Source organism: Microlunatus endophyticus (assembly GCF_014646195.1).
GTDB lineage: Bacteria > Actinomycetota > Actinomycetes > Propionibacteriales > Propionibacteriaceae > Microlunatus > Microlunatus endophyticus.
The window spans coordinates 1-56,310 of record NZ_BMMZ01000019.1 but is presented as its reverse complement, the minus strand read 5'-3'; the positions used below and the strand labels follow the sequence as shown (position 1 = coordinate 56,310).

52 protein-coding genes are annotated in these 56,310 nt (G+C 67.6%); 21 read left to right on the top strand and 31 right to left on the bottom strand.

Features of this window, described 5'->3' with window-relative positions; translation table 11 throughout:
• Positions 1–107: 107 nt before the first annotated feature.
• Complete coding sequence (locus IEY07_RS23190; RefSeq protein WP_188898392.1) at positions 108–1,505, bottom strand: APC family permease; 1,398 nt, start codon at positions 1,503–1,505, stop codon at positions 108–110.
• A 30-nt stretch (positions 1,506–1,535) separates the two neighbouring features.
• The gene (locus IEY07_RS23185; protein WP_188898389.1) at positions 1,536–2,453 is read right to left on the bottom strand and encodes a proline iminopeptidase-family hydrolase; all 918 of its coding nucleotides are present in this window, start codon (positions 2,451–2,453) and stop codon (positions 1,536–1,538) included.
• A gap of 124 nt (positions 2,454–2,577) precedes the next feature.
• Here IEY07_RS23185 and IEY07_RS23180 point away from each other — a divergent pair, with 124 nt between their 5' ends.
• Both IEY07_RS23180 and IEY07_RS23175 read left to right on the top strand, forming a co-directional pair.
• On the top strand, positions 2,578–3,156 hold the full coding sequence (locus IEY07_RS23180) for a creatininase family protein (protein WP_229670581.1): 579 nt from the start codon (positions 2,578–2,580) through the stop codon (positions 3,154–3,156).
• Positions 3,149–3,715, top strand: a complete 567-nt coding sequence (locus IEY07_RS23175) for a hypothetical protein (RefSeq protein ID WP_188898387.1) — start codon at positions 3,149–3,151, stop codon at positions 3,713–3,715. The genes IEY07_RS23180 and IEY07_RS23175 overlap by 8 nt, the downstream gene beginning before the upstream one ends.
• Positions 3,716–3,736: 21 nt before the next feature.
• On the opposite strand, the gene IEY07_RS23170 is transcribed toward IEY07_RS23175, so the two are convergent.
• The 4 genes from IEY07_RS23170 to guaB all read right to left on the bottom strand — a co-directional run bounded on the left by IEY07_RS23170 (position 3,737) and on the right by guaB (position 7,999).
• Positions 3,737–4,969 carry a type II toxin-antitoxin system HipA family toxin gene (locus IEY07_RS23170; protein ID WP_188898385.1) on the bottom strand — a complete coding sequence of 411 codons (1,233 nt, stop codon included), beginning with the start codon at positions 4,967–4,969 and terminating at the stop codon, positions 3,737–3,739.
• Complete coding sequence (locus tag IEY07_RS23165; RefSeq protein WP_229670579.1) at positions 4,962–5,225, bottom strand: helix-turn-helix domain-containing protein; 264 nt, start codon at positions 5,223–5,225, stop codon at positions 4,962–4,964. The genes IEY07_RS23170 and IEY07_RS23165 overlap by 8 nt, the downstream gene beginning before the upstream one ends.
• 114 nt (positions 5,226–5,339) lie before the next feature.
• Positions 5,340–6,443, bottom strand: coding sequence for a GuaB3 family IMP dehydrogenase-related protein (locus tag IEY07_RS23160; RefSeq protein WP_188898383.1), 1,104 nt, complete (start codon positions 6,441–6,443; stop codon positions 5,340–5,342).
• 29 nt (positions 6,444–6,472) lie between these two features.
• The gene (gene guaB, locus IEY07_RS23155; RefSeq protein ID WP_188898381.1) at positions 6,473–7,999 is read right to left on the bottom strand and encodes an IMP dehydrogenase; all 1,527 of its coding nucleotides are present in this window, start codon (positions 7,997–7,999) and stop codon (positions 6,473–6,475) included.
• A 178-nt stretch (positions 8,000–8,177) separates the two neighbouring features.
• Here guaB and IEY07_RS23150 point away from each other — a divergent pair, with 178 nt between their 5' ends.
• Positions 8,178–9,281, top strand: coding sequence for a LacI family DNA-binding transcriptional regulator (locus IEY07_RS23150; RefSeq protein ID WP_188898408.1), 1,104 nt, complete (start codon positions 8,178–8,180; stop codon positions 9,279–9,281).
• Complete coding sequence (gene uxaC, locus IEY07_RS23145; RefSeq protein ID WP_188898379.1) at positions 9,278–10,744, top strand: glucuronate isomerase; 1,467 nt, start codon at positions 9,278–9,280, stop codon at positions 10,742–10,744. Before IEY07_RS23150 ends, uxaC begins: the two co-directional genes overlap by 4 nt.
• A 2-nt stretch (positions 10,745–10,746) precedes the next feature.
• Here uxaC and IEY07_RS23140 read toward each other — a convergent pair whose 3' ends face one another.
• From IEY07_RS23140 to groES, 4 genes are all read right to left on the bottom strand, one after another.
• Positions 10,747–11,949, bottom strand: coding sequence for an LCP family protein (locus tag IEY07_RS23140; protein WP_188898377.1), 1,203 nt, complete (start codon positions 11,947–11,949; stop codon positions 10,747–10,749).
• Positions 11,950–11,992: 43 nt separating this feature from the next.
• Complete coding sequence (locus tag IEY07_RS23135; RefSeq protein ID WP_188898375.1) at positions 11,993–13,600, bottom strand: alpha-L-fucosidase; 1,608 nt, start codon at positions 13,598–13,600, stop codon at positions 11,993–11,995.
• Between the two features lie 180 nt (positions 13,601–13,780).
• Positions 13,781–15,385, bottom strand: coding sequence for a chaperonin GroEL (gene groL, locus IEY07_RS23130; RefSeq protein ID WP_188898374.1), 1,605 nt, complete (start codon positions 15,383–15,385; stop codon positions 13,781–13,783).
• A 29-nt stretch (positions 15,386–15,414) separates the two neighbouring features.
• On the bottom strand, positions 15,415–15,711 hold the full coding sequence (groES, locus tag IEY07_RS23125) for a co-chaperone GroES (protein WP_188898372.1): 297 nt from the start codon (positions 15,709–15,711) through the stop codon (positions 15,415–15,417).
• A gap of 468 nt (positions 15,712–16,179) precedes the next feature.
• Here groES and IEY07_RS23120 point away from each other — a divergent pair, with 468 nt between their 5' ends.
• Entirely contained in the window at positions 16,180–17,751 is a 1,572-nt protein-coding gene (locus IEY07_RS23120) for a helix-turn-helix transcriptional regulator (RefSeq protein ID WP_229670577.1), read from the top strand.
• Positions 17,752–17,771: 20 nt separating this feature from the next.
• Here the strand turns inward: IEY07_RS23120 and IEY07_RS23115 are convergent, their stop codons facing one another.
• Positions 17,772–19,148: an NAD(P)/FAD-dependent oxidoreductase gene (locus tag IEY07_RS23115; RefSeq protein WP_188898368.1), complete on the bottom strand. Its 1,377-nt coding sequence runs from the start codon at positions 19,146–19,148 to the stop codon at positions 17,772–17,774.
• 89 nt (positions 19,149–19,237) lie between these two features.
• Here IEY07_RS23115 and IEY07_RS23110 point away from each other — a divergent pair, with 89 nt between their 5' ends.
• A complete protein-coding gene (locus IEY07_RS23110) occupies positions 19,238–20,908 on the top strand; it encodes a S49 family peptidase (protein WP_188898366.1) in 1,671 nt (556 codons plus the stop codon).
• Here the strand turns inward: IEY07_RS23110 and IEY07_RS23105 are convergent.
• The 13 genes from IEY07_RS23105 to glmS form a co-directional block, all read right to left on the bottom strand.
• Complete coding sequence (locus IEY07_RS23105; RefSeq protein ID WP_229670576.1) at positions 20,901–22,049, bottom strand: THUMP-like domain-containing protein; 1,149 nt, start codon at positions 22,047–22,049, stop codon at positions 20,901–20,903. The genes IEY07_RS23110 and IEY07_RS23105 overlap by 8 nt on opposite strands.
• Positions 22,050–22,089: 40 nt before the next feature.
• A complete protein-coding gene (locus IEY07_RS23100; RefSeq protein WP_188898364.1) occupies positions 22,090–23,316 on the bottom strand; it encodes a cytochrome P450 in 1,227 nt (408 codons plus the stop codon).
• A 37-nt stretch (positions 23,317–23,353) separates the two neighbouring features.
• Entirely contained in the window at positions 23,354–24,613 is a 1,260-nt protein-coding gene (locus tag IEY07_RS23095; RefSeq protein ID WP_188898362.1) for a cytochrome P450, read from the bottom strand.
• Between the two features lie 114 nt (positions 24,614–24,727).
• Entirely contained in the window at positions 24,728–25,792 is a 1,065-nt protein-coding gene (tsaD, locus tag IEY07_RS23090) for a tRNA (adenosine(37)-N6)-threonylcarbamoyltransferase complex transferase subunit TsaD (RefSeq protein ID WP_188898361.1), read from the bottom strand.
• Positions 25,785–26,255, bottom strand: a complete 471-nt coding sequence (rimI, locus tag IEY07_RS23085; protein ID WP_188898359.1) for a ribosomal protein S18-alanine N-acetyltransferase — start codon at positions 26,253–26,255, stop codon at positions 25,785–25,787. The genes tsaD and rimI overlap by 8 nt, the downstream gene beginning before the upstream one ends.
• Positions 26,252–26,923, bottom strand: coding sequence for a tRNA (adenosine(37)-N6)-threonylcarbamoyltransferase complex dimerization subunit type 1 TsaB (tsaB, locus tag IEY07_RS23080; protein WP_229670575.1), 672 nt, complete (start codon positions 26,921–26,923; stop codon positions 26,252–26,254). Before tsaB ends, rimI begins: the two co-directional genes overlap by 4 nt.
• Entirely contained in the window at positions 26,916–27,944 is a 1,029-nt protein-coding gene (tsaE, locus tag IEY07_RS23075; protein ID WP_229670573.1) for a tRNA (adenosine(37)-N6)-threonylcarbamoyltransferase complex ATPase subunit type 1 TsaE, read from the bottom strand. Before tsaE ends, tsaB begins: the two co-directional genes overlap by 8 nt.
• Entirely contained in the window at positions 27,941–29,962 is a 2,022-nt protein-coding gene (locus tag IEY07_RS23070) for a DEAD/DEAH box helicase (protein WP_229670572.1), read from the bottom strand. Before IEY07_RS23070 ends, tsaE begins: the two co-directional genes overlap by 4 nt.
• Positions 29,963–30,203: 241 nt before the next feature.
• Positions 30,204–31,343, bottom strand: a complete 1,140-nt coding sequence (locus tag IEY07_RS23065) for an alpha/beta fold hydrolase (RefSeq protein ID WP_188898353.1) — start codon at positions 31,341–31,343, stop codon at positions 30,204–30,206.
• A complete protein-coding gene (gene alr, locus IEY07_RS23060; protein WP_229670570.1) occupies positions 31,340–32,506 on the bottom strand; it encodes an alanine racemase in 1,167 nt (388 codons plus the stop codon). Before alr ends, IEY07_RS23065 begins: the two co-directional genes overlap by 4 nt.
• Before the next feature lie 14 nt (positions 32,507–32,520).
• Positions 32,521–33,963 carry an NAD(P)H-hydrate epimerase gene (locus tag IEY07_RS23055; protein WP_188898352.1) on the bottom strand — a complete coding sequence of 481 codons (1,443 nt, stop codon included), beginning with the start codon at positions 33,961–33,963 and terminating at the stop codon, positions 32,521–32,523.
• Between the two features lie 18 nt (positions 33,964–33,981).
• Positions 33,982–34,332 carry a holo-ACP synthase gene (locus tag IEY07_RS23050; protein WP_188898350.1) on the bottom strand — a complete coding sequence of 117 codons (351 nt, stop codon included), beginning with the start codon at positions 34,330–34,332 and terminating at the stop codon, positions 33,982–33,984.
• 8 nt (positions 34,333–34,340) lie between these two features.
• Positions 34,341–36,335, bottom strand: coding sequence for a glutamine--fructose-6-phosphate transaminase (isomerizing) (gene glmS / locus IEY07_RS23045; protein WP_188898348.1), 1,995 nt, complete (start codon positions 36,333–36,335; stop codon positions 34,341–34,343).
• A 60-nt stretch (positions 36,336–36,395) separates the two neighbouring features.
• On the opposite strand from glmS, the gene coaA reads away from it, so the two are divergent.
• Positions 36,396–37,367 (top strand): type I pantothenate kinase, encoded by a 972-nt coding sequence (coaA, locus tag IEY07_RS23040; RefSeq protein ID WP_373288914.1) that lies wholly within the window; start codon positions 36,396–36,398, stop codon positions 37,365–37,367.
• A gap of 23 nt (positions 37,368–37,390) precedes the next feature.
• On the opposite strand, the gene IEY07_RS23035 is transcribed toward coaA, so the two are convergent.
• Positions 37,391–37,801, bottom strand: a complete 411-nt coding sequence (locus IEY07_RS23035) for an Hpt domain-containing protein (RefSeq protein ID WP_188898344.1) — start codon at positions 37,799–37,801, stop codon at positions 37,391–37,393.
• The gene (locus tag IEY07_RS23030; RefSeq protein WP_188898342.1) at positions 37,798–38,181 is read right to left on the bottom strand and encodes a response regulator; all 384 of its coding nucleotides are present in this window, start codon (positions 38,179–38,181) and stop codon (positions 37,798–37,800) included. Before IEY07_RS23030 ends, IEY07_RS23035 begins: the two co-directional genes overlap by 4 nt.
• A gap of 133 nt (positions 38,182–38,314) precedes the next feature.
• Between IEY07_RS23030 and IEY07_RS23025 the strand changes: the two genes are divergently transcribed.
• From IEY07_RS23025 to IEY07_RS23015, 3 genes are all read left to right on the top strand, one after another.
• Entirely contained in the window at positions 38,315–40,519 is a 2,205-nt protein-coding gene (locus tag IEY07_RS23025; RefSeq protein WP_188898340.1) for an ATP-binding protein, read from the top strand.
• 10 nt (positions 40,520–40,529) lie between these two features.
• On the top strand, positions 40,530–40,727 hold the full coding sequence (locus IEY07_RS23020) for a hypothetical protein (RefSeq protein WP_188898338.1): 198 nt from the start codon (positions 40,530–40,532) through the stop codon (positions 40,725–40,727).
• Positions 40,728–40,858: 131 nt separating this feature from the next.
• Entirely contained in the window at positions 40,859–41,902 is a 1,044-nt protein-coding gene (locus tag IEY07_RS23015) for a putative endonuclease domain-containing protein (RefSeq protein WP_188898336.1), read from the top strand.
• Positions 41,903–41,946: 44 nt separating this feature from the next.
• Here the strand turns inward: IEY07_RS23015 and glmM are convergent, their stop codons facing one another.
• The 3 genes from glmM to rplM form a co-directional block, all read right to left on the bottom strand.
• The gene (gene glmM / locus IEY07_RS23010) at positions 41,947–43,317 is read right to left on the bottom strand and encodes a phosphoglucosamine mutase (RefSeq protein ID WP_188898334.1); all 1,371 of its coding nucleotides are present in this window, start codon (positions 43,315–43,317) and stop codon (positions 41,947–41,949) included.
• 138 nt (positions 43,318–43,455) lie between these two features.
• On the bottom strand, positions 43,456–43,998 hold the full coding sequence (gene rpsI / locus IEY07_RS23005; protein ID WP_188898332.1) for a 30S ribosomal protein S9: 543 nt from the start codon (positions 43,996–43,998) through the stop codon (positions 43,456–43,458).
• Between the two features lie 34 nt (positions 43,999–44,032).
• Entirely contained in the window at positions 44,033–44,476 is a 444-nt protein-coding gene (gene rplM / locus IEY07_RS23000) for a 50S ribosomal protein L13 (protein ID WP_188898330.1), read from the bottom strand.
• Between the two features lie 279 nt (positions 44,477–44,755).
• Between rplM and IEY07_RS22995 the strand changes: the two genes are divergently transcribed.
• The 3 genes from IEY07_RS22995 to IEY07_RS22985 are packed head-to-tail and all read left to right on the top strand — an operon-like array spanning position 44,756 to position 47,747.
• Complete coding sequence (locus tag IEY07_RS22995; RefSeq protein WP_188898327.1) at positions 44,756–46,036, top strand: citrate synthase; 1,281 nt, start codon at positions 44,756–44,758, stop codon at positions 46,034–46,036.
• 40 nt (positions 46,037–46,076) lie between these two features.
• Positions 46,077–47,336 (top strand): FAD-dependent oxidoreductase, encoded by a 1,260-nt coding sequence (locus IEY07_RS22990; protein ID WP_188898325.1) that lies wholly within the window; start codon positions 46,077–46,079, stop codon positions 47,334–47,336.
• 6 nt (positions 47,337–47,342) lie between these two features.
• Positions 47,343–47,747, top strand: coding sequence for a VOC family protein (locus IEY07_RS22985; RefSeq protein WP_188898323.1), 405 nt, complete (start codon positions 47,343–47,345; stop codon positions 47,745–47,747).
• Between the two features lie 18 nt (positions 47,748–47,765).
• Here the strand turns inward: IEY07_RS22985 and IEY07_RS22980 are convergent, their stop codons facing one another.
• On the bottom strand, positions 47,766–48,368 hold the full coding sequence (locus IEY07_RS22980; protein WP_188898321.1) for a hypothetical protein: 603 nt from the start codon (positions 48,366–48,368) through the stop codon (positions 47,766–47,768).
• A 36-nt stretch (positions 48,369–48,404) separates the two neighbouring features.
• Positions 48,405–50,087, bottom strand: coding sequence for an ABC-F family ATP-binding cassette domain-containing protein (locus IEY07_RS22975; protein WP_188898319.1), 1,683 nt, complete (start codon positions 50,085–50,087; stop codon positions 48,405–48,407).
• 93 nt (positions 50,088–50,180) lie between these two features.
• On the opposite strand from IEY07_RS22975, the gene IEY07_RS22970 reads away from it, so the two are divergent.
• From IEY07_RS22970 to IEY07_RS22935, 8 genes are all read left to right on the top strand, one after another.
• Entirely contained in the window at positions 50,181–51,323 is a 1,143-nt protein-coding gene (locus IEY07_RS22970) for a LolA family protein (RefSeq protein WP_229670569.1), read from the top strand.
• Positions 51,324–51,422: 99 nt separating this feature from the next.
• A complete protein-coding gene (locus IEY07_RS22965; RefSeq protein ID WP_229670568.1) occupies positions 51,423–52,286 on the top strand; it encodes an ABC transporter ATP-binding protein in 864 nt (287 codons plus the stop codon).
• 103 nt (positions 52,287–52,389) lie between these two features.
• Complete coding sequence (locus IEY07_RS22960) at positions 52,390–53,160, top strand: ABC transporter permease (RefSeq protein WP_229670567.1); 771 nt, start codon at positions 52,390–52,392, stop codon at positions 53,158–53,160.
• 162 nt (positions 53,161–53,322) lie between these two features.
• Entirely contained in the window at positions 53,323–53,649 is a 327-nt protein-coding gene (locus IEY07_RS22955) for a hypothetical protein (RefSeq protein WP_188898315.1), read from the top strand.
• A complete protein-coding gene (trmB, locus tag IEY07_RS22950) occupies positions 53,646–54,401 on the top strand; it encodes a tRNA (guanosine(46)-N7)-methyltransferase TrmB (RefSeq protein WP_229670566.1) in 756 nt (251 codons plus the stop codon). Before IEY07_RS22955 ends, trmB begins: the two co-directional genes overlap by 4 nt.
• Positions 54,402–54,403: 2 nt before the next feature.
• Positions 54,404–55,246 carry a tRNA pseudouridine(38-40) synthase TruA gene (gene truA / locus IEY07_RS22945; protein WP_188898394.1) on the top strand — a complete coding sequence of 281 codons (843 nt, stop codon included), beginning with the start codon at positions 54,404–54,406 and terminating at the stop codon, positions 55,244–55,246.
• A gap of 4 nt (positions 55,247–55,250) precedes the next feature.
• Positions 55,251–55,862, top strand: coding sequence for a class I SAM-dependent methyltransferase (locus IEY07_RS22940; protein ID WP_188898313.1), 612 nt, complete (start codon positions 55,251–55,253; stop codon positions 55,860–55,862).
• A gap of 121 nt (positions 55,863–55,983) precedes the next feature.
• Positions 55,984–56,310, top strand: a 327-nt coding sequence (locus IEY07_RS22935) for a superoxide dismutase (RefSeq protein WP_188898311.1), incomplete at its 3' end; no start/stop codon positions are given.

Genomic DNA, 56,310 nt, shown 5'->3' with positions numbered 1-56,310 from the left:
ACCTCGAACACAGTTGATGGCATACACCATCATCCCACACTGTAAACGAATTAATGACGCGCAACACTAGCGCGGATCTCGGTAGCCGGTGCGGACAAGTGAGGACACTAGGAGACGTCGGCGTCGATCTCGGCGCGGTGCTCGGGCAGGATGCCGATGCCGCGCCGGCTGTAGTAGATCAGCACGCCGATGCCGATGATCAGCCAGGCGATGCCGCCGATCTTGGCCGCGGGTTCGGCGTTCCAGAGCACGAAACCGATGATCGCGAAGCCGATGACCGGGACGATCCAGTGCAGCACGATGTTGCGGGACCGGCGGCGTACGCCGAAGTAGCCGATCACCGACACGTGCAGCAACAGGAAGGCCGTCAGCGCGCCGAAGTTGACCAGGCTGCTGATCAGGCTGAGCTGTCCGACGAAGAACAACCCGAGCACCAGGGTGATGCCGCCGACCAGCAGGATCGCCCGCTCCGGCACCTTGTTACGCGCATTGATGTGGGACAGGAAGCGCGGCAGCTGGCCGTCCCGGCTCATCGAGAACAGCAGTCGCGAGGTGGCGCTCTGTGCGGCGACCGCGTTGGCGATGCCGACCGCCAGGGCGTTCATGGCCAGGAAGGCCACCTGCCAGGCGTGGGTGGAGACCGACCGGACGATGTCGAAGAAGGCGTTCCCGGCCGCGGCATCGGAGAAGGAGGTCGTGTCCGGCACCAGCATGCCGGCCAGCCAGGTCTGGCTGATGAAGAAGATCGCCACGATGATCAGTCCGAGGATCATCGCCGTGCCGGCCGACTTGTGGCCACCCTTGCTCTCCTCGGCCAGGGTCGCGATGCCGTCGAAGCCCAGGAACGACAGCACCGCGATCGACAGCGCAGTGGCCACCAACGAGGCGCTGAAGTACTGGTGGTTGAAGAGCGGTGTGGTGGTGAACCGCGCCCCGGCGGTGCCGTGCACGATCGCCAGGATGGCCATGATCACGAAGATCACGATGAAGATCACTTCGGCGGCCAGGAAGAGCCTGTTGACCAGTGCGGTGAAGGAGATCCCGATGTAGTTGACGCCGGTGTTGATCACCAGGAAGATGATCACCCAGATCCACTTGGGCACGCCGGGGAAGATGCCCGACATCGACTCGGCGGCGAAGACGTAGAGCAGCGTCGGCACCAGCAGGTAGTCCAGCAGGATCGTCCAGCCGGCGATGAAGCCGAGTCGCGGGTGCAGCCCACGGCCGACATAAGAGTAGACCGATCCGGCGATCGGGAAGGCCCGCGACATCTGGGCGTACGACAGCGCGGTGAAGATCATCGCGACCAGCCCGATGATGTAGACCAGCGGCACCATGCCCTTGGCCTCGTTGAAGACCGTCCCGAAGATCGCCCAGGGTGCGATGGGCACCATGAAGACCAGGCCGTAGATCAACAGGTCAACGGTCGACAGCCGGCGGCTGAGCTCTTGCTTGTAGCCGAACTCGGCGATATCCTCGCGCTGGGCCTCGGGTGCTTCTGGCATAGCGCCACCTCCGTACGTTCTGGGCTCGGATCAGTCGTTCTCGGACAGGAAATTGCCAACCACAGCAAGGAATTCCTCCGGCTCCTCGACATGTGGCATGTGGCTGGATTCGGTGAAGACATGCGAGCGCGCGCCGTTGATCTTGTCGACGAACGGCTGCCAGACGTACGGCCGGGCCTCGTCGTAGGCGCCCGCGACCACCAAGGTCGGCAGCTCGATCCCGGACAGCCGGTCGACGATGGTCCAATCCTTCAGGCTGCCGATGACGTGGAACTCCGAAGGGCCGTTCATGGTGTGGTACACGGTCGGTTCGGCCTCGATCTGGGCGAACGTGTCGGAGACCTCGACCGGATTGGGCACCACCCTGCAGACATGGCGGTCGTAGAAGACCTGCATCGCCCGGGCGTACTCCGGATCGTCGGTCGTGCCGGCCTGTTCGTGACGCAACAGCGTCTGCTGGACGTCGGCGGGAAGTTGATCACGCAGTTCGTTGGCCGCGCGCAGCCAGAGCTCCATCGAGGCCGGGGAGTCGCAGATCGTCAGGCTCCTGATACCGCTGCTGTCGGAGAGCACCACCTCCGGCGCGAGCATGCCGCCCCAGGACTGGCCGAGCAGATGGAAGCTATCGATGCCGAGATGATCAACGAGCGTGCGCAGCTCCTCGACGAACAGGTCGACGGTCCAGAAATCCGCCGGCACGTCCGGGAGATGCGTGCTCTCGCCGCAGCCGAGCTGGTCGTAATGGATCACCGCCCGGCCGTCGGCGGCCAGATTGGCCATCATCAGGGTGTAGTTGTGGGCGGCGCCGGGGCCACCGTGCAGCACGACCAGCGGGGTACGGTCGCCGCCAAGATCACCGGTGACCCGGTACCAGGTCTCGTGCCCGCGGAACGGCACCGTCCCGGTACGGCTCGGCTCCGGAAATCGTGGGTCATGCGATTGGACCATCTGCAGCCTCTTCGGTACGCGCTCGATCCTGGAATTGAGGTCAATCTAGTACCCTGCGGCCGACCTCCGAGCCCTCTGTAACGTCGTTGTTCGAATCCGAAATGAGTGGTGCGGTGATCTTCAGGTGGGCTTGAATGATGCGGTGCGCTACGGGGACCTGACCTACCAGGAGATCGATCGGCTGCCACGGACGGATACGGTTGTCGTCCTGCCGCTCGGCTGCACCGAACAGCAGGGACCACACCTGCCGGTCGACTTCGACACCTGGTTCTCCGAGTCCCTCATGATCGCCGCGGCCAACGAGGCTGACCGGCGACGCGATCGCATGACCGTGGTGCTTCCGGCGATACCAGTGGGACCGACGCCCGAACACCGGAACTTCGGCACCGGTTATCTGCACCTGCCCGAGCCGCTGCACGATCAACTTGTCGTCGCCGCGATCTCGTCGATCCTCGAACAGGGCTTCAGGCACGTCGTCGTGTGGCGCGGGTGTGGCCAGCACGATCTGCACCAAGCCGTCGTACGAGTGGCTGTGGAGAATCCAGGGGCGGCCCCGGATCTGGACTTCGCCGCCTACAGCGACACCGGAGTGATCGGCGATCCTCGCCACGCCAGTGCCGATCTTGGTGACCGACTCTGGCGGGCCTGCGTCGACTGGGTGGCCGACTACCTCACGGCTGCCGGAGACGACTGCGATGCCTGATCAACAACGATCACTGATCGTGATCACCGGCGAGGAGGGTGCCGGCAAGAGCACGGTGATGAGCGCACTGCTGCCGCACACCCCCAACGGGGCGAAGATCGACGCCGAGGACATCGGTCAGGTCAACCCCTTCACCTTCGACGGTCCGTTCCTGGAGTTGCTCCGGCAGAACCTCACCGCTGTGATCGCCAACTTTCTGGATGCCGGTTACACCACGGTGATCGCGGGCAGCTTCCTCGACGGCGACACCTACGACGGTCTTCGGTCGCTCCGCACCCGTCTTCCATCCGATCTCGCGCTCTATGTCGTCCAGCTCCGCGCGTCCAAGATCGTCCGCGACCAGCGCCGGATCGCGCGTCCGAAGCCATCCAGCCAGGAGTGGCGGGACCGCGTCGACGCCGGCTATCCGATCGGTGACACGAGTCTGCAGGACAACGCGTACGACTATCGCTACCTCATGATCGACAACAGTGATCAGCAACTCGACGAGACGGTCGCCGCGATCAAGCTCGCAATTCCAGAAGTCTACGTCCTACGCCGCGCCGTGCCGGAGGACTGATCCCCCGGACTGGATCCAGGATCACCCGCCGACCGGCCGACCGGCGCGCAGATTGCTTGCGAACCTCGCGATATCGGCGAGCAGACCGGCGTACGCCCGCGGATCTGGTAGTTCGCTCGCAGTCACGTCGAGCACCCGATCGAGGGTGTCGTCGATGATCTTCGCGGCGTCGCGCAGACCCCATCCGGCTGCCTCGCGGACGAGATCGTCACGGCTGATGGCAGCGTGCTGATACTTGCCGGCGATCATCAGCGCCAGCGCACCATCATTGGGCAGATGGGTCTGAGGAACGACATCGTAGGCCGGCGCAGGCGTGATCGACTGGTCCGTCCGATGGAGCAAGGAGATGTTCTTGGTGTGCAGGTCGAGGTTGCCGATCGCGACCGACAGGGTCGTCAACATCAAGAGCGTGCGGAGAGAGCCCGGCTCGGCATGCCGGGCCAGGGTGGACGCGACGCGGGCGAGGCTCGCACCTCCGCCATGGCGTTGGTACTTCTGGTCACCTGACAGGCCGAGCGCCTGACTGAAATCCTCCTGATGTATTCGTTGGTTACCTGTCTCACGGGGGTTTCGGTCGTATCGCTCGATGACCAGCGCCGGCGTTGTGTCGAACGTCTCGAGGCGAGTTTCGAACTCGGCGAGCCCCAGCGCCCGCGCAAACCGCGAACCGTACTCTTCGTCGTAGATCATCGAGGGATGACCGATCGTCTCCGGCTTCAGGATGTGGGTCGACGGGTAGCCATCGAGCACCTGGGCCCAGCCATCGGCCGTACGAGCCAGGACGATCTTGTCCTGAACACCCGCAAGCGATGTCTTGCCACCAACAGGCCGGTTGGCCAGAGGTTCGTCACCGACACGGGCGAGGAGCTCTGCAACTGCGCGCTCGGAGAGCGGTTCGGTCGCCGGGGTCCTGGGCTCGCCCGGGTCGTCGGCATCCCAGATCTGGAGCGCGCCGGCGATATCGCGCCCGTAACGCCGCAACAGCCCGATCGTGTCGTAGGTGGCCACCGCCGCCTCATCTGCCATCCGGCTGAGCATGCGTCCTTCGGGAAGCAGGCCCGCGAAGAACGCCTGTCTCCTCCGCCGGTTGCTTCGACTCGTGACGACGGCGAGCGGGATCGCGACCGACAGGATCAGGCTGTCCAGCCCGTACCTTCTCACCGCGTCCGGCTCGGCGTGAAAGTCGAATGTCTGCCAGCTTCCGGACAACCGCCCGATCGGGCTGCCGTACAGCTCGACGGTCAGGTCACCCATCTGCGCGTCGCATCTCGTCGGGCGGCGCGATCGTTGCCGTGAGGGTCATGCCGGTCTCTCGCATGTAGCTGAAGAGTCGTTCGGTGAAGATCGACGGTTTCCCGGACTCGATCTCCCAGATGTAGCGCTGACTGGCGCCGATGCGCTGGGCGAGATCTCGCTGGCTGAGGCCGGCGAGCATCCGCGCCTGCTGCAGAATCCGACCGAGCGATTCCGCGCTGGTCACGGTCCCCGTGTATGAATCGTCGTCGGACACGCCACAAGCCTCCAGCTCGACTACGTTTCTGTAGTCAAGTTAGCTGACTACAAAACAGTAGTCAAACGGTTTGACTACATTATCAACGTCACAAGACGTTCCCGCGGGAACGTCTCAGCCGACGATGACCTCGACCCGCTGGAACTCCTTGACCTCGGTGTAGCCGGTGGTGGCCATCGACCGGCGGAGCGCTCCGACCAGATTCATGGTCCCGTCGGACACGGTCGAGGGACCGTGCAGGATCTGTTCCAGGGAACCGACCGAGCCGACCTCGACCCGCTCACCCCGCGGCAGCGATTCGTGCCAGGCCTCGGCACCCCAGTGATAGCCGTGTCCGGGCGCCTCGGTGGCCCGGGCCAGCGGCGAGCCGACCATCACGGCATCAGCGCCGCAGGCGATCGCCTTGGCGATGTCACCCGACCGGCCGACCGAACCGTCGGCGATCACGTGCACGTAGCGGCCGCCGGATTCGTCCAGATAGTCCCGGCGTGCGGCCGCCACGTCGGAGACCGCGGACGCCATCGGGACGGAGATTCCGAGCACGTCGCGGGTGGTGTGGGCTGCTCCCCCGCCGAAGCCGACCAGCACGCCGGCGGCACCGGTGCGCATCAGGTGCAGGGCGGCCTGATAGGTGGCGCAGCCACCGACGATCACCGGCACGTCAAGGTCGTAGATGAACTGCTTGAGGTTGAGCGGTTCGGCTGCCGAGGACACGTGCTCGGCCGACACGGTCGTACCGCGGATGACGAAGAAGTCGACCCCGGAGTCCACTACCGCCTTGGCGTATTCGCTGGTGTTCTGCGGTGACAACGCCCCCGCTGCCGGCACCCCGGCGGCCCGGATCTCGCTGATCCGTTTGGCGATCAGGCCGGGATCGATCGGCCGGGCATAGAGCTCCTGGAGCCGGTGGGTGGCCTGTTTGGAATCGGCGATCGAGGCGATCTCGGCCAGCAACGGCTCGGGGTCCTCGTAGCGGGTCCACAGTCCCTCGAGGTTGAGCACCCCCAGACCGCCGAGCTGACCCATCGCGATCGCCGTCGCCGGCGACATCACCGAGTCCATCGGCGCCGCGATGATCGGGAAGTCGAAGGTCAGCGCGTCGATCCGCCAGGCGAGGTTGACCTCTTCCTGTCCACGGGTGCGTCGCGACGGGACGATCGCGATGTCATCGAACGCGAAGCCCTGTTGGGCGCGCTTGTTGCGACCGATCTCGTACATGCCTGCCTTCGAATCTCCGGGGACGAATGTCACTTCGGAGAGTAGTAGTTGGGCGCCTCGGCCGTCATCTGGATGTCGTGCGGATGGGATTCCCGCAGCCCGGCGGAGGTGATCCGGACGAATCGGCCGCGCTCCTGCAGCTCGGGGATGGTGGTGGCGCCGGTGTAGAACATCGACTGCCGCAGGCCACCGATCAACTGATAGGCGACCGCGCCGACCGGACCGCGATAGGGCACCTGACCCTCGATGCCCTCGGCGATGATCTTGTCCTCACTGGTGACATCGCTCTGGAAGTAGCGGTCCTTGGAGTACGAGGGCCGCTTACCACGGCCGGCCATCGCAGCCAGCGACCCCATGCCCCGGTAGGACTTGTACTGCTTGCCGTTGATGAAGACCAGATCGCCCGGGCTCTCGTCGCAGCCGGCCAGCAGCGAGCCGAGCATCACCGTGTCGGCACCGGCGACCAGCGCCTTGGCGATGTCACCGGAATACTGCAGACCGCCGTCGCCGATCACCGGCACGCCCGCGGGCTTGGCCGCGCGCGAGGCGTTGTAGATCGCCGTCACCTGCGGGACGCCGATACCGGCGACCACCCGGGTGGTGCAGATCGAGCCCGGCCCGACGCCGACCTTGATGCCGTCCACACCGGCATCGACGAGCGCCTTGGCGCCCGCATAGGTCGCGACGTTGCCGCCGACGATGTCGACATGATCGGCCATCGGTTCGGTCTTGAGCTTGCGCACCATGTCGTGCACGCCCTGCGAGTGGCCGTGAGCGGTGTCGACGATCAGCATGTCGACGCCCTCCTCGACCAGCGCCATCGCCCGCTCCCAGGCGTCGCCGAAGAAGCCGACCGCCGCAGCGACCCGGAGCCGACCTTGATCATCTTTGCTGGCGTCCGGGTACTGGTCGGACTTCACGAAGTCCTTCAAGGTGATCAGACCGCGCAGCTTGCCTTGATCATCGACCAGCGGCAGCTTCTCGATCTTGTTCTGGGCAAGGAGTTTCAGGGCGTCGTCCTTGCTGATCCCGACGTGGCCGGTGACCAGCGGCATCTTGGTCATCACCTCGCCGACCTTGCGCCCGGGGTTGGCCTCGAAACGCATGTCGCGGTTGGTGACGATGCCCAGCAGCTTCTGGTCCTCGTCGACGACCGGGATGCCCGAGATTCGGAAGTGCGCGCACAACTCGTCGGCCTCACGCAGCGTCGCCCCAGGCGAGATGGTGATCGGCTCGTCGATCATCCCGGCCTCGGACCGCTTGACCTGGTCCACCTGGCGGGCCTGTTCCTCGATCGACAGGTTGCGGTGCAGCACCCCGAGGCCGCCCTCGCGGGCGATCGCGATCGCCATCCGGGCCTCGGTCACGGTGTCCATCGGAGAGGACAGCAACGGGATCTTGATCGAGATGTTCTTGGAGACCTGTGCGCGGGTGTCCACCTGGGACGGGATGACATCCGACTCCGCCGGTTGCAGCAGAACGTCATCGAAAGTGAGACCGAGCGTTTCGAACGGACCGGGTACGCCGGCTGGCGAGAGATCGGGATCCTGGACCACAGGAAATACCTTCCGACGAGCAAGGGTGGCGGTGGTACCTATGGTAACCACGCGACCCCGGATTTCCTCCTTCGCCGGCCCCAGCCCGGTTCGTCGCACGGCACCGGGGACGGCAAAGAGACGGCAACCGTTTGTCAGCTCGAGCTGGAATGTGCTTGGGTTGGGACCCGTGACGTCAATGCAGACCCGCGAGCCCGCCGAGCGCTCGGTAACCATTCACGATGTCGCAGCCCAGGCCGGCGTGGCCGCCTCGACAGTCTCCCGCGCGCTGAACAATCCCGGCCGGGTCAACGCCACAACCAGGGAGCGGGTGCAGCGGATCGCCGCGGAGCTCAACTACGTGCCGAGCAGCCAGGCCCGCGCCCTGTCCTCCGGCCGGACGCGTACGGTCGCCCTGCTGGTCCCCGACATCACCAACCCGTTCTACTTCGACCTGATCCGCGGCACCCAGCACCAGCTGAAGGCCGCCGGCTACAGCCAGGTGCTGCTGGACACCGAGGAATCGGCCGGCCAGGAGTCGGAATCCCTGGAACGACTCCGCAAGACCTGCGACGGCGTGATCCTCACCGCGTCCCGGTTGACCGACGAGCAGATCGTCGCCGCCTCGCGGCTGCATCCGCTGGTCACCGTGAACCGCAACGTTCACGGCGTCCCGAGCGTGCTGCTGGACGTGCCCGCCGCGATCAACCAGGCACTCGATCATCTGGTGTCACTCGGTCACCGGCGGATCTGTTACGTCTCCGGGCCGCCGAACTCTTTCTCCAACCGCTGGCGCTGGCGGGCACTCAACGAGGCGATCCGCTCCCGGCAGCGTCCGGGCGGGGTGAAGATCGAAGCCGTACGGATCGGCCCGTTCGCGCCGAAGACCACGTCGGGTGCCGGCGCAGCGGATGCCGTGATCAACACCAATGCGACCGCCGCCATCGCCTACAACGACCTGCTGGCGATCGGGATGTTGCGCCGGATGGCTGAGCGCGGGCTGTCCGTTCCGGACGATGTCAGCATCGTCGGCTGCGACGACATCTTCGGCGCGGACTTCTGCAACCCACCGCTGACGACGATGACCGCACCGATCGAACAGGCCGGTCGTGCGGCGACCACCATGATGCTCGGCCTGCTGAATCCGATGACCCCGGGACAGGTCAGCCCCCGCGGCGGCGAACGTCGGGTGCTGCTGCCCACGCACCTGACGGTGCGATCGACCACCGGCCCCGCCAGGAACGATATCCCTGCCGTACAAGAAGATCCGCCCCTCCGAGCGTCCGAGGAAGGACAGCAATGACCACAACCACCGGCCGACCGGCAAGCACCCCGGTACGGCCTCCCGTACGAGCGCTGGCACCGCATCCCGATCGACTGCTGCCGGCCGATACCGGTCTTCGTGATCTTGCCCGGTCGATCTACCAGCAGGTGTCCGGCGCTCCGATCTACTCCCCGCACGGCCACGTGGACGCGGCCGTCCTGGCCGAGAACCGGCCCTTCGGAAATCCCGCCGAGTTGTTGATCACCCCCGATCACTACGTAACCCGGCTGATCCACGCCTACGGAGTCGGCCTCGATCAACTCGGCGTCAACACCCCGGACGCCGATCCGCGTGAGATCTGGCGACTCTTCTGCAGCCATTGGCATGTCTTCGCCGGCACCGTCGTCCGCTACTGGTTCGAGAGCGAGCTGTCCGAGGTCTTCGGCCTCACTGTCCAGCCGAGTGCCGAGACTGCCGATGATCTTTACGACCAGCTGAGCGAGCAACTGGCCCGGCCGGACTTCCGTCCGCGGGAGCTCTTCGATCGGTTCAACATCGCGGTGCTGGCCACGACCGACGATCCGGCCTCGGACCTGTCGGCCCACCAGCTGCTGGCCGCCGACCCGGACTTCACCGGCACGGCCGTGCCGACCTTCCGCGCCGACCGCTACATGACCCCGAATGTCCCGGGCTGGAAGGGATTCCTGGAGGAACTGGCGGCGGCCGCCGATATCGACACCGGCAGCTATGCCGGACTGGTCGAGGCATTGCGCAACCGGCGCGCCTACTTCAAGCAGAACGGCGGGACCGCGACCGACTCGGGCACGGCGGATGCCTACGCGATCCCGCTGCCCGACGCCGAGGCCGAGCGGATCCACCGGGCAGCGCTGGGCGGATCGGTGGCCCCGGACGAGGTCGTCGCGTACCGGCGGAATCTGCTCTACCAGCTGGCCGCGATGTCGGCCGAGGACGGCCTGGTGATGCAGTTGCACGCCGACGTCGTCCGCAACTACGACCAGGCCTCCTTCGCGGCGTACGGGCCGGACACCGGACATGATCTTCCGGGCCCGGCCACATTCACGGCTGGGCTGCGGCAGGTGCTCAACGACTTCGGACGCAGCGACACCTTCCGGATCGTCCTGTTCACCACCGACGAGACGTCCTTCTCCCAGCAGATCGCGCCACTGGCGGGCTTCTACCCCAGCGTCTACGTCGGCGCCCCGTGGTGGTTCATCGACACCCCGGCGGCGATCAGCCGCTTCCGCGCCGCGGCGACCGACAGCGCCGGCTTCGGCAAGACCTCAGGCTTCATCGACGACACCCGCGCCTACTGCTCGATCCCGGCCCGGCACGACATGTCCCGGCGCCTGGATGCGGGTTTCCTTGCCGGTCTGGTGGCGACCCACCAGCTCGGTGAGGACGAGGCGTACGAGATCGCCGGTGATCTTGCCGGCTCGGTCCCGGTCAACACCTTCCGGCTGGAGAAGTACGTCCGCAGTTGATATCAGGTGCGGAGTCGGCCGGAAGCGAACTCACGGAAGATCCGCTTCGCGTGCGATCCCAGCAGCACCACTGATTGACCGTCCCGCGTCCCGAATCCACCGGTGGCGACGACCCGGCCGACCTTGGACGGCTTGATCGACCAGGCCCAGGCGGCGTATTGGAGCGCGTTCTCGGCGGGCAGGTCGGTCGTGGTCACCTTGCTCACGGTGCTGACGAGTTTGCCGAACCGGGTCGGGCCGAGCCTCTTCATCGCCTGGCCGAAGGCCATCAGCAGTCGCTGCTGGTCGGCCGAGCGACCGAAGTCGCCGTCAGGCAGGGAGTGGCGTTCCCGGGCGAACCACAGTGCCTTGTTGCTGCCCAGGTGAATCCTGCCCTTCGGGATACCGCGGCTGGGCATGGCATGCGGATTGGTGACGGTGACGCCGCCGATCTCGTGCACGAAACTCCTGAATCCGTGGAAGCCGGTCAGCACATAGTGCTTGATCGGCAACCCGGTCAACGAGGCGATCGCCTTCACCTGATTGGACGGACCGCCGTACACCATGGCGCTGTTGATCTTGCCGATATCGGTCCAGGTGTCTCGGGGAACGCCCACCACACCGGCCGAACCGGAGCCGTCGACACCGATGACCTGTAGCGTGTCGGCCCGGCTGCGGGTGATCGACTGGCCCTCGGAGGTCCGGGCGTCCGAGCCCATGATCAACACGAACTGCTTGTCTCCCGCCGACACCCCGTCGACGCCGAGATCGGGCCACCAGCCGGCGACCGCGGTCCACTTGCCCTTCCGGTACACCGCGAAGGTGAGGTCATGGCCCTGCGACAGGATGGCCACCGGCGTCCCGTGCCACTCGCCCCGGCTGCCGGTTACCGTCATCCGGGATGCCTTCGGGCGCCGGCGCTTCTTCAGTGCCGCCACTGCCGGTGAGGTCGCGATCTGATGGCCGCCGTACAGGGCCTTGGCGAAATCGGCCAGGCTGCCGGAAAGTCCTTTCGTGGCCACCGTGACCCCTGCCGGCTTGGGCCGCGCTGTCGGCGTCGGAGTGGGCGAGGGTGTCGGTGAGGTGGCGGCAGAGGTCGGCCGCGGGCCGGACGCCGAGGACTTCGGCTTGCAGGCCGTGACGATCCCGGCAGGTACGGCCGCCAGCAGCGCCAGGACACCGCGGCGCGGGATCCTTCCGGGCATCGCGGATCGTTCGGAGTTCACGGCATTCCTCCCTCGGGTCGGACCCGGGAGAGTTTTGTGCAGATCAGCCCGGATTGTCCACCGGACGCTCCGCGGTGACCTTGATCTCGCCGCCGCGCAGGGTCAGAAGTCCGGCATCGGCGACGGCTCGTACGGCATAGGTGTGGCCTGCTGCAGCCGGGAGGCGGACGCCGGCACGGGCACCCGGTTCGCCGGCCGGCACGGGGCCCACCTGATCCCAGTCATCGGGTCTTTCCAGGGTGTCGAGGCCGGTGATGTCCTGGTACTCGACACCGATCCGCAGCCCCTCGACGCTGCCCAGCTCAGTCGCCGCGACCCCGACCTCCACCTCGCCGTCGGCCGCCACCCAGGCCGCGTCGACGGTCTCGATCCGCGGCGGCACCAGCGCCGGTTCGACATGGGTCAGCTTGATCACGACGGGATTCGGCCAGGCCTTGTCGTTGTAGAGCCGATGGGTGTTCATCGCGCTCAGGTGCAGCCCGTCGTCCCGCTGTTCGAAGCTCGGCCGCGGATCGGCCCCCGGACGGTACTCCATCACCGCGCCGTTCTGGCCGAGCACCGTGATCTTGGTCTCCTCCGTCGCGCGCACCGACGCCAGGACGAAGTCGCGTCTGGTCCCCCACCGCCACCGATCGGCACCGGTGACATGGACGTAGAGATCACCGGAATCCTTGTTGCGGGTGAACCAGAGTGGCCCCTCGTTGGTGATCACCCACGGCCGGCTGTCGTAGATCGACTCGCTGTTGACGAACATCCACAACCCGATCTCCTGCAGCAACTGCTCCTGCTCGATCGGGATCGCGCCGTCGTGTCGCGGGCCGATGTTGAGCAGCAGGTTGCCGCCCTTGGCCCGGGTTTCGATCAAGGTCTCGATGATCTGCCGGCCGGACTTGTACGACTCGTTGGTCGGCTTGTACGTCCACTGGGTTCCCATGGTCAGGTTGGATTCCCAGGCCCCCTCGTACGGAAGTCCTGGCACGTACTGCTCCGGCGTCGGGATCGCTCCTCTGGTCACCAGCACGCCCGGGCTGACCTCCCAGGCGTGCTCGCGCAGGCCTTCCGGCGGGCCGTCGAAGAAGATCATGTCGACCTGGCCGTGGTCGGTGAGCAGCTCGGTGACCTGGGCCTTGGCCAACTCCATCAGGCCCGGATTGTTGGCCGGAGCGACCTCGGGTGTGTTGCGCTGGATCGGGATCTTGTTCTCCCACAACCAGTGGAAGTCATCGGGTGAGAAATACAGCCCCGGAGCGATGCCATGATCACGAAAAGCATCCAGCATCTCGCGGGTGATGTTGCGCTCGAAGGGTGTGTTCGCGACCTGGTATTCGGTGGTCGCGGTATGGAACATGCAGAAGCCGTTGTGATGCTTGGAGGTGAAGACCACATAGCGGATCCCCGCGGTCCGGGCCAGTTCGGCCCACTCGGTCGGATCGAAGCGCCGTGGCGCGAACCGGCCGGGCAGGACGTCGAAATAGCGCTGCACGTAGTCGTCGGAGGCACCGACCAGGGAGTGGCTGATGTCCATCCCGAGTTGGGTGTCGACGCTCCAGTGGATGAACAGACCGAAACCAAGATCACGAAGCCACTCCAGCCGTTCGGGATCATTCCCGTCGACCTGGGCCTGGGCTACGACAGAGTTGGACAGAGTCACCGGTGACCGCTCCTTGGATCCGAAACATCGGATGAATATGCTCAGTGCCCATCATGCACCGAGCCCGGTGGAGGTCGCCGCCGGGGTGCTGAAGCCGGTCGACCTCGGGCAGATACGACGAGGGCCCCTCCCATCCGGGAAGGGCCCTCGAAGTTGATCTTGCGCTACTGATCTTTCAGATCAGTGGCTGTGACCTGCCGGCTCGTCGTCCTCTTCCGGCTTGTCCACTACCAGGGTCTCGGTGGTGAGCAGCAGGGAGGCGATCGAGGCCGCGTTGGCCAGCGCCGACCGGGTCACCTTGACAGGGTCGATGACGCCGTCGGCGATCAGGTCCCCGTACTTGCCGGTGGCCGCGTTGTAACCCTCGGTCGGGCCCAGCTCGGCAACCTTGGAGGTGATCACGTAGCCCGGCTGGCCGCCGTTCTCGGCGATCCAGCGCAGCGGCTCGACGACCGACTTGCGAACGACGCCGACACCGGTCTCCTCGTCGGCCGGCAACCCGAGGCCACCGTCCAGAGCAGCAGCCGCGTGCACGAGAGCCGCGCCGCCACCGGCGACGATGCCCTCCTCGATCGCAGCCCGGGTCGCGGACACCGCGTCCTCGATCCGGTGCTTCTTCTCCTTGAGCTCGACCTCGGTGGCCGCACCGACCTTGATCACACAGACACCGCCGGCGAGCTTGGCGACCCGCTCCTGCAGCTTCTCCCGGTCCCAGTCGGAATCGGTCCGCTCGATCTCGGCATTCAGCTGGGCGACCCGACCGGCGACGTCGGTGGCATTGCCGGCTCCGTCGACGATGGTGGTGTCGTCCTTGGTGACAACGACCCGACGGGCCCGGCCGAGCACGTCCAGGCCGACCTGGTCGAGCTTGAGGCCGACATCCGGGGTGACAACCGTGCCACCGGTCAGGATGGCGATGTCCTCCAGCATGGCCTTGCGGCGATCACCGAAGGCCGGAGCCTTGACCGCGACCGAGTTGAAGGTGCCCTTGATCTTGTTCACCACCAGGGTGGACAGGGCCTCGCCGTCGACGTCTTCGGCAACGATGAACAGCTTGCCGGACGCGCCGATGACCTTCTCCAGCAGCGGCAGCAGATCGTTCATCGAGCTGATCTTGCCGGAGTGGATCAGGATGTACGGATCATCCAGCACCGCCTCCTGGCGATCACCGTCGGTGACGAAGTACTGGCTGATGTAACCCTTGTCGAACTGCATGCCCTCGGTGAACTCGAGTTCGGTACCGAAGGTCTGCGATTCGTCGACGGTGATCACACCGTCCTTGCCGACCTTGTCGAACGCCTCGGCGATCAGCGAACCGATCTCCTCGTCACGGCTGGACACCGTGGCGACCGAAGCCATATCGGCCGTGGTCTGCACCTCGCGCGCGTCGGACTGCAGACGCTCGACGAGCTTGGCGACAGCGGCATCGATGCCCCGCTTGAGGGCGATCGGGTTGGCGCCGGCCGCAACCGCGCGCAGGCCCTGGTGAACCATGGCCTGGGCCAGCACGGTGGCGGTGGTGGTGCCGTCACCGGCGATGTCGTTGGTCTTGGTGGCGACTTCCTTGGCCAGCTGGGCGCCGAGGTTCTCATACGGATCGTCGAGCTCGACCTCACGGGCGACGGTCACGCCGTCGTTGGTGATGGTCGGTGCGCCCCACTTCTTGTCGATGACCACGTAACGGCCCTTCGGGCCGAGGGTCACCTTCACCGTGTTGGCCAGGGTGTCGACGCCACGCTCCAGCGCCTGCCGCGCCTCCTCATCGAAAGAGAGGATCTTGGGCATGAACTATCCCTTCTCAGATCTTCGGCGGACTACTTGGAGACGACGGCGAGGATGTCGCGGGCGTTCAGCAGCAGCAGGTCCTTGTTGTCGTAGCGAACCTCTGTGCCGCCGTACTTGCTGAAGATCACGACGTCGTTCTCGGCGACGTCCAGCGGAACCCGCTGTCCGTTGTCGTCGATCCGCCCTGGGCCGGTCGCGATGACCTTGCCCTCCTGCGGCTTCTCTTTGGCGGTATCCGGAATTACCAGGCCGGACGCGGTCGTCTGCTCGGCCTCGAGCGGCTCAACGAGGACCCGGTCCTCGAGCGGCTTGATCGTGACTGCCACGTTCAAACCCCTTTCAGTTCTGTGTCGTTACGAGTTCGTGTTGTATGCGGTAGTGACACGAGACGTCGTCGCGGGTGCCGTCCCTGCCCACCGGTCTAGCTGGCACACTCAGTGCGAGAGTGCTAATGGCGAGATTAGCACTCGGTCCCCGGGAGTGCCAGACCGGTGCGGCCGGACGGCCGACAGAACACCAGGGCCTGTCGTAGCCGATCATTCCCCCGAGCTGATCGGACACAACAGGCCCTGCGCATATTGGTACATCAGCGATCAGGATCTCCGGGGACTATTCGCCAGATTTGGCCCCCGAACACCGGAACGCGGTTCTACAGTTCTCAGGTATAGCCCCGTGTCCGCTTCGGACATGGCCCCCGCCTGGCCCTGCACGAGCACTGGTCCTGCTCACGTCCCGTCGGTCGGGAAAGACCGAGCGGGCTCGACGTGGGCGGGTCGGAAAGGGGAATCGGAGGAGTGCCGGCAGAAGTATTCGGGCGTCTGGAGCGCGCGGTGAACGACGCCGACGCGGATCTGGTCGCCGAGCTGGTCGAGTGTCATTGGTCGTACCTGATCCGGACCGACGCAGCGCTGCTCGTCCAGGCCGTCCGGTCGGTTCCTCAGGACCTGCTGCCGCAGCATCCCGGAGTCGCGCTGGTGCAGGAGCTCTTCGCCCCGATCCGTCCGGTGATCATCGAACGCGACGCCCCGCTGCTGGAACAGGCGACCAGGACGTACGCCGATCTTCCGGATCCACGCGCCAGGGTCGGCGTCGGCCTGGCCAGCATGCTGGCCCTGACCCGCCGCGGACGCTTCACCGAGGCGGCGACCTTCGGCCGCGGCTTGGTCCAGCTCGGGCTCGACCTTCTCGACCCCGGTTACGCGGACGGGTCCAGCGTCCCGGCGCTGGAACTGCATACCGGAATCGCGCATCTGATGAGTGCGGACTTCACCGCTGCCGAACGGCATCTGTCGGCCGCCTATCGGGATCTGTCCCCCTTCAGCAATCACGCCTTGGACGCAGCCGGAAAACTCGCGTTCCTGCATGCCCTGCGCGGCGAGTCACATCTGGCGACGATCTGGCTCGCCCGGGCCAGCAGCCGGCAACCGGATTCCAAGGATTGGTGGTTGAGTTCGACCGAGCGGCAGAGCATCGCGGCGGCTCACATGCTGGTCGCGATCGACCAGCTGAACTGGGCCGACTACCACCAGCACAACCTCACCGAGGACATGGCGGTTCCGAGTGAGAACTGGATGTACGTGGTCTATGCCCGCGCCCGGGCCGGGCTCTTCCTGGGCAATCAGCGGATCCTGATCGACGAGTTGCACGACCTCCGCGACCAGGTCCCGCTGATCTTCTCCCGGGACTCGCTGCCGAGCATGTTGCTGGACACTTCCGAACTCGACCTGCTGGTGCGATTGGGCGATCTGGATGCGGCGGCAGCGATCGCGGAACGGCTGGGCGACCATCCGCTGGAGCGGATCGCCGCAGCCCGGTACCAGCTGATCATCGGCAATCCCCAGGAGGCGGCCAGGATCGCAGACGAATCCCGCTGGCCGGTCCGGATCAGCCGCCGGGTCCGGCTCAATCTGCTCATCCTCGGGGTCACCGCCGATCTCGCGCTCCGGTTGAATTCCGATGACCGCGTACGGCTATTACGCCAGGCCGCGGTCGAGACTGCCAACGAGGTGGAGCCGTGGCTGTTCACCCTGGCGGTGAACGATCCCGCGACCATTCAATTGCTCGGCCGGCACGCCCCGGAGACCCAGCCGCTGCTGGCGAAGCTGAAGGAGATCGACCCGCCGCGGCCATTCCAACTCTCCCGGCCGACGGCGCCGCTCACCCCGCGCGAGCAGGTCCTGCTGAACCGGATCGCCGGACCCGGCTCGCTGGACGACATCGCAGCAGACCTGCACGTCTCCCCCGCCACAGTCCGCAACCAGCGCAAGAGCCTCTACCGCAAACTCGGTGCGACGTCGCGGGGGCATGCGGTCGAGATCGGTATCCGCAACGGACTGATGTCGACGGATCCGCCGAGCGGCCGCTGACCGGCCCACACCAGGAATCCTCAACCAGCCGGGTCTTCATCGGGGTCGGTCGCGGCGATCCGATCGAGCACCGCGGGCCGGGGCAGCGCGGGTGGTATGCCGCGTACGAAGGAGCGCAGGACCGCAGCGACCACAGGCGGGGAGAACAGCAGACGGGGTGCGCCGACCAGGTGGTAGACCTGCGTGAATGCCATCGCGCAGGCTGGGTCGCCGGCCACGGCGAGCCGGTTCATCCGATCGGTCCAGCGAGCCAGCAGCCGTTGCGGCACCGGCTGTCGGCCGCTTCCCGGCAGCTGCCGCAGGTCCTCGGAGGTGGCGACCGACCACGGGACATCGGTCACGGCCGCCAGCCGGCGCTGCAGCCGGCGGGTGCTGCTGACGTCGTGGACCCTGCCGATCGACCGTCCCAGCAGTTCGGCCTGCATCGCGGCGACCGTGATCCCCTGGCCGTAGATCGGGTTGAACGCACAGAGCGCGTCCCCGATGACCAGCAGTCCCCGCGGCCAGCTGGCGTCGCGGGCATACGGGATGCGGCGGTTCCCCGTCTGCCGGTAGACGGCCACGTCGCTGATCGGCTGCAGGCGGGCCACCAGCTCGGCAGCAGCAGGATCCCGCAATGAGGAGAGGAAGTCGACGAACTCGTTCGTGTCCCGAGAAGGTCGTCGATCGCCGTAGCCGGCCGCGAGCGCGAGCCACTGCCGGCCCTCGACCGGGAGCACCGTGGATCCAACCGGCACCTCAGGCGTCGCGAGGATCACCAGCCCGGTGTCGAGCGGTGGGGTCTCCGGTCCCTGGTAGCGGCGCGAGGCGTAGCCCAGCTTGGCCTCCACGCTCTCCGGCTCGGAGACCGAGTAGCCCAGGTCGGCCAACCATTGGGGCAGCCGTGAGCCCCGACCGGAGGCGTCGACGACCACGTCGCCGCTGACGGCCTCACCCGTCGCGCCATGGACCTCCAGTCCGTCAGCCGTCTCACCGAGGCCGCTCACCCGGAAGTCATCCCGGAGATTGACACCGGGGATCTCGAGCGTGCGACGGCGGGCCAGCAGCTCCAGCACCGGCCGGCTGATCGACAGGATCTCGTACGACGGCAGATCGGTCGGTGACCAGCCGTGCAGGCCGAGCCATGGCATCGTCCCGGTGTCGAGGAGCAGTCCGCCCGCGTCGAGGGCATCCTGCCGAAGACCCGGCAGCAACTGGTCCAACGTCAGCAGGCCGCGGTGCAGGACGACGTGGGGCTGCACTCCCTGAGGGACGCCCAGCCTTGGAGTCGCGCTCTCGGACAGCCGATCGCGCTCCAGCACGGTGACGTCGGCTCCGGCCCTGGCCAACGCAGCGGCGGCGAACAGCCCGGCGAAGCTGGCGCCGACGATTACCACGCGGCGAGGAGGGTTCGTCATCGGAGCAGTCTCCTTGTCTGCGGGCGCGGCTGACGATCATCGTCCCATCACCTGGCCGGATGGTTGTGGGCCGGCACTAGGTTCTTTGCATGGACAAGAAGCCGGTGGTGCTGGAGATCGACCTCGGACTCGGCCTGCAGAGCACCGATCCCAAGGATCCGGTCAGTGCCGTACGCTCCCGGATGGTTCCACGGCTGACCACGGTCGTCGCCGGTCTACGGCAGGGCGCCAAGGACGACGACGTCGTCGGGGCGGTCGTGCACGTCACGCCGGGCCCGTCGCTGTGGCAGGTCGAGGAGCTGCGCATTGCGCTGGCCGACTTTCGTGCGTCCGGACGCAAGGTGATCGCCTGGACCGAGACCTTCGGCGACCCCGGCCCAGGCACCGCCGGCTACTACCTCGCCGCGGTGGCCGACGAGATCTGGCTGCAGCCCAGCGGCGCGGTGGGTCTGCTGGGCATCGGCCTGAGCGTCACCACGATCCGCGGCGCGCTGGACAAGATCGGCGCCGAACCCCAGATGGGCCAGCGCAAGGAATTCAAGACCGCGGCCGAGATGTACACCTCGACCGAGATCAGCGAGCCGAACCGGGAGATGACCGGCCGGATGACCACGTCCATGACCGAGCAGGTCGTCGCGGCGACCGCCTCTGGACGCAAACTCGGTCCGGACCAGGTCCGCGCGGCGATCGAGGCCGCACCGCTGACGGCCCAGCAGGGCGTGGACCGCGGGCTGGTCGACCACCTCGGCTATCGGGCCGACGTCTACGACGCCGTACGGGACGAGTTCGGCGCCGGCGAGGATCACGAACTGCGGCTGGTCTTCGCCCACCGCTACTCGCGGTCGACCTCGACCAAACAGGCCATCCGCCGGGTCGTGCGCTCCCGGCGCCGGCCGATCATCGCGGTCGTCGACGTGGAGGGCGCGATCATCACCGGTCGCGCCAACAGGCAGCTTCCCGGCGGCCGGCCGCAGGCAGGCTCCGATCATGTGATCGCCGCGCTGCGCGCCGCGTCCCAGAACGATTCGGTCCGCGCCGTCGTGCTCCGGGTGGACAGCCCCGGCGGTTCCTACATCGCCTCCGATGTGATCCGCGACGCAGTGCTCCGGGTCCAGAAGTCCGGTCGTCCGGTGATCGCCTCGATGGGGGCTCTGGCGGCCTCTGGCGGCTACTTCGTCTCGATGGCCGCCGACACGATCATCGCCCTGCCGAGCACGTTGACCGGCTCGATCGGCGTCCTGGGTGGCAAGGTGGTGATCAAGGAGACGCTCACCAGGATCGGCGTCACACAGGAGGCCATCGGCGACCGCCCGGCGACGATGTTCTCCGCGATCCGCCGCTTCGACAACGAGGAGTGGGCCCGCTACGAGGCCTGGCTCGACCTGATCTACGACGACTTCACCCACAAGGCCGCCCACGATCGCGGTATGGACTACGACACCCTCGAGCCTTTGGCCCACGGCCGGGTCTGGACCGGCGCAGATGCCAAGCAACGCGGCCTGGTCGACGAGCTCGGTGGCTTCCAGGATGCGGTCGTCGAAGCCTGTCGCCGGGTCGGCGCCGATCTTGATCATGTCCGGGTCCAGGGCTTCCCGCAGGTGCCAATGCTGGCCCGGATACGCCCGGCCGAATCCAGTGAGTCACCGGCAGCCGCGCTCACCACCGGCCGACCCGCCGGCCTGCTGGAGACCGTGACCCAGGCGATCGGCATCGAGCCCGGTGGTGTGCTGACGATGCCGTGGCGCTTCGAGATCAGCTGATCCGCTGCCCGACCAGCACCAACGTGCCCGACCGCGTCCGGGAGATGATCATGGTCGCTTGCTGGTCACCGGACGGCTTCAGCCGCTTGCGGAGCTGCGCCGGATCGAGATCGACTCCGCGCTTCTTGATCTCCAGCCGGCCGACGCGATGATCACGAATCCAGCGACGTAGCAGCTTTTCGTTGTATGGCAGCGACTCGCTGATCTCGAAGCAGGTCGCGTACGGCGTGCTGATCAACTCATCGGCGCTGAGATAGGCGATCTGGTCGTCGAGCAGCCAGGCGCCGAGTTGATCACCGAGCACAGTGATCGCCCCGGCCCGGATCACGGCGCCGTCGGGTTCGTAGACGTAGCGGCCCGGCGGGGCGACCGCCAGTCGCCCGGGGCGCGCAACCATCCGGTGATCCGGCATGATCAGCGCTGCTCTGCTGTCCGGCTCGGACCGGACTCCGGACCACAGGCAGACCTCGACGGTCTCGCCGTGGTCACTGACCCACTCCGCCTCCACACCCGCTGGAATCTCCCGGTGCGGCAGCGCCGGCCCGAGCTTCACCGCAACCGCGCCAGCAGCGCACCGGCCGGTCAGGATCCCGGTCACGAATCCCCAGCGGGGAATGAAATCCTCGGTCCGCCACAAGCGGCCCGCGCTGCTGCGCCGGGCCGGATCGAGGAAGACACCGTCACCCGTTCGGACCAGCTCCGGCCCGATCTGCTCGGCATCGCCGGTGATCACCTCGGCGCGATCACCGAGATTGGCCCGGGCGACCTGGGCCGTGCGCTCGTCGATCTCGACCGCGACGACCTCCAGGCCGGCGGCGGCGAACGCCAGCGCATCCGAGCCGATCCCGCACCCGAGATCGACAACCCGGCGTACGCCGGCAGCGACCAAGCGAGCGGCATGATGGGCTGCGACCGACGGCCTGGTCGCCTGCTCCAGTCCGTCCCGGGTGAAGAACAGATTCTCGGCCCGGTCGGCGAACTTGGTGCGAGCGCGCTCCCGCAGCACGACCTGCTCCAAGGCGGCTGCCGCCACCTCGGGCGGATAGTGGCGCCGCATCCTTTCGGCGGCGGCCAGCGATCGCGGGTCGGCTTCGGCTCCGGCAGCGGCGAGGGCCTCACGACTCAGCGGCTCGGGATACACACGCCGACTGTAGTGCGCTGCGCACCTCGGGCCCGGTCTCTCAGGCTGCCGCCACCGGGAACCGTCGCAGACCACGCACCAGTCCACCGGGCTGGCGCTCCAGCGGCCCGGCGATCCTCAGATCGGGGGCGGCCGTCATGATCTCGCGGACGGCTTCGGTCGCCTCCAGCCGTGCCAGTGGAGCGCCGATGCAGTAGTGAGCGCCGCCGGAGAAGGAGAGGTGGTCCTTGGCATTGGGCCGGGTGATGTCGAAGTTGTCCGCGTCGGCGAAGACAGCCGGGTCGCGGTTGGCACCGCCGATGCCGATCACGATCGTCTCCCCTGCGGGCACCTGGGTGCCGCCGATCTCGACGGCGGTCGTCGTCAGTCGGGCGCTTCGCTGTACCGGTGCGTCGTAGCGCAGGCATTCCTCGACCGCCTGACCGGCCAGGTCCGGATGGTCGGCGAGCAACTCACGTTGGCCTGGGTTGGACAGCAGCGCCAGCACGGTGTTGCCGATCAGGTTGACGGTGGTCTGGAAACCGGCGATCAGCAGTAGCGTGCACAACGGCATCAGCTCATCGGACCGCACCTGACCGTCGGCGTTGGCGATCCGCGACATCATGTCGTCAACGGGCTCCCGTCGGCGCTGCTGGATGACCTTGTCCAGGATCTCGGCGAGCCGCTCCCGGGTCGCCAGCAGCCGGCGCGCATGCGCCAACGACTGGATGCCGCCGATCGCACTGCCGAATTCGGTTCCGTGCCGGACGAACTCGTCGGCGTCGGCATCGGGGATCCCGAAGAGTTCGGTGATCACCGCGACCGGCAGCGGAGCTGCGAACGTGCTGATCAGATCGAACGGCTCATCCCTGGGCAGATCCTTGATCAACTTCGCCACGACCGAGGCGATCAGCGGCCGGTAGTCGGCGATCCTGCGGGCGGTGAAGTCGCCGGCAATCACCTCGCGCAACCGGGTGTGATCGGGCGGATCCATGCTGAGCAAGGAAAGTCCGGCCTCCTTGGCCTCCTTGGTGGCCGCGGAGTAACTGCGGGACCGAAGGATCTGGTCGCTGATCCGATGATCAACAGTGACCATCCCGTTCATCGCCGTGCGCACCATCCTGCCCTTCGCGCGGATCCGCTCGTAGAGTGGATACGGATCCTCAATACCGGTTCTCAGCTGGATCAACGAGACCGGGTCGCGGCGCAGATAGCCGTTGCCGTACAAGCGAATCCGATAGCTGGAGAAGTCCCGGACAAAACGCAGAAGCTGTCGATCGATCACCATGGACGCCCCCGTCGACACGGCTGAGTCGAGCCGATGATCACACGATAGTGGTTCTGCGCGCCGCCGGCACAAGGACCGGGAATTCCTGAATACCGCGGATCAGGCTGCCAGGGCGGCGTACCCGCTTGCCGGCCTCCCGCAGATCGGGAAACTCGGTGGCAATGGCCCGCAGGGCGATCGCCGCCTCCAGCCGCGCCAGCGGGGCGCCGACGCAATAGTGGATGCCGCCGGAGAAGGACAGGTGCTCGTTGGCGTTGGACCGGTTGATGTCGAATCGGTCCGGATCGTCGAAGGCGGCGGGATCCCGGTTGGCCCCACCCAGCGCGGTCATCACGAACTGACCCTTGGCGACCGGCCGACCGAGCACCTCGGTGTCGCTCATCGCGACCCGTCCGGTGCGCTGCACCGGCGGGTCGTAGCGCAATCCTTCCTCGACCACCTGTTCGGCAAGCTCCGGCTGCTCGGTGAAGAGCCGCCACTGGTCGGGATGAGACAGCAGCGCCAGCACCGTGTTCCCGATCAGGTTGACGGTGGTCTCGAAGCCGGCGATCAGCAGCAGCGTGCACAGCGGCACCATCTCCTCGGGTCGTACGGCCTCCGGAGAATTCTCGTTGGCCGCGACGATCCGACCGATCAGGTCGTCCTGGGGATGCTGCCGGCGGAGTTCGAAGATCTCGGTGAAGATCTCCGCCAAGCGTGCCCTGGTCGCAGCCAGCTCGCGGGCATGGGCGATCGACTGAATCCCGCCCAGGGCACTGCCGAAGCGGGTCCCGTGCATCGCGAACTCCTCGGCATTGGCGTCCGGGATGCCCAGCAGATCAGTGATCACCGCGATCGGCAGCGGGGCGGCCAGCGATGACACCAGATCGAACGGCTGGTCCCGCGGCACGGTCCTGATCAGATCGTCGACGACCGCCTGCACCCGCGGACCGAAGGCCGGGATCTTCCGGGAGGTGAAATCCGGAGCCACCAGCCTACGCAACCGGGTGTGGTCCGGTGGATCGAGATCCAGTAGCGACAACTGGGCGTCCCGGCCGTCCTGGCCGACGCCGAAGCTGCGCGAGCGCAGCACCTCGTCACAGGCCGCATGGCTTGCGGTCACATAGTTGCCCAGCGGCGTCGGCGCCAGTACGCCTCGTTCTCGGATCCGCCGGTAGATCGGGTACGGGTCCTGCCGACCGGGCTCGAGGTGCAACAGCGCGGCCGGTTCCCGCCGGACATAGGCGTGGTACGAGATTCGCAAACGCGTCCCGTACAGCTCCTTGATGAACGCCAGCTGCTGTCGCCCGATCGCCATCGTCCCGCCCTTCCGCATCCACTCCCCGAACGTCAGGATCCATCCTGACGCGATCGGCAGCCGGCGCAAACGGCGAATGTCACGGATCTTTCCCTGACTCAGGGACGGCCCGGGTCAGACCAGTGGGCGGCTGACGGGCAGGGTCGAATCGGCGGCGAAGTCCAGTGCCGACGGCGGCAGGCCGCGGGAGACCATCTGCGCGCCGAGCACCGCGATCATCGCGCCGTTGTCGGTGCACAATCCTGGCCGCGGCCGACGCAGCCGGATGCCCCGCTCCTCGGCCCGCTCGGCGAGCAGGACGCGCAGCCGGCCGTTGGCTGCCACGCCGCCACCGATCAGCAGATCCTCGGCACCCAACGACTGACAGGCGTCGATCGCCTTGGCGCTGAGCACGTCGCAGACAGCCTCCTGGAAGCTGGCGGCGACGTCGGCCAGCGGGATGTCCAGGCCGTCCCGCTGCCGCAGCTCGACCCAGCGGGCGACCGCGGTCTTCAGACCGGAGAACGAGAAGTCGAAGCGATGCTTGACCAGGTCCTTCTGCGCCGTCAGGCCACGCGGGAAGCGAATCGCAGTCGGGTCGCCGGCCGCCTGCGGATCGCCGTCGCCGTTGGCGATCCGGTCGATCACGGGCCCACCGGGGTAGGACAGGCCGAGCAACCGGGCGACCTTGTCGTACGCCTCCCCCGCCGCATCGTCGATGGTGGCGCCGATCTCGATGATCTTGGTCGCCACATCGTCGACCCGAAGCAGCGAGGTGTGCCCACCGGAGACCAGCAGGGCGACCGCGGGCTGCGGAAGCGGTCCGTGCTCGAGTAGGTCGACCGCGACATGACCGGCCAGATGATTGACCCCGTACAACGGCTTTCCGGTGGCAAGAGCGAGCGCCTTGGCGGCGGCGATCCCGACCACCAGGGCGCCCATCAGCCCTGGACCGGCGGTGACCGCGATCGCGTCCAGCTGACCAAGATCGACATCGGCCGTCTTCAGGGCCCGTTCGATGGTGGGCACGATCGCCTCGAGGTGGGCCCGGCTGGCCACCTCCGGCACGACCCCACCGAAACGGACGTGTTCCTCGACGCTGGAGGCAACCTCGTTGGCCAGCAGCTGGTTGCCACGGACGATGCCGACGCCGGTCTCATCGCAGGAGGACTCGATCCCCAGGATCAACGGCTCACTCATGATCATCGCCTCCTACCGGTCGGCCCATGATCATCGCGTCCCGACCGGGGCCGTAGTAATCACCGCGGACCGCAAGCTGCGCGAAGCCGTACGCCCGGTAGAGCGCAATCGCCGCTGCATTGTCGGTCCGCACTTCCAAGATCATCTCTTGTACGCCTCGGGTCGCGGCCAGCTCAAGGCCGGAAGCCAGCAGGGACCTGCCGATCCCCTGCCGACGCTGCTGCGGATCGACCACGATCCGGTCAAGATCACAAACGTCCGGGCCGAACCGCAGGGCGATGACGCCGCGCAGCAGATCATCGCGTGCCGCCAGCACTCGTAGGGACTCGCCGGCCAGCTCCGACTGCCAGCTGGTGCGACTCCACTGCTCGGACGCCGGAAACCCGGCCCGCTCCAGCCCGAGGATGGCATCAAGATCACCAAGACCGGCGGGGCCGGTGGAGAGCGTCGCGATGGCGGTCATCGCAGTGCCCGGGGATGGGCAAGGACCGACTTCCGCGGTCCCGGCGGAGCAGCATCGGGGCTGCGGAGATACAGCGGCTCGATACCGGCATCCGGCAGCTCGGGTCCGGCCAGGGCCAGTACGCCCCCGTCCAGCCGGGTCGGCCCGTCCAGCCGGGTCCGGTCGGCCGAGGCAAGTTCCGGATGCACCAGGCCCGCCGGCCCGGCGACCGGTAGCGCCGGCAACTGGTCCGGCCTGCCGACCGACGGCCCGTCGACCCGTACGCCGTCGGCGCCGTAGCGGGCCCAGTAGACCTCCCGGCGGCGTGCGTCGGTGGCGATCAGGAAGTCGCCATCGGGGCGTTCGCCGCGCTGCCACTGCACGGCCAGCACGTCGAGGCTGCAGACGCCGCGGACCCTGACGCCCAGAACCGAGCCCAGGACCCGCGCGGTGGCGATGCCGACCCGCAGCCCGGTGTACGGACCGGGTCCGACGCCGACGACGATCCCGGTCACCGCGGTGACGTCGAGGCCGATCTCAGTGATCATGGTCGACAACAGCGGCGCCAGCTGTTCGACGTGTCGTTTCGGATCGTCGTAGGTCCTGCTGGCGAGCACCTGCTTGCCGTCGGACAGCCCGACCTGCACCTGGGTCGAGGTGTCCACCCCCAGCGTCAGCCGATCAGCCACGGGCAACCGCCCCATTCACATCCAGCCGGCCGAGCTCAAGGTCGTCAAGGCCCAGTTCGTCGAGATCGGCCTGCGTCCAGCGGTCGCCGACACCGGTGATCAACACCGTCCGGGTGTCGTCGTCCGGATCGGCGCTGCGCAGCACCGTGATCTGCAGCCGGTCGGGGCTGAGGATCTCGGCGACGTTCTCGCCCCACTCGACGACGGTGACCGACCGGTCGAGAGTCTCCTCGAGATCGAGATCCTCCAACTCATCGGCGCTCGACAGCCGGTAGGCGTCGACATGCACAAGATCAGGACGACCCTCGGCCGCGTGATGGATCCGCGACAACACGAATGTCGGCGAGATGATCGGTCCAGCCGCGCCAAGACCCTCACCAATACCCTGGGTGAGCGTGGTCTTGCCGGCGCCGAGATCACCGGTGGCGATGATCACGTCGCCGGGCCGCAGTCGGGCGGCCAGCCGAGCGCCGAGTGCTGTCATGTCGTCAGCGGCCGGCACCACGACCCGGCGCGGCAGTTGTCTGGCCAGCATCACGCCGTACGGCGCCTGCCGGTCGATCACGAAACCGCGGTGCTGCCAGTAGCTGATCAACTCCGGGAATTCGCCGCGGGCGAAGAGCTCCAACCGCACGCAGCCGAGCTCGGCGGCCAGCAGTTCGGCCTCGACGACCATGGCCGATGCGATGCCGTGCCGCTGGAAGTCCGGGTGCACCGACACCCGGCGCAGCACGCCGGTCCGGCCGTCGCCGTGATCATGGTCCCGCTCGACGATGATCGCCCCCGCAGGGCGCCCGGACACCGTCGCGTACACACCGGTACCCCGGGCCAGCGCCTCGGCGACCGTCTCGGCGGTCTCGGCGTCAGCGGTGGACGGCGGATCCAGCGGCGGTCGGGCGCCGAAGGCCGCGTGGATCACCTCGACCATGCCGGCAGCATGCTCGGCAGTGGCGCGGTAGTAGGTCGGGAACGGCTCTTCCTCAGTCGTGAGCTGGCCGTCGATCGCGGGCTGGTCGGTCATCGCCCGCTATGGTAGGCCGTCCGTTCCGGACGACCGTCGGAGCTCCACCGGCCGCTGCCGGCCTTGCCGTTCGGCTTGCCGTTGCCGGGGCCTCGGTTGGAGCGGCCGCCCGGTCCGCGACCTGACCGGTTGAAGCCGCCCTCGGACCGATTGAACCCGCCGCGCCTGTTGCCGGACCGCGGACCGCGATCCGAACGCGGCGCGATCAACTTCTCGTAGTCGCGGCTGCTGATGTAGTCGCCGCTGGTCTCGGCCGCACCGGTCGCCTCGGCCAGGTCGGCATCGCCCGGCCGGGCCTTCAGCTCGATCGCGTCGACACCGGCATCGCGGGCCAGCCGACGAACCTGCCGACGCTGGTCGGGAAGCACCAGCGTGGCCACCACACCAGTCTCGCCGGCACGTGCCGTGCGGCCGGCACGGTGCAGGTAGGTCTTCGCATCGGCCGGCGGATCGACCTGCAGGACCAGACCGACCTCGTCCACGTGGATGCCGCGGGCCGCGACGTCGGTCGCCACCAGGACCGGCAACGAGCCGTTCTTGAAGGCCTCGAGGGTACGGTTCCGGGCGCCCTGTGGCAGCCCGCCATGCAGCGCGCCGGCCATCACACCGGAGTTCCGCAGCTCCTCGGCGACTCGGTCGGCGCCCAGCTGGGTGCGTACGAAGATCACCGTTCGGCCGTCCCGGTTGGCGATCTCGGCGGTGATCGACTTCTTGTCGGCCGGCGCGATCGGCAGCAGGTAGTGGGTCATGGTGTCGACCGAGGCCTGGGCGCCGTCCACCTCATGGGTGCTCGGATCGGTCAGGTAAGTCGCGACCAGCCGATCGATGCCGCGGTCCAGAGTGGCGCTGAAGAGCATCCGCTGGCCGTCGGCCGGGATCGCGTCGAGAATGGTGGTGACTTCGGGCAGGAAGCCGAGATCGGCCATGTGGTCGGCCTCGTCGAGGACGGTGATCTCGATCGCATCCAGCTCCAGCGCCTGCCGGTCCATCAGGTCGATGATCCGCCCGGGGGTGCCGATGACGACGTCGACGCCCTGCTCGAGGCTGCGCAACTGCGGGGTGTAGGACATGCCGCCGGCGACCAGGACGGTCCGCAGGCCGAGAGCCCGGCCCAGCGGGGCCAGCACATCGGAGACCTGGGTGGCAAGTTCGCGGGTCGGCAGCAGGATGATGCCGCGGGGTGAGCGACCGGGCCGACGGCCCTTGGCCAGGCGGGTCAGCAGCGGGAGGCCGAAGCCGAGCGTCTTGCCCGAGCCCGTACGCCCCCGGCCGAGGACGTCGCGGCCGGAGACCGCGTCGGGGATGGCCGCGGCCTGGATCGGGAAGGGTGTGGTGATGCCGTCCTCGGCGAGCCGGTCGACCAGCACCGCATCGACGCCGAGCTCGGCGAAGTCGGTCGCCGTCACCACGGCTGCCGGAGCGCTGGTTCGATCGACGGGGGTTCGCTCGACGGGGGTTCGCTCGACGGGGGTTCGCTCGACGGGGGTTCGCTCGACGGGGGTGCGCTCGACGCGAGTGGTCCGGCGGTCGTCGCGATCGAAGCGGGGACGGTCGAAGCGCGGACGGTCGGTCCGGCGATCGTCACGATCGAAGCGGGGACGGTCGTCGCGCCGGTCAGCACGCCGATCGTCGCGGTCGTAACGGGAACGGTCGTCGCGGTCGTAACGGGGACGATCGTCGCGGTCGTAACGGGAACGGTCATCGCGCTGGAAGCGCGGTCGGTCGTCACGGTCGAAGCGGCGCCGGTCGTCACGCCGGTCGTCACGCTCGAACCGATCCCGTGGGGAGGATTGCGCCGTGACATCGCGGTCGGATCGTCCCCACGAACCGGCACGACGGGTGTCGCGCGACTCGGAACGCGGCTCGAAATCGGACTGGACACCACCGCGACGACGAGGACGGCGGCCCTTGGCAGCACGTTCCTCGGGGCTCCAACGGCGCTTCTTCGACGAGGAGTCGGAACGCGGGGAGCGCGACGGATTCGGGCGCTTGGCGCCCTCGGACTTACCGGATGGCATGAATCTCTCTTCTTCACCGGCGGTTTTCCGGTGATCGGGGCGCACGCGCCCCTGAAAGGACGCACGCATCGTGGTCGAACCCCGGGCGCGGGCGCGCCGCAACTGCAAGGAGTTGGGTTCGGATGGGAAGCGGGATCGCGGTGGATCAACACCGACCCGCTGACAGCCAGTCTACGGGGCCGGGCCGCAGAAACCGAATCGAGATCGGATCCGGGCAGCGCATGCAGGCACAGGACCTGTGTCAGCTCGGCGGCAAGCCGCGGGACGCCTCCATCGCCTGCACGCGATCACCGCCGTCACCACCGGTTGCCCGGGTGACCAGGTTCGCCAGGACGCGAGTGACGCGCTCGTGGTACTCGATCATCGCCATGTGTCCGCAGGGATCGAGGATCAGCACATCGGCATTGGGAAGTTCCTCGATCATCAGCTCGGTGTGCCGGAAGGGCGTGACCAGATCCTGTTTGGCCCCGACCACCGCCGTCGGCAGCTGGTTGATCACCCGCAGCGCCTCGGACTCGTCGAGATCGGCGAAGGCCGGATAGAAATCGGCGATCACATCCAGCGGTGTCTGGGCGAGCATCTCTCCGACGAATTTCACGTAGGCCGGCGGCACCGGTGACGGGAAGGTCATCAGCCCCGTCAGCAGCCAGGCCAGATCGGAACCGGCCTGCCGGGTCTGCTCGACCACGGTCGGAATCCGGTTCAGTGCGGCCATGGCGGGGACGGCCGCCCGTGCCAGCAGCCGACCCGGAAGCCCCCGCACCGGGTGCCGGTCGAGCAGGTCGTCGCTGGAGGTGCACACCAGGCCTACCCCGATGATCGGCCCCACCCCGTCGATCGGACCGGTCGCTCCGAACCATTCCGGATGCTGGCGGGCCAGCTCCATCACGGTCATGCCGCCCATCGAGTGGCCGATCAGGATCACTGGGCCCGGGCCTGCGACCTCACGCAGGATCTGGGTCAGGTCCGCACCCAGCTGAGAGATCCGGGACAGGCTGGCCGAGGACCGCCCGGACCGGCCGTGCGACCGGTGGTCGTAGAAGATCATCCGATACTTGCCGCGCAGATCCCGGCGCTGGAAATACCAGCAGTCAAGGCTGAGCGCGTAGCCGTGCAGGAACACCAACGTGGGGCGGGAGCCGTCGGCGTCCTCCTGATCGTCCGGCTCGTCGACCTCCACGTGCAGTTTCACGCCATCGATGGTCTCCACCTCACGGCCCTCGGACCGCAGCGCGAAGAACGGCTCCGCATCGGCACCGCCGATGGCAGGTCGCAACCGCTTGCCGATCAGTTCCCGCTCGAGCCGGAAACCGGCTGCCACCCCGCCCAGCGCCAACGCGGCGACTCCGGCTGCCAGACCGATCCCCTCGCGCCGGCTCATGCTCCTCCTCGGCGATAGTTCCGCGGCACCCGGACGCCGATCCGGGTGACGATCTCATATCCGATGGTGCCGCACGCCAGCGCCCAATCCTGCGCGGTCGGTCCGGGGCCGGGGCCGAAGACCACCACCTCGTCGCCCACCTGCGCGCTCGCTCCAGGCCCTAGATCGATCATGAACTGGTCCATGCAGACCCGACCGCGGATCGGGACGGTACGGCCGCCGACGAGGACCTCGGCCGAGTTGCTGGCGTGCACCGGGATGCCGTCGCCGTAACCCAGCGGGACCAGGCCCAGCACGGTGTCCCGGTCGGCGATCCAGGTGTGCCCGTACGACACCCCGTCGCCCTTGGCAATCCGCTTGACCGCAGCCAGCCTGGCGCGCAACGTCATCACCGGCTCGAGTTCCAGGCCGGCGTCACGAGCCAGTCCCGGCGCGGGTTCGATACCGTAGCTGGCGATACCCATCCGGACCAGGTCGTAGCGGGCCTCCGGCAGCGTGATCGCCGCTGCGGAATTGGCCAGATGCCGTACGTCGGGACGCAGCCCGTGCCGCTCAGCCACAGCGAGCGCGTCGGCGAACACCTTCTGCTGGCGGGCGATCGAGGGATCGCCGGGCTCGTCGGCCGACGCGAAGTGCGACCAGATGCCGGCGACCCGGATCGCACCGGTCTCCTCCGCTTCCGCGGCCAGCGCACACAACGTCTCCCAGTCAGCGTACGAGGCCCCGTTGCGGGACAGGCCGGTGTCGATCTTGAGATGCACCCGGGCCGTACGCTGCACCGCACCGGCCGCGGCGACCAGCTGCGACAGCTGGTCGGCATGGTGGGCCGCAACGTCGATGTCGGCGGCGACCGGGGCCTCCAGATCCTCGTCCGGACCGTACAGCCAGCACAGCAGCGGCCCCTGATCGCCGGCGGCCCGCACCCGCAACGCCTCGGTCGGGGTCGCCGCACCGAGCCACTCCGCACCGGCCTCACGGGCCACCCGGGCACAGTTGATCATGCCGTGCCCGTACGCCTCCGCCTTGACCACGACCATGATCGGCACGCCGACATGATCACGGATCCGGTGCAGATTGCGGGCGAACGCCGCAAGATCGACATCGGCCGACGCGGTGTCCGGATCAATACCCGAGGTCAGTCCGTCCATGATTGACTCGTCCATGATCAACTCCCGAGTCACCGAGGCGCAGCCGACTGCTGCAACCGGCCGAGGGTCCGTGCCGCTTCGCGGGCGAGTTCGTGCGGCGGGACCGGTCCGGGCAGGGCTGCCGCGGTGACCGCCTGCAGTGAAGCCGCCAGGACGGCGGCGCGGGGTGCCGGAAGCCCGGCCGCGAGCAGGGTCGTACAGATTCCGGCCAGTACGTCCCCGGAGCCGGCCTGCGCCGTCCAGGCCGGGCCGGGCACGGCGATCAGGACTGAGCGTCTCCCCGGCTGCGCGACGATCTGGGTGGCACCCTTGAGCAGCACGGTCGCGCCGGTGCGGTCCGCGCCACGATGTGCGGCACCGACCGGATCGGCCTCGACCTCGGATCGTTCGCAGTCCAGCAGCCGGGCCAACTCACCGGCGTGCGGCGTCAGCAGCCAGCTCGGCTCCAGGCCGCCGTCCGGCAGGTGCCGGAGCCCGTCAGCGTCCACCACGGCCGGCAGGCCGTCGGCCAGGCCCTTGGCGATCACCTCGGCGCCGTCCTCCCGCTCGCCCCAGCCCGAGCCGTACAACCGGGCCTGGACCCGCCCGTCGGCGTAGACGACATTAGGCAGGTCGGCCGTCAGCACCCGCCGTGCCTCGTCACTGCCGTGAAAGCGGACCATGCCGGCACCGGCGTAGACCGCGCCATGGGTGGCCAGGATCCCGGCACCGGGATACTGCGTCGACCCGGCGTCGATTCCCACCACGCCGCGGGAGTACTTGTCATTCTTCGCACCCGGGTACGGCCACCAGGCTGCAAGATCGTCGACATCGAGCTGCTGCAGCTCGGTGACCGCCTGATCGGCCTCGAAACCCAGATCGACCCGGACGACGCGCCCCGCATGATCTCTTGCCGGCTGGATGAATTCGCTGGGTTTACTGGCTCCGAAACTCACCGTCGTCGTGGCCCGGACCGCTGCCCCCGGCACCGCGCCGGTGTCGGCATCGACCCCGGAAGGAAGATCAACTGCGATCACCGGTACTGCATGATGATCAAGCAGGGAGACCAGCCCGGCAACGCGATCCGGCAGCCCGGGCCGACCGCCGATGCCGAAGATCCCGTCCACCGCCAGGTCGTAGCGACCAAGATCAGCTTCAACGTCGGCGGCTCCGCCGACGACTCGGCCGCCAGCATGCACCAAGGCGTCCATGCCTGCTCGGTGCGGCGCACCGACCAGAGGCACCGCCGTGACCGAGGCACCGCGCCGGGCCAGCCGGGCGCCGGCGAAGAGCGCGTCACCGCCGTTGTTCCCCGGCCCGACCAAGATCAACAACTGCGCCCCGTAGACCCTCCCCCGGCCTTCGACCAACTCGTCGGCGATCACCGATGCCAGGGCGCCCGCGGCGTACTGCATCAGATCGCGGCGCGGATCGGCGGCGATCGCCGCCTCTTCGAGCCGGCGGATGTCGTGCACCGGATAGGCCGTCAGCATGATCAACTCCTGTAGGCGTCAGCGTTCGCAGATCACGAACGCCGAGGCTATCCCGGCGTCGTGGGACAACGAGACGTGGATCGCACCGACACCCAGGGCGGCGGCGCGGGCGGCGACGGTCCCGGTGATCGCGAAGGACGGCTTACCCTCGTCGTCGGTCAGAATCTCGGCATCCAGCCAGGACAATCCGCTGGGGGCGCCGAGCGCCTTGGCCAGCGCTTCCTTGGCGGCGAACCGGGCCGCCAGCGACGCGACCGGCCGGGTCGCCTCGGTCGAGGTGAAGAGCCGCTTGACCAGACCCGGCCGACGCTGGATGGCAGCCGCGAACCGATCGACATCGCAGACATCGATCCCGACACCGACGATCACCGGATCACCTACTCCACCGTGACGGACTTGGCCAGGTTGCGCGGCTGGTCGACGTCGTGGCCCTTGCGGGTCGCCAGCTCGCAGGCGAACAGCTGCAGCGGCACGATCGCGGCCAGCGGCTGCAGCAGGGTCGACACTTTCGGCAGCCTGATCCAGACGTCGGCCAGCGCCGGGATCGCCTCATCGTCCTCCTCGGCGAGCACCGCGGTCAGCGCGCCGCGGGCGCGGATCTCGGCGATATTGGAGACGACCTTGTCGTGCAACATGTCGCGGCCCTGCGGCGGTACGACGACGAAGACCGGCAGCCCGTCCTCGATCAAGGCGATCGGACCGTGTTTGAGCTCGCCCGCCGCGAATCCCTCGGCGTGGATGTAGGCCAGCTCCTTCAGCTTCAGCGCACCTTCCAGCGCGACCGGGTATCCGACGTGCCGGCCGAGGAACAGCACCGACGGCTGATCGGCGAAATCAGCAGCCAGCTCGAGCACCGGTTCGGCCTCGTCCAGCACCCGTTGGATGGTCTGCGGCATCCGCTCCAGTTCGGCCATCAACACCGCGATCTCGTCGCCGAACAGGGTGCTGCGCACCTGGGCCAGATAGAGACCGAGCAGGTAGCAGGCGGTCAGCTGGGTGGTGAATCCCTTGGTGGAGGCGACGCCGATCTCCGGCCCGGCATGGGTGTAGATCACCGCATCGGACTCTCGCGGGATCGTCGAACCGTTGGTGTTGCAGATCGCCAGCACCCGGGCACCCTGCTCGGAGGCGTGCCGGATCGCCATCAGTGTGTCCGCGGTCTCGCCGGACTGGCTGATGCAGACCACCAGGGTGCGGCCGGAGAGGATCGGGTCCCGATAGCGGAATTCGTGAGCCAGCTCGACCTCGCAGGCGATCCGGGTCCAGTGCTCGATCGCGTACTTGGCCACCAGACCGGAGTAGAAGGCGGTCCCGCAGGCGACGATGATGATCTTGTCGATCAGGCGCAGCTCGTACTCCGGGATCCGCAACTCGTCCAGCCGCAGGGAGCCGTCGGTGTCATAGCGACCGAGCAACGTGTCGGCGACCGCCTTCGGTTGCTCGTAGATCTCCTTGCGCATGAACCAGTCGAAGCCGTCCTTCTGCGCTGCCGACGTGTCCCAGTCGACGTGGTAGGCGGTCGTCGTCGCCGGGGCGCCGTCGAAGCCTGTCACCCGCACACCGTCGGCTCGGATCTCCACGACCTGGTCCTGGCCGAGTTCGATGGCGTCCCGGGTGTGGTCGATGAAGGCCGCGACATCCGAGGCCAGGTAGTTCTCGCCGTCCCCCACTCCGACCACCAGCGGCGAGTTGCGCCGGGCGCCGACCACGACCCGCGGATCGTCCCGGTCCACCGCGACCAGGGTGAACGCCCCGTCCAGCCGGTTGCAGACCGCCCGCATCGCCCCGGCCAGGTCGACTGCCCCGTCTGCACCTGCCCCGTCTGCACCTGCCCCGTCCTGGCCGGATGCCAGCTCCTGGGCGAGCAGATGCGCCGCGACCTCGGTGTCGGTGTCGGAGACCGTCGTGATGCCGGCCTCGGCGAGCCCGGCGCGCAGCAGCGCGTGATTCTCGAGGATGCCGTTGTGCACGACCGCGACGCGGCCGTCGTACGACAAGTGCGGGTGGGCGTTGAGATCGTTCGGTACACCGTGGGTCGCCCACCGGGTGTGCCCGATCCCGACACCGTCGGCCGGCATCGGTTCGGACTGCAGCACCTCAGCGAGGTTGGCGATCTTTCCGGCTCGCTTGACGAGCTCGATCCGCCTGCCCGGTCGGTCGGCTGCGCGGTCGGTGCCTGAGTCGGTGCCTGAGCCGGTGCCTGAGTCGGTGCCTGAGCCGGTGCCTGAGTCGGTGCCTGAGCCGGTGCCTGAGTCGGAGGTCACGACGGCGATCCCCGCCGAGTCGTAGCCGCGGTACTCCAACCGCTTCAGCCCGGCCAGGATGATGTCGGCGGCCGGCGCCGGACCGACGTAACCCACGATGCCGCACATGCCGGTCAGGATACCCGCGGTCGGCGGGGCGATTCGAACGTTCGCAGCACGACGGCGATAATCGTCGGCGTGTCTGAAGAGGTCGATCACCACGGCGGAACCGGCGGACCCTATGTCGAGCGCAGCCGCGCCGACTGGGCGGAGCTGGCCAATTCGGCGACGCTGACGCTGACCCAGGAGACACTGTCGTCGCTGCGCGGCATGCAGGACCCGACCAGCCTGACCGATGTCCGCGAGGTCTACCTGCCGCTGACCCGGTTGCTGGCCGAGTACGTCAAGCACACCGGCAACTTGCACCAGGCCAGCAACGATTTCCTGCGGCTGTCCGTCGGCCGGACCCCCTTCGTGATCGGCGTCGCCGGGTCGGTAGCGGTCGGAAAGTCGACGACGGCCCGGCTGCTGCAGTCACTGCTGGCGTCCTGGCCCGATCACCCCAAGGTGGCCCTGGTCACCACGGACGGCTTCCTGCTGCCCAACGCCGAGCTGGAGCGCCGCGGGCTGATGAATCTCAAGGGCTTCCCGGAGTCGTACGACCGGCGGGCGCTGCTGCGGTTCGTGATGGACATCAAGTCCGGCAGGGACAAGGTCACGGCCCCGGTCTACGACCACCTCAGCTACGACATCGTGCCGGACCAGCAGATCGTCGTCGAGCGGCCGGACATCTTGATCATCGAGGGCCTGAACGTGTTGCAGCCGTCCCGGCCGCGCCCGGACGGCACCACCGGACTGGCGTTGTCGGATTTCTTCGACTTCTCGGTCTACATCGACGCCCGGACCGAGGCGATCCGGCAGTGGTACGTGCAGCGGTTCCTGGAATTGCGCCGGACCGCGTTCAGCGATCCGCGGTCCTTCTTCACCCGCTTTGCGACCCTCACCGACGAGGAGGCGGTGCAGACCGCGGAATACATCTGGGACTCGATCAACGGTCCGAACCTGGTCAAGAACGTGTTGCCCACTCGCGGCCGGGCGACCGCGGTGCTCCGCAAGGGCGACGACCACCACATCGAGTGGGTCCGAATAAGGAAGCTGTGACCCTTCAATCGGGCACGGACGAATCAATCGAGCGCGGAGAGCTCCGGGGGCTCGCGCAGGCGACGTAGGAGATCGCGGACGCATTCGGTCAGCCGGGTCCAGGACTCGGCCCCGTCGGCCTCGGAGAAGAGCTTCTCGACCTCGCGGGCCACGTCGGTGGCGGCGAGATAGCCGAAAGTGCCGGCCGACCCGGCCAACTGGTGCGCGATCTCGGCGGCCTCACCGCGCTGTTCGCTGGAGAGCTCACCCTGCTCGCCGATGCTGGCCCAGGCCGCCAGCTCGTCCGCCCGGCCGATATTGCGCGCCCGGGCGCGGTCGGCGATATCGGCGGCCCGGTTGCGGGCGTCCTCGTCGGCGGCCGGATCGCGGGTCCCGGAGCGTACGGCATCGGCCCCGCCGCCGGCGTTCACGGCCTGGCACTCGTGCTTGCTCATGCGGCCCAACCCAGAATGCTGGAGATCCGGTCCGGGAGGGTGAGCGGGTCGAACGGCTTGCCGATCACGCCGGCGACCCCGAGACCGGTGAGCTGCTGATCATCGCGACGGTGCTGCAGCTTGGCCGATAGCAGGATCACCGGCACATTCTGTTCCGATCCCTGGCCGCGCAGCTTCGCCAGGGTTGCCGGGCCGTCAAGCCCCGGCATCATGAGATCGAGCAGGATGACGTCCGGCCTGTGCTCACGCACCTTCTCGACCGCCTCCATCCCGTTGACTGCCACGCGCACGGTCCAGCCACCGACGACCTCAAGGGTCATCTGGACCACCTCTCTGATCGACGCGTCGTCGTCGACGACCAGTACGTCCTTACGCGACATGGCCTCACCGCCGCATCCTTCGAGCCGCATCCTTCGCGCCGTGGCATCCGTCATCGTAATAGGTAGCATGTCCGAGACCTCATGTCACGGCCAGGTCACGGTCCGTCCCGTGAACGAGCGAAGGAATTCTGGTTTGTCGGCACGTCACGCTGAGCGGATCATCCGCCCCGGCGACCTGAGATGGCTGGTGATTCTCGGCGCCGTGGTCGCTGCTGCCCTGATGAGCCTGGCCATCGTGCTGTCCGGACCTCTCTCCTCGGCGACCCGGCTGATCGTCAACAACATCGGACTCGTCGTCTGCGGTTTGGCCGTGATCGTGCTGGCCTGGGTCGCGGCGCGACGGGGCCCGCTCCGGCAGCGCCGGGCCTGGCACCTGCTGTCGATCAGTGCCGTCTTCGTCGTGCTCGCGATCGAGTGGTACGTCGTCTGCGGGACTCTGCGGTGGAACAAGGTGTCCCCGATCGGCGACCTCGGTTTTCTGGCCGCCGGACTGCTCGCAGTGTGGGGGATGGCGTCCTTCCCGACCACCCGCAGGCGCGGCCGCGAGCTGTTGCGGATGGTGCTCGACGGCGTCGTGGTCGGCGGCTCGGTGCTGCTCACCACCGCCGTACTGGCGCTTGCACCGGTGCTCTCCGCCGGGCAGAACCCGTTCTATCGGTTCGACACCATCGGTCTGATGATCATCGACGTGATCGTGGCGACGGTGGCCGGCCTGCTGCTGATCCGCGGTGACCGGGCCGACCGGCCGGTGCAGCTGCTGCTCGCCCTCGGATTCTCGATCTGGGCGGTGACGGACCTGTTCCGCTGGGTCGTCCAGGTCCGCGGCCTGGTCTTCTACCAGACCGCGGGGCCGGTCGGTTGGATGCTCGGTTATTCACTGATCGCATTCGCTGCCCTGCTGCCGGGCCGGATCCGTACCAGTTCGGCCCCCAAGCGCAACGACCAGGCGCCGCCGCTGGGCGACACGGTGATGACCTTCGGGTTGCTGCTGGTGGCCGCAGTCACCAACGCGTTGAGCCGGCCGGCGGTGCTGAATCCCTGGATCGGCGCGCTGTGGCTGCTGCTGGTCGCCGCGGTGGTCGCCCGGCAGTTGCTGCTGATCACCGACAACGAACTGCTCCGCCGGACCCTGGAACGCCGGGTCCACAGCCGCACCCGGGAACTGGCCTCGATGACCCGGCAGAGCGAGCTGTTGCTCAACTCCGTCGGCGACGGGATCTACGGCGTCGACAGCCGCGGGGTGGTGACCTTCGTCAACCCGTCCGGGGCCAGGACACTGGGCTACACCGCCGAGGAGCTGATCGGGCAGCACGCCCATGACCAGTTCCACGCGCCCCAGTCCGACGGCCGGCCGTACGACTACCAGGAGTGCTACATCGCCGAGGCGATCCTGACCGGATTGACCACCAGCGGCGAGGAGGACTTCTATGTCGGCGCCGACGGCCGGCAGATCCCGGTCGAGGTGACTGCCAGCCCGCTACACAGCGAGGGCAGCCGACCGGGCGCGGTGATCGTCTTTCGCGACATCACCTCACGGCGTGAGGTTGACCGGATGAAACAGGAGTTCGTGTCGGTCGTCAGCCATGAACTGCGCACCCCGCTGACCGCGATCCGGGGCTCGCTCGGGCTGCTGTCGGGCGACCGTCTCGGCGCGTTGTCGCCGCAGGCCCGCCGAATGATCGGCATCGCCCTGGACAGCACCGAGCGGCTGGGTCGGTTGGTCAACGACATCCTCGACATCGAGCGGATGGAGTCCGGATCGATGCCGATGGACTTCCGTGATCACGACGTGACCGAGATCATCCAGACCGCGGTGACTCAGTTGCGGCCGATCGCCGCCGAGGCGGGGGTCAGGATCAGCACCGAGCCGACCGTCGGCCAGGTCAACGCCGACGCCGACCGGATCGTGCAGACCCTGGTCAACCTGATCGGCAACGCGATCAAGTTCTCCCCCACCGGTGGTGTGGTGACGGTCGGAGCCGGCCAGTCGGTCACCGCCGGATCGTCCGGACAGCCGATGATCGATTTCACTGTCCGCGACCAGGGCCGGGGTGTGCCGGAGGACAAGCTCGAGCAGATCTTCGAACGCTTCGAGCAGGTGGACTCCTCCGACGGCCGGGAAATGGGCGGCAGCGGGCTGGGGCTATCGATCAGCCGCAGCATCGTCGAGCGGCACGGCGGCCGGATCTGGGCCGAGAGTCCGTACGGCAGCGGCGCGACCTTCCACTTCACGCTTCCGGAGGTGATCCCGACGCCGGAGTCGCCACAGTCCCCCGAGCCCGCGGCAGCGGAGGATCCCGCACCCGGGAACGTCGCCGGTCACCCCTCGGCCGAGTAACTTCCCCGCTATGACTACTCAGCAGTTCCCGGCCATCGACGATCACCTGCCGCGCAAGGTCAGCATCGGCGCGGGCACCGCCCTCAAGGTCGGCTTCTTCTTCGCCCTCGGCGCGACGCTGTTCAGCCTGCTGGTCTCGATCATCGTGGCCATCGTGATCGCGATCCTCGGCATCAGCCTGCTCCCCTCGGACGTCTTCCACTCCTGACCCTCGGCTGGCGATGGGCAGGATCCGAGCAAACTCATGAATCGGCCGTCCGAAACATGAGTTAGCTCGGATTCTGTTGGGCTGTGGATGACGGCCGAGCCCTCCTGCGGGCACTGCCTCAGAATCTTCTGGTGCCGTTGTCAGCCTGGAAGCGTGAGCTGGGATCTGCCGTACGGCCGCAGCCGATCGCGGACCTCGTCGGAAGCGGAGTCGGGCTCGGTCGCGTGTACGGAGGGAAGTCCTGGCGGAAAGCGACGGCCGGCTTCTACGTGCCGCAAGAAGCAGGACGACACGGTGGCGGGGCGGAGGATCGTCGGGCCGGGCGGCTGACCACTGCACAACGCATCCTGGATGCGGCACCACTGCTCGCGAGGGACGCTGCGCTGAGCACCTGGGCGGCAGCATACGTACTGGGCGCCGACTGGTTGGACGGACTCGATCCGTACACCATGGCTGATCTACCGCTCGACATCGTCGCCACGGAGCTGAAGCGCCGATCGACCGGAGCGGTTCGCTACCACTCCTCGCGCCTCGATCCGGCTGATGTCTGGTCCAGGGACGGACTCCGCGTCACATCCCCACGGCGTACGACCTTCGACGCCGTGCGCTGGGCACCGTCGCTCGAGGAGGCTGTGGTCTGCATCGACACGATGACCGCATTCGGGTTGATCCGGTTGCCCGACTTCGCCGACTACGCATCCAGGCATCACCGGTGGGAGGGCATCGCGCAAGCGTTGGCCGCCGTGAAGCTGGCCCGCCCGAATGTCAGGAGTGGTTGGGAGACACGGCTGCGGATGTGCTGGACAGAAGATCTCGGACTGCCGGAACCGCTGGTCAACGTGCCGATCTTCAACCACACCGGACATTTCCTGGGGGCGGCGGACCTGTTCGATCCGGAGTCAGGGCTGGTCGCCGAGTACGACGGCTCTCAGCACCGCGAGGTCCGTCAGCACCACAGCGACAACATCCGCGAGGAGAAGTTCGAGTCGGCCAACCTCGTCGTGGTCCGCTCGGACACCATCGACCTTCGCAAGGAGCGGAAGCTACTGGCCCGCAGGTTGAGTGACGGCTATCGCCGCGGGCAACTCAGGGACCGCCGCCTCGACGACTGGACATTGGACCAGCCTGCTTGGTGGCACGCCCGGATGGGGACGAGATTCCGAGCAAACTCATGATCCGAGCGCGCCGAACATGAGTTTGCTCGGAGTCCGCGCCCCGTTCAGGAGAGGGCGAGCGAGGAGCGGACGACCTCGGCCAGGCGGTCGGCGAGCAGCTGGGCCTGATCGACCGAGGGAGCCTCGACCATCACCCGGACCAGGGATTCGGTACCGGAGGGGCGCAGCAGCACCCGGCCGCTGCTGCCAAGCTCGGCGGTCGCGGCGGCCACCGCATCCCGGACGGCCGGAGCGGAGTCGGTACGAGTCTTGTCGACGTTGGGGACATTGACCAGCACCTGCGGCAGGCGTTCCATGACGCCGGCAAGCTCGCCCAGCGAGGACCCGCTGACAGCCATCCGGTGCATCAGGTGCAGACCGGTGAGGACGCCGTCGCCGGTGGTCGCGTGCTCGGCGAGGACAACGTGCCCGGACTGCTCGCCACCGAGGCCGAAGCCGCCGGCCCGCATCGACTCCAGGACGTAACGGTCGCCGACCTTGGTCTGCTCGACCCGGATCCCGTGCCGGCCCATCGCTTGGGTGAGACCGAGATTGCTCATCACCGTCGCCACCAGAGTCGCTCCGGGGAGCTGGCCGTCGGAATGCATCCCCACTGCCAGGATGGCCATGATCTGGTCGCCGTCGACGACCCGGCCGGTGGCGTCGACCGCAAGGCAACGGTCGGCATCGCCGTCCACCGCGATGCCGAGATCGGCGCCGGTGGAGACGACCGCCTGCTGCAGGCCGGCGATGTGGGTCGACCCGCAGTGATCGTTGATGTTGATGCCGTCGGGTTCGGCGTTGATCACGGTGACGCCGGCGCCGAGCCGGCGATAGCTCTCCGGTGCGGTCCGGAACGCCGCGCCGTTGGCACAGTCGACGACGACCCGGATACCAGCCAGAGCCAGTGCGTCGGTGGACCGTCCGCGGCCGATGCTGCCGACCAGATGGTCGATGTAGCGATCGACCAGCTCCGGCCGATCGACGACCCGGCCGACCTCGGCGCCGGTGGGCCGGCTGCCCGGGGCGCCGAGCCGCGCCTCGATCGCGTCCTCGACCGAGTCCTCGAGTTTGGCACCGCCGCGGGCGAAGAACTTGATCCCGTTGTCGGGCATCGGATTGTGGCTGGCGGAGATCATCACGCCGAAATCAGCGCCGACGGCACCGGTCAGATGGGCCACGGCGGGCGTCGGGAGCACCCCGAGCCGGACGACCTGGACGCCGGCGCTGGCCAAACCGGCCACCACGGCAGCTTCCAGGAATTCACCCGACGCGCGCGGGTCACGGCCGACCAGAGCGGTAGGGCGGGCGCCCGCAGAGCGGCCTGCGTCGGTGAGTACCTGCGCCGCCGAGACTGCCAGGTCGAGCGCCAGATCGGCGGTCAGGTCGGCGTTGGCAACTCCGCGGACGCCATCGGTACCGAACAGCCGACCCATCCGGCCTCCCTGTCAGAACTCAGCCCGGTGAGACATCGGGGCGCACTTATCGCCCGACATTCTCCTGTTACCCCGGCAGGACGGGGTTGATCCGAGCCTACGACTCGACAGGTGCGAGTCGCAGGCCGGAATCGACGGTCAGCGCTTGCTGTACTGCGGAGCCTTGCGGGCCTTCTTCAGGCCGGCCTTCTTGCGCTCCTTGATGCGGGCGTCGCGGGTCAGCATGCCGGCCTTCTTCAGGCCCGGGCGGCTGGCCTCGGAATCGGCCTCGTTCAGTGCTCGGGCTACACCCAGCCGCAGCGCGCCGGCCTGGCCGCTGATGCCACCGCCGTTGATCCGGGCGATGACGTCGTAGGCGCCCTCGACCGCCGCGGTCGTGAAGGGCTCGGAGACGATCTGCTGGTGCACCTTGTTCGGGAAGTAGTCGTCCAGGGTGCGGCCGTTGATCGTCCAGTTACCGGTGCCCGGAACGATCCGGACACGAGCGATGGCCTCCTTGCGGCGGCCGGTCGCAGCAGTCGCGGTGATCACCGCAGGACGGCTGGCCGACTCGGCGGTGCGGACTCCGGCGCTCTCGCTGCGGTAGGAGATCTCCTGGTCACCCTCGGTGAACGGGGTGATCTCTTCCTCGGCTGCAGCCTCGGTCTGGGCCTCGACGGCCTCGGGTGCGTTTTCGGTCACGATCGGTGTATCTCCTGCTTGCGAATTCGACTCGTCACTGGGCGATCTGGGTGATCTCGAAAGCCTGCGGCTTCTGGGCAGTGTGCGGATGCTCAGGACCGGAGTAGACCTTCAGCTTCTTGATCAGCTTCCGGCTCAGGCGGTTCTTCGGGAGCATGCCCCAGACGGCCTTCTCAACGGCCTTGCGCGGATCGGAATCCAGCAGCTCGCCATAGCTGACCGACTTCAGGCCACCCGGACGGCCGGAGTGCCGGTAGGCCAGCTTGTCGGTCCGCTTGTTGCCGGTCAGGGCGATCTTCGACGCGTTCACGATGACGACGAAGTCGCCACCGTCGACATGCGGAGCGAAGGTCGGCTTGTGCTTGCCGCGGAGCAGCGTCGCCGCCTGGACGGCGAGCCGACCGAGGACGACGTCGGTGGCATCGATGACGTGCCATTCCCGGGTGATCTCACCAGGCTTGGGGCTGTACGTGGACACGGCCGCAGACCAATCTTTCTTCGCTTCGATGTTTACTGGATATCGCGGCGGCCCCCGCTGACCCGGAAAGGATCGTCAAGGGCGCACAACGACGCAACGCGATGAGCGCAACAGCGACATAGATTACCTGTGCGGACCAGCCCTGGTCAAAACGCGGGATGCCCGGGCCGCGCAGCGGCCACAGGCACAGCGGCATGCACAGCCGTACGTGGCCCAGATCATAGGTCATTGACAGCCCCCGCAGTAGCCGCAAAACCCCGGGCCGCGTAATTTGTGGCCATGACCGAAACCCTCACCATTCGTGACAACCGGACCGGGCGGGATTACGAGATCCCCATTTCCGACGGCACGATTCGCGCTGCGGATCTGAAACAGATCGCCGTCGAGGGCGAGCCGGGGTTGGCCACCTACGACCCGGGCTTCGTCAACACCGCCTCGTGCCGGAGTTCGGTCACCTACATCGACGGCGATGCGGGCATCCTCGAGTACCGCGGCTATCCGATCGAGCAGCTGGCCGAGTCGTCGACCTTCCTCGAGGTTGCCTACCTGCTGCTCAACGGCGAGCTGCCGACCGAGGATCAGCTCGCTACGTGGACGCACGAGATCACGATGCACACGTTCCTGCACGAGAACATCAAGTCGTTCATGGAGGGGTTCCGGTACGACGCCCACCCGATGGGCATGACGATGGCAGCGGTTTCGGCGCTCTCGACCTTCTACCCGGACGCCACCGACATCCATGACCCGGACAACCGGCGGCTGCAGATCACCCGGCTGATCGCCAAGATGCCCACGATCGGCGCCTTCGTGTTCCGCCACGGCCAGGGCAAGCCGTACGTCTACCCCGACAACGAGTTGTCCTACGTCGAGCGCTTTCTGGCGATGTTGTTCCAGATGAGCGAGCGCAAGTACAACGCCGATCCCCGGCTGGCCAAGGCACTCGAGGTGCTCTTCATCCTGCACGCCGACCACGAGCAAAACTGCTCGGCCAACGCGGTCCGCTCGGTCGGCTCGTCGGGTGTCGATCCCTACTCCGCGGCCGCGGCCGGCGTCGGCGCGCTCTACGGGCCGCTGCACGGCGGCGCCAACGAGGCCGTGCTGAAGATGCTCCGCCGGATCGGCGACGTCTCGAACATTCCCGACTTCATCGACGGCGTCAAGGGCGGCAAGGAACGCCTGATGGGCTTCGGTCACCGGGTCTACAAGAACTACGACCCACGGGCCAAGATCATCAAGAAGGCCGCCGACGACGTCTTCGAGGTCACAGGGGTCAACCCGCTGCTCAAGATCGCCGTGGAGCTGGAGAAGATCGCGCTGGAGGACGACTACTTCGTCTCCCGCAAGCTCTACCCCAACGTCGACTTCTACTCCGGCCTGATCTACGAGGCGCTGGAGTTCCCACCGGAGATGTTCACCGTGCTCTTCGCCATCGGCCGGATGCCCGGCTGGCTGGCCCAGTGGGAGGAACTGGTGAACGACAAGGAGCAGAAGATCGCCCGCCCGAAGCAGATCTACACCGGCGCCCGCACCCGGGACTTCGTCCCGCTCGCGGAGCGCTGAGCCGCACCGAGCAGCCTGCGGGCCGCGGCATGATGGCTGGATGGAGCAGCACACAGGGTGCCTGATCGCGGGCGGCGGCCCGGCCGGCATCATGCTCGGCCTGCTGCTTGCCCGGGCAGGCATCGAAGTGACCGTCGCGGAGAAGCACGGAGACTTCCTGCGCGATTTCCGCGGCGACACCGTGCACGCCTCGACCCTGCAGCTGCTCGGCGAGCTCGGACTCGAGGATCGTTTCCAGGCCATCCCGCATGCCGATCTTGCCGACTACCGGTTGCCGATCGGCAATCATCGCAGCATCGTGCTCGGCGACTTCTCTCGGCTGCCGGCACCGTACGACCACATCTCACTCGCGCCGCAATGGGACCTGCTGTCGTTGCTGGCCGATGCGGCCGCCGAGGAGCCAGGCTTCACCCTGCTGATGAACACCGAGGTGCTCTCCCCCGTTGTCGATCATGGCCGGGTGATCGGCGCCCGGATCCGCAGCGCCGGCCAGGAGTCGGTGATCATGGCGGACCTGACGGTCGCCTGCGACGGCCGGAATTCCGACCTCCGCGCGACCGCGGGGATGGTGCCCGAGGAATACCCGGTGCCGTACGACGTCTGGTGGTTCCGGCTGCCGCGCACCGAGACCGAACGCGCGAACGAGCTGCCGACCCTGCTGCCGACGATCAAACCGCCGGACATCATGTTGGCGATGAGTCATCAGGACTACTACCAGATCGCTTACCTGGCTCGGAAAGGTTCGGAACAACGGCTGCGGGACGAGGGCATCGACTCGTTCCGGCGGAGGATCACCCGACTACGCCCTGATCTTGCCGACCGGGTCGGACAGCTCACCTCGATGGATGATCTTCCGATCCTGGACGTCCGGATGAACCGGTTGCGCCGTTGGCACCGGCCCGGTCTGCTCTGCATCGGCGATGCTGCTCATGCGATGTCGCCGTCGGGCGGTGTCGGCGTCAACCTGGCGATCCAGGATGCGGTCGCGGCAGCCCGTTATCTGGCCGAACCCCTGCGCCAGCACTGGGTGACCGATCATGATCTTGATCAGGTCCGCCGCCGCCGACTCTTCCCGACCGTCTTCCTGCAATCCGGCCAGCGACTGCTGCATACGACGATCTACGAGCCTGCGCTGGCAGGACTGCCGGGCGGATTCGATCTTGCGATCCTGGTGCTGCGACTGCTGCCCTGGCTCTCCGGACCGGTCGGCCGGCTGATCGCCATCGGTCCACGCCCCGAAAGCGCTCCGGACTTCGCCCGCAGTGACGCGCACCGGGACGGTGCCGAACTGCTTGGATAGGCGAGTATGACGAGCTTCATATCGCACACCACGATCGACTGCCACAACGCTTTCGAGTTGTCGCAGTGGTGGAAACAGGTCCTGGGATACGTCGATCTCGATGGCGACCCCAACGAACCGGGTCACGAGGAGTGCATGATCCGGGATCCGGAGACCGGTCATCAGTTGCTGTTCATCGAGGTGCCCGACGAGGAGCTTCCGGCCAAGCGGATCCACCTCGACGTCCGGCCGCGCAGCGGCACCCAGACCGAGGAGGTCGCGCGGCTGGCCCGCATCGGTGCCACCGTGGTCGCCGACCGTCGCGGTTGCTACGGACCGGGTAGCGGATGGGTGGTGCTCGCCGATCCGGAGGGCAACCAGCTCTGCGTGTTGCTCTCCGAGGCCGAGCGTGCCGCGTTCCTGGCCGGTTGACGGATTGATCAACCCCGCTCAGAAGCTGAAGGTCGTGCCACCATCGACGACACCCCGGTACAGCGGGCCGGCGAACTGTTTCAGGGCCTCGTCCAGCGGAAAGCGCTCGGAGACCAACAGCACCGGGATACCGAGATCCGAACCGTGGGCTCCGTAGCGGCCCCGCCACTGGTCGAACTGCGGGTCGGTGACAACCCCGGCGCCGCCGCCGGGAATCAGGATCAACCGCAGCCGTGCCCTTCGGCTGCGGAGCGTGGCGCGATAGCTGGTCTTCAGGATGATGCCGGACAGCGCGGCCCAACTGATCGTCGTCGTCTCCGGGTTCCTTCCGGTGCGCAGGACGATCCCGGCGGCCGTCACCTCGAGATACACCTGCTTCACCGTGCGCTGCCTGAAGATGTCGACCACCATCGCCGCCGCCGCAACAACCGCCAGCGCCCAGACGGAGTTGGCGATCAACCATCCGCTCCGGGTCGAGGTATCGACGGCCTGAGACAGCAACGTGTGACCCACGACGACCACGACGACAACGCCGACGACCAGGATCGCTCTCGCTCGCATCCGATCGTCGAAGTCGCCGACCATCACGGCGCTCAACCGGTGCCGCCCGCTCAGGCTCATCCCCCGACGGTAGCCAAGCAGAGGGTCGCCGAAGGCTCAGCGCGCCCGCTGCACCCGGCCCTCGTCCCAGACCGGCTGATCGGACTCGTACACCTCGCCATCGGCGCCGAAGATCAGGAACCGGTCGAAGCCACGGGCGAACCAGCGGTCATGGGTGACCGCGATCACCGTTCCCTCGAAGGATTCCAGGCCGGCTTCGAGTGCTTCGGCCGATTCGATGTCGAGGTTGTCGGTCGGCTCGTCGAGCAGCAGGCAGGTCACTCCGGACAGCTCCAGCAGGAGGATCTGGAAGCGCGCCTGCTGACCGCCGGAGAGCTGGTCGAATCGTACGTCGGCGGCCTTGGCCAGCTCGTACCGGTCGAGCCGGCGGGCGGCATACTCACGGTCCAGCCCGTCGCGATGATCATCACCGCGGTGCAGGATCTCCAACAACGTCTTGCCGACCAGCTCCGGATGGTTGTGGGTCTGGGCGAAGAGCCCAGGCCTGACCCGCGAGCCCAGCCTGGCGACGCCGGTATGCGCGACCGGAGCAAGATCGCGACCGCCGATCGGTTCTTGATCAACTTCGGGCAGTGTGCCGCCGAGCGCCAGCAGGCGCAGGAAATGCGACTTGCCGGAACCGTTCGAGCCGAGCACGCCGACCCGGTCGCCGAACCAGATCTCGGTCGAGAACGGTCTCATCAGACCGGTCAGTTCAAGATCGTCGACGATCACCGCGCGTTTGGCCGTACGACCGCCGCGCAGCCGCATCGAGACGTGCTGCTCGCGCGGCAGCTCCTGCGGAGGGCCTTCGTCCTCGAAGCGTTGCAGCCGGGTCCGGGCGGCCTGCAGTCGGCTGGCCATGTCGGAGTTGTAGGCAGCCTTCTGCTTGTACATGATCACCAGCTGCTTGAGCTTGGCGTGTTCCTCGTCCCAACGACGACGCAGCTCCTCGAACCGCTCGAACCGCTCCCTCCTGGCCTGGTGGAAGGTGGCGAACCGGCCGCCGTGCACCCACAAGGTGTTGCCGGCCGAGCCGAGCTCGAGGGCTGCGATCGAGGTGGCCGCGTTGGCCAGCAGTTCGCGATCGTGGCTGACCAGCAGCACGGTCTTGCGGGTGCTTTGCAGCTGGCTCTCCAGCCACTGCTTGCCCGGCACGTCCAGATAGTTGTCCGGCTCGTCCAGCAGCAGCACCTCGTCCGGCCCGCGCAACAGTGCCTCGAGCGCCAGGCGCTTCTGCTCGCCTCCGGACAGGGTGTTGACCTCCCGCCACTTGGCCCGGTCGTAGTCGACGCCGATCGCCGCCGTGCAGCAGGCGTCGAAGGTGACCTCCGCGTCGTAACCGCCGGCGTCGGCGTATTCCGCCAGGGCTGCCGCATAGGCCAACTGGGAGCGTTCGCTGTCGTCGCTCATCAGCTGAAGCTCGAGCCGGTCTACCTCGGCGACGGCTTGGCGCAGCCGCGGCGGTGCGAGCGAGAAGAGCAGGTCCCGGACGGTCGAGGAGTCCCGGATGCTGCCGATGAACTGCCGCATCACCCCGAGCCCGCCACTGCGGGTGACGGCACCGTCGGTCGGCTGCAGGTCGCCGGCGACGATCCGCAACAGCGTCGTCTTGCCGGCTCCGTTGGGACCGACCAGGGCGACCACGGCGCCGTCGCCGACCCGGAAAGAGACGTCGTCCAGCAACGGCCGGCCGTCGGGGAGGTGGAATGACACTCCGGCCAGTTCCACATGTCCCACGCGCCCCAGGGTAGACGCCGGGCCCGTGGACGGCCATCAGATTTCAGACCACGGTCGTACCCCCGCGTTGGCCGGCGGAGTAACAATGGATCCATGGCCAGCCCCGCAGACAGCCAGCAGACAGCGAACCGCAACACCCGCCAGCGCAGACGGATGCTCGCCTGGGTCGCACCGCTCGCCGCAGCAGCACTGGCGGTCGGCGGCGGCGTACTGGCCAGTAACAATGCCAGTGCCGAGCCGCCGCTCCCGAAGAAGACCGCCCAGCAGTTGCTGACCGCGGTCGCCGGTGCGAAGGTCCCTGGGCTGTCCGGCACGGTCACCGAGACCGCCAACCTCGGCCTGCCGTCGTTGCCGACCGGCAGCCAGGGCGGCCCGATGTCGTCCTCGGACTTCTCCGACCTGGTCAGCGGCACCCATACCCTGAAGGTCTGGACCAGCGGCCAGGACAAGTCCCGCGTCGCGCTGCTGGGGACCTACGGCGAGTCCGACCTGATCCGCAACGGCAAGCAGGCCTGGCTGTGGTCGAGCAAGGACAAGCAGGCGATCCACACTCGCTACGTCGGTTCGGCGCCCGACTCCATGCAGCCAGGTGACCTTTCGCAGGCCCAGACGCCCCAACAGCTGGCGGAGCAGGCGCTCAAGGCGATCGACCCGACCACCACGGTCTCCGTCTCCCGCAATGTCACGGTCGCCGGCCGACCGGCGTACGAGCTGGTGCTGGCACCGAAGGACGACCGCTCGCTGGTCGGCCAGGTGATGATCGCGGTCGACGCCAAGACCTCGACACCACTGCAGGTCGCGGTCACGGCCGACGGCCAGACCAAGCCGGCGCTGTCGGCCGGGTTCACCAAGATCGACTTCGCGGTGCCGGACGCCTCGACCTTCAGCTTCAGCCCGCCGAAGGGCACCAAGGTCACCCAGCACACGGTCACGGCGCCGTCCAAGCGTGATCGCGCCGACGCCAGGAAGCACGCCAAGGACGCCGCGTCCAAGACCACAGTGGTCGGCAAGGGCTGGACCTCGGTGGTGATCGCCAAGGCTGATCAGACCGCGCTCGGCAAGTCCGGCAAATCCGGTGGCAACGCCCAACTCCAGGCACTGCCCCGGGTCTCGGGCTCGTGGGGTTCCGGTCGACTGCTGAGCGGCGCGCTGTTCAGCGCAGTGATCACCGACGACGGCCGGATCGCCGTCGGCGCGGTACGCCCGCAGCTGCTCTACGACGCTCTGCAGAAGTAGCCGGCACTGTCCAGCGACTCGTCCGGGCTCGCGGTCCAGACCTCGGGGCTCACCAAGCGGTTCCGGCACCAACTGGCGGTCGATCGTGTTGATCTCGAGGTGCCACGCGGCGCGGTCTACGGTTTCCTCGGCCCGAACGGATCCGGCAAGACGACGACGATCCGGATGCTGCTCGGGCTGATCCAGCCGACCTCCGGCACGCCGACGGTGCTGGGCGAACCGATCCCGCAACGGGTCGCGTACGCCCTGCCCAAGGTCGGGTCGCTGGTCGAGGGACCGGCGTTCCACCCGTACCTGTCCGGCCGGCGCAATCTCGTACGCCTCGACGCCGCGGATCCACAGGCATCGCGCCGGACCGCCGGCAGCCGGATCGACGCCGCCCTGGAACGGGTCGGGCTGATGCCGGCAGCGGACAAGAACTACCGCGCCTATTCGCTCGGCATGCGGCAACGGCTGGCGATCGCCGGCGCGCTGCTGCAGCCGCGGGAACTGCTGATCCTGGACGAGCCGACCAACGGGCTCGACCCGCAGGGCACCCGGGAAGTACGCCACCTGGTGTCCGATCTCGCCGACGACGGCGCGACGGTGCTGATCAGCTCGCACTTGCTCAGCGAGGTCGAGCAGATCTGCAGCCATGTCGGCGTGATGCACGCAGGCAAGCTGCTCGCCCAAGGGACGCTGGACGAGCTACGCGCCCAGACCGCACCGACCGTACGACTGGAGACCAGCGACCCGCAGACCGCGATCGAGATCATGAAGCGGCTCGGGCTGAAGCGCCCCCGCAGCGAGCGGACCGGAGATCATCATCTGATCAGCGCCGAACTCGGCGCGGTCGAGGTGGCCGCGATCGTGCCCGCGCTGGTGGCCGGGGACGTACCGGTGCTCGGATTCCGCGCTGCGGCGCAGAGTCTTGAAGACGTGTTCGTCGGCCTGACCGGGGAGGGATTCGATGTCAGCGGCTGAGGCTGGGACGGCTGAGGCTGGGACGGCTGAGGCTGGGACGGTCGGACGCGCGCCGAATCCGGTCGTTTCCTGGGTGCGGCTTTTCGCCTCCGAATGTCGGTTGGTGCTCACCCGACGGCGCAACATCGCCGGCCTCGCGGTCCTGTCCGCGGTGCCGATCCTGATCGCGGTGGCGGTGAAGATCTGGGGCGTTGGTGGCGGCGGCCCGAGTTTCGTCGATTCGATCACCGCCAACGGACTCTTCGTCGCCCTGGCAGCCCTGGCGGTCGAGTTGCCACTCTTCCTGCCGCTGGCGGTGTCCTGGATCGCCGGTGACTCGATCGCCGGAGAGGCCAACCTCGGCACCCTGCGCTATCTGCTGGCGGTGCCCGTCGGCCGGACCCGGTTGCTGACCGTGAAGTATGCCAGCCTGGTCTTCTTCTCGCTGTGTGCGACCCTGCTGGTCGCCGTCGTCGGCGGACTGATCGGCTCCATCCTCTTCGGCACCGGGTCGATGTTCCTGTTGTCGGGCAACACGATCAGCTTCGGAGCCACGGTTCTGCGGCTGCTGCTGGTCTGCTGCTATCTGGCGGCCGGCTTCGCCGCGCTGGGCGCGATCGGGCTCTTCGTGTCGACCCTGACCGAGCAGCCGATCGGCGCGACCGTCGCGACGGTGCTGATCAACGTCGGGATGTTCGTACTGGACACGATCAGCCAGCTGGACTGGTTGCACCCGTACCTGCTCACCCACTGGTGGATGTCCTTCGGCGACCTGCTGCGGTCCCCGATCTACACCGGCGACCTGAACCGCGGCCTGCTGACCGCCCTGGCGTACGCGATCGTCTTCTGGCTCGCCGCTTGGGCCCGCTTCCGCGCCAAGGACGTCACCTCCTAGCTCGCTCCACTTCGGTCCCAGGCGGATTGCCCCCGCTTCCCCACCGTGCGCGCGCTTCCCGGGCAAGGGAAGCGGGCGCACTGACGGGAAGCGAGAGCCGTACGAAGTGGAGCGAGGATCGCTGGTGCGGGCCGATCCGGGCCGACGGCATAAACTCACCGGGTGGGAAAGAGCCGTCCGTCAGCAGCGAGCCGCCGCCCGGCGACCAGACCGGGTTCGTCGGCGACCGGGAACACGTCCGGGAACCAGGCCACGACCAAGACGGCGACCCGCTATCCCAAGGGGGTGCCGGCGGACCGCTCCGCGACGCCCCGGCGATCAGTGGGTCAGCAGGCCCGGCTCTGGCTGCTCTCGCTGTGCGGCGCCGTGCCGGGCGCGATCGCGGTCTACCTCACGAACGACTACTGGGTCGGCGCCTGGGTCTTCCTCGCCGTTGTCATCGTGCTGGGGATCCTGCTCTACGCCTACGAGAAGCGGAAGAAGCAGTGAGCCGCCCGGAATCGGAATCTCGTTCGGCATTGGAACTGGTCGAGCAGAAGAATCGCCGCGGGGTCGTCTCCTTCGTCCGCCGCAGCCCACGGCTGACGCCGCAGCAACAACGCCTCTGGGACAGCTATGCCGACCGCTGGCTGCTCGAGGTTCCCCGGCACCACAACAGCACCTCGATCGATCCCGATCATGACGTCGATCTGACCGCAGCCTTCGGCCGGCAGGCACCGTTGATCATCGAGATCGGCCCCGGGATGGGCGAGTCACTGGCCCCGATGGCCGCGGCCCGCCCGGACTTCAACGTGCTGGCCTTCGAGGTCTACCGTCCGGCGATCGCGCGGATCCTGGCCAAGCTGGAGAAGTACGAGGTCGAGAACGTCCGGGTCGTCCAGGCCAATGCCGTCGAGGGGCTGCGCCACCTTGCTCCCGAGGCCGGGATCGCCGAGCTGTGGATGTTCTTTCCCGATCCCTGGCACAAGTCCAAACACCGCAAGCGTCGGCTCCTCAACCACGAATTCGCCGAGCTGGTCGCCTCGCGGCTGCAGCCGGGTGCGATCTGGCGACTGGCCACCGACTGGGCCGACTATGCCCGCCAGATGCGGACGGTGCTGGATGATCATCCGGGCTTCGAGAGCCTCTCCCCCGGCTCGTACGCCCCCCGCTGGGCAGAGCGACCGGTCACCAAATTCGAGCAGCGCGGCATCGACGAGGGTCGGGAGATCTTCGACCTCTCCTACCGTCGGACCTCGTGATCATGGCGCTGGAGACCGATGCGACCGAACGCTGGCGGCTCGACGTCAGCTACCGCGGCACCGATTTCGCCGGCTGGGCGGCCCAACCCGGTCACCGCACCGTCCAGGGCGAGCTCGAGCTGTGGCTCCCGCGGGTGCTCCGCGTCGATCATGCGCTTGGACTGGTCGTCGCCGGCCGGACCGACGCCGGAGTCCACGCCCGCGGCCAGGTCTGCCACTTGGACTGCGCTCCCGGCGTGATCACCGACGACGGAGCGAGTCTGTTGCGACGTCTGGCGCGCGTGCTGCCGAGCGATGTCGTCGTACGGGCCGTGCGCCGGGCACCTGCGGGGTTCGACGCCCGCTTCTCGGCCCTGCAACGCGGGTACGCGTACCGGCTCAGCGATGCCGGCGTACCGGTCGATCCGCTGCATCGCGATCAGGTCGCGATCTGGCCGCGCGAACTTGATCTTGAGGCGATGAACACGGCCGCCCGATCGCTACTGGGACTGCGGGACTTCGCCGCCTTCTGCAAGCGTCGGGACGGCGCGACGACGATCCGCACCTTGATCGAATTGTCCGGCGATCGCATCGACCATGGTCCATTGGCCGGCGTGATCGAATTCCGGGTCGTGGCGGATGCCTTCTGTCACTCGATGGTGCGGTCCCTGATCGGCGGCCTGGTACGGGTCGGCGAGGGCGCACGAGAGATCGACTGGGTGTCCACGGTCGCCCGACGAGGCGTCCGCGACAGCGGAATCCAGGTGATGCCGGCCGCCGGCCTGACCTTGGAGCAGGTCAGCTACCCGGCCGATGATCAACTGGCCGCTCGTGCCGTCGAATCACGCCGGTTGCGTACGGTGTGACGCGATGACCGATCACTACTTCACCAATTCGCCGTCGGCCGGCACGAACCGGCAGACCACGACGGCGACGATTTGGGGCACCGAATACCAGTTCATCACCGCCAGCGGGGTGTTCGCGCGGTCCGGGCTGGACATCGCCACCAACGTACTGCTGCGGTCTCTCGACCCGCCGACCGCGGCAAGCCGGCTCTGTGACGTCGGCTGCGGCTACGGGCCGATCGCCGTCGCGCTTGCCGATCACTGCCCGCGGGCGCGCGTCGATGCAGTCGACGTCAACGATGCCGCACTGGCCTTGTGCGCAGAGAATGCCGGGTTGGCCGGCGTCGCCGATCGGGTGATCACATTACGTCCGGAACAGAGCGATCCAGCGGCCCGCTACGACGAGATCTGGTCGAATCCGCCGATCCGGATCGGCAAGCAGGCGCTGCACGAACTGCTGCTGCAGTGGCTGCCGCGGCTGGCATCGGACGGCGTGATGCGGATGGTGGTCGGCAAGAATCTCGGCGCCGACTCGCTGCAGTCCTGGCTGACCGAGCAGGGCTATCCGTGCGACCGCGTCGCCAGCGCCAAGGGGTTCCGGGTGCTGGCCGCACGTCCAAGATCATCAGCGCTGTGATCATCTGGACGTGATCATCTGGACTGTGAGCGCCATGATCCGGCGCTGTCGGTCCGGACTAAGATGGGTGGTCAGTCGCCGACCGCGATGTTCACTTCACGAGTAAGGGACAAGGATTCACATGGCCGTCTATGAGCTGCCCGATCTGCCCTACGACTACGCAGCCCTCGAGCCCCACATCTCGGGCAAGATCATGGAACTCCACCACGACAAGCACCACGCCACCTACGTCGCCGGCATCAACACCGCCCTGGACCAACTCGCCGAAGCCCGCGACAAAAACAGCCTCGGCACCGTCGCCGGCCTCGAGAAGAACCTCGCCTTCAACCTCGGCGGCCACATCAACCACTCCGTCTTCTGGCCCAACCTCTCCCCCAACGGCGGCGACAAACCCACCGGCGACCTCGCCGCCGCCATCGACGAATACTTCGGCTCCTTCGACGGCTTC

Bases quoted from the DNA above. Each gene is read 5' to 3' on its own strand.
- tsaD (WP_188898361.1), bottom strand. From the start codon at position 25,792: ATGAGTGAGCCGTTGATCCTGGGGATCGAGTCCTCCTGCGATGAGACC.
- IEY07_RS23020 (WP_188898338.1), top strand. From the start codon at position 40,530: ATGACTACTCAGCAGTTCCCGGCCATCGACGATCACCTGCCGCGCAAG.
- IEY07_RS23100 (WP_188898364.1), bottom strand. From the start codon at position 23,316: ATGGTGATCGATCGACAGCTTCTGCGTTTTGTCCGGGACTTCTCCAGC.
- IEY07_RS23160 (WP_188898383.1), bottom strand. From the start codon at position 6,443: ATGTACGAGATCGGTCGCAACAAGCGCGCCCAACAGGGCTTCGCGTTC.
- IEY07_RS23110 (WP_188898366.1), top strand. From the start codon at position 19,238: ATGGACAAGAAGCCGGTGGTGCTGGAGATCGACCTCGGACTCGGCCTG.
- alr (WP_229670570.1), bottom strand. From the start codon at position 32,506: ATGGACGAGTCAATCATGGACGGACTGACCTCGGGTATTGATCCGGAC.
- IEY07_RS22980 (WP_188898321.1), bottom strand. From the start codon at position 48,368: ATGAGCCTGAGCGGGCGGCACCGGTTGAGCGCCGTGATGGTCGGCGAC.
- IEY07_RS22940 (WP_188898313.1), top strand. From the start codon at position 55,251: ATGACCGATCACTACTTCACCAATTCGCCGTCGGCCGGCACGAACCGG.
- IEY07_RS22990 (WP_188898325.1), top strand. From the start codon at position 46,077: ATGGAGCAGCACACAGGGTGCCTGATCGCGGGCGGCGGCCCGGCCGGC.
- IEY07_RS23170 (WP_188898385.1), bottom strand. From the start codon at position 4,969: ATGGGTGACCTGACCGTCGAGCTGTACGGCAGCCCGATCGGGCGGTTG.
- IEY07_RS22995 (WP_188898327.1), top strand. From the start codon at position 44,756: ATGACCGAAACCCTCACCATTCGTGACAACCGGACCGGGCGGGATTAC.
- IEY07_RS23190 (WP_188898392.1), bottom strand. From the start codon at position 1,505: ATGCCAGAAGCACCCGAGGCCCAGCGCGAGGATATCGCCGAGTTCGGC.
- IEY07_RS23150 (WP_188898408.1), top strand. From the start codon at position 8,178: ATGCAGACCCGCGAGCCCGCCGAGCGCTCGGTAACCATTCACGATGTC.
- glmS (WP_188898348.1), bottom strand. From the start codon at position 36,335: ATGTGCGGCATCGTGGGTTACGTCGGTCCGGCGCCGGCCGCCGACATC.
- IEY07_RS22985 (WP_188898323.1), top strand. From the start codon at position 47,343: ATGACGAGCTTCATATCGCACACCACGATCGACTGCCACAACGCTTTC.
- IEY07_RS23065 (WP_188898353.1), bottom strand. From the start codon at position 31,343: ATGAGCCGGCGCGAGGGGATCGGTCTGGCAGCCGGAGTCGCCGCGTTG.
- tsaE (WP_229670573.1), bottom strand. From the start codon at position 27,944: ATGACCGACCAGCCCGCGATCGACGGCCAGCTCACGACTGAGGAAGAG.
- IEY07_RS23095 (WP_188898362.1), bottom strand. From the start codon at position 24,613: ATGGCGATCGGGCGACAGCAGCTGGCGTTCATCAAGGAGCTGTACGGG.
- IEY07_RS23115 (WP_188898368.1), bottom strand. From the start codon at position 19,148: ATGACGAACCCTCCTCGCCGCGTGGTAATCGTCGGCGCCAGCTTCGCC.
- groL (WP_188898374.1), bottom strand. From the start codon at position 15,385: ATGCCCAAGATCCTCTCTTTCGATGAGGAGGCGCGGCAGGCGCTGGAG.
- IEY07_RS23070 (WP_229670572.1), bottom strand. From the start codon at position 29,962: ATGCCATCCGGTAAGTCCGAGGGCGCCAAGCGCCCGAATCCGTCGCGC.
- glmM (WP_188898334.1), bottom strand. From the start codon at position 43,317: ATGGGTCGGCTGTTCGGTACCGATGGCGTCCGCGGAGTTGCCAACGCC.
- IEY07_RS23035 (WP_188898344.1), bottom strand. From the start codon at position 37,801: ATGAGCAAGCACGAGTGCCAGGCCGTGAACGCCGGCGGCGGGGCCGAT.
- IEY07_RS22970 (WP_229670569.1), top strand. From the start codon at position 50,181: ATGGCCAGCCCCGCAGACAGCCAGCAGACAGCGAACCGCAACACCCGC.
- uxaC (WP_188898379.1), top strand. From the start codon at position 9,278: ATGACCACAACCACCGGCCGACCGGCAAGCACCCCGGTACGGCCTCCC.
- IEY07_RS23175 (WP_188898387.1), top strand. From the start codon at position 3,149: ATGCCTGATCAACAACGATCACTGATCGTGATCACCGGCGAGGAGGGT.
- IEY07_RS23055 (WP_188898352.1), bottom strand. From the start codon at position 33,963: ATGCTGACGGCCTATCCGGTGCACGACATCCGCCGGCTCGAAGAGGCG.
- IEY07_RS23185 (WP_188898389.1), bottom strand. From the start codon at position 2,453: ATGGTCCAATCGCATGACCCACGATTTCCGGAGCCGAGCCGTACCGGG.
- IEY07_RS23030 (WP_188898342.1), bottom strand. From the start codon at position 38,181: ATGTCGCGTAAGGACGTACTGGTCGTCGACGACGACGCGTCGATCAGA.
- truA (WP_188898394.1), top strand. From the start codon at position 54,404: ATGGCGCTGGAGACCGATGCGACCGAACGCTGGCGGCTCGACGTCAGC.
- rimI (WP_188898359.1), bottom strand. From the start codon at position 26,255: ATGACCGCCATCGCGACGCTCTCCACCGGCCCCGCCGGTCTTGGTGAT.